A 57,671-nucleotide genomic window follows, 5' to 3' on the forward strand; every position below is an offset into this window, starting at 1 on the left:
AGCTACAGCGAAGATGCCGCGAATACCGCCGATGGTAGCGGTCAGTATGAAACCGTAACCTACGCACCGGATACCGTGACCACCACGATTCTGGATGAGACGGATAACGATCCGGCAACTCCGGGCGATAATGATAGTGCCTATACCCTGAAGCTGTTTGCCTCGGATGATCAGGGTAATGTCCTGCTGGATGATAATGGTGATCCGGTATCTGCAACTCAGATCCATGAAGATGGCGAAACCAGTGCGTTTTATGTTGTTAAAGCTCTGAATGAGGCCGGTGATTTTGTCGATCTGGAGGGTACTGTTGATGTTCGCTTTGATAATCACACCGCTGAAAGTGGCGATTACCGAATAGAAGGGACAGAAGTTACTTTAGGTCAGGCCTTTAGTGCTAAGGCTGTGGATGATATCTGGGCGGATAACAATGAAACCTTTACTGTTGAGTTAGTGGAAAACTCATACAGTGAAGATGCTGCCTATACCCCTGGTGGTGCTTATGAAACCGTTACTTATGATGATGCCAGTGTAACCACGACAATTCGTGATCTTGATTTCAGCGGTGTTGAGGATAACCGTAATACTCAGGAAGGTGATGGTGCCGGTGGTGACTGGGAAATACAGCTTCTGGAACATCTTGGTGACATTCACCCGGAAGAAGATTTCTCATCAATCACAGTTTCCGGGATTCCTACCGGAGTGACTCTCAAAGATGAGGATGGAAACGAGCTGACCCCTGTTGGTGGTGAGTATACTGTTTCTGACTGGCAGGAAGCACTGGGTCTGACGATCACGCCACCGGTTGATAGTAGTGAAGATATCTCTCTGGATTATGAATTGTCTCTTGAAGACGGTTCACTGGTGTCTTTTACCCAATCCATTGTGATTACCCCGGAAGCTGATCAGCCTTGGACTCTGGGTGATTTGGAATCTGAAACCGTCACATACCAGGACACGCTTCTGGAAGATTCCGGTTGGCAGCATCTGGATGCTGGCTGGACTGACGGAAGCTCGGTATTCAATGAGCTAACAGCCTCTACCGGAGATGCTGACGGCAGTGAAAGTAATACTTGGGTTCGCTTTTATTTTGACAGTGATACCAACCTGCCTAATGGCACGCAGCTGAGTTACGAGAGCGATAGTGGTGCTTTAAAATCACACAGTTTCTACCCATCAAAGAATTACTTTGATATCCCGGCGGATAAGCTTGATACCCTGCAAATTAAAGCGCCCTCTAACTTCAATGGTGAGCTTAGCTTTAAAATAAAAACTGCTGTTCTTGATAGTGATGAGGATGGCCGTGGTTCTGATAACCGTTGGAGTGATAATGGTCAAACGAATCAGCAATGGGGTGAAGCCGATACTTTGGTGATTAAAGTATCCGGTGACGCTGATCTGGATGTTAATCTTATTTCTGCAACCAGTGTTATTGCTCCTGAAGATAGTGGCCGGAATCAGAGCACCGGTGAGCTGACTCAAAATGCAGATGGCACTTATGATGTTTCAGAGGCCATCGACCTTGATATTAACTTCCAGGAAGGCCGATACACGAATACTGAAGTTATTGAACTTAAAATAGATGGTATCCCGGCAGATACTTTTATATTTGATAAGAGCGGTAATCTGTTAAATGGTGACGGTGCTGATGGCAGTCTGGATAGTATCAAAATTGTCCTGGACCCGGATGGACAGCATTATACTGCCTCGCCCGGTGACGTTGTACTGACCTCAAAATCAGCTTTCAATGCTTATGTAGAGAACCTTAAATTGGTTCCTGCTCATGACAGCAATGAAGACTTTACGCTGACTCTTAACCAGAAATCCACTGAACCCAACTGGGACGGCAGTGTCGGTGGCGAGGCAACTAAAGAGGTTGCCGATACTTTTGAGGTGCAGCTCACAAGTGTGGCTGATGAACCTCTGGTGACAGGAACAGACACCCCGATCACTTTGACTGAAAGTGGTAACTGGCAGGATCTGTCAGGCTTCCAGATCGCCTCCGGTGAAGAGCAACACCTTTCTGAAGAAGTATATGCACTGATTCGCAATGTGCCGAATGATGTTGGCCTGCGTATTGTTGATAGCAATGGTGACGAACTCTTTGATCAGCTGGTATTGGCGAATGCAGATAGTGGTGGCACAGACTGGCGTATCGATAATGAAACCCTGCAGAAGATTAATGATGGTGACTACAGTATCCAGCTGAAAACTCCGGATGCGGATTACAGTGGTTCTATAGACTTCGATATTCGCGTTACCGTTCTGGATATTGACCCGAATTCAGGACAGGAAACTGACACCCTGATATCGGACCACACTATGAATATCGTGGTGCAACCGGAAGTAGAGGGGTATGGCGATTCTCAGTCGTCCGGCAACGAAGATGAATGGATTGAGCTGGGGTTAACCGTAGGCTCCAGTGATGGGGATCAGTTAGTTGAAGGTCAATATGAGTATGATGGCAACACTTATGACCTGAAAATTGAGATACCCGGTTTAGGAGAAACATCTGAAGATATTCAGATTCAGGGCGACGGCCTGGTTATCGATTATGTCAACAACCTGGTTTATCTGGATCAGGGTGATTTAGATTCTGTTGAGGTTCTTGCACCTCAGCACTCCAATGTGGAACTGTCTGGTATCCAGTTTCATCGGTATCTGAAAGATGATATGGATGATAACTCTACCAGTGCTGAAGATATTCAAGAGGTTGTTACCGGGCATACCGTTAAAGTATCCGGTGTTGCTGATGGTTGGGAGGATACCGATAACGCTGCTAATGGTACGTCCGATGACGTTGCTGATACAGATTATGATGGCTTCGTTGTGCAGGACGTAACGGGTGGCGATTCGGCAACATCACTGACAGATATTATTGTCCGAAATGACAATGTCGAAGACAGCTACCATGAAGATACTGCGGGTACATCGCCATCAGATGATACCTCAGAATCTGAGTACTACATTATTCAGAACCAGAGCGGTGCAGGGAATACTACCTGGATGGTTGATGGTGGTATTAATGCTGGTGGTGGTGTTTGGGTTGTGTCGGCTGATGCGCTTGATGCAGCCAATATTAAGATTCTTCAGACTAATGCGGGTGATGGTTCTCTTAATCTGGAAATTATTCCGGTCAGTCAGGAGAATGATGGGGATATTCTTTTTGATCAGGCCCACACCTTTACTATCGGGTATACCGGTGGCGATGATCCTATTGCAGATGTTGATGGTGATGGGGAGCTAGTGGTTGATGGCGGCGGCAGCGGCAGCGGGCCTTCCATCGTTGTTAGCAATAAAGATACGGGCTTGGAAGATACATCCTTAACTGATGTGCTGAATGGAACCACTGCAGATGGTGCAAATCTGTCATATGTTATTGATGGCAATGAAACAAACGGTTCTGTAGATACCAGTGGTATGTACAAGTTGCCCGATGGCAGTTATGTGGGCACCGGCGCTATTAACTTTAACCCTGATGCTGATTTTAACGGCGATGCTGGCTTTGATGTTGACATTATTGCCACTGACAGCAACGGCAATCAGTCTTTTGTTTCTGAAAATATAACCCTGGATATCAATCCGGTGCTGGATGACGCATCGGTGAGCGCTGATGGCGGCACAGAGATTGATGATCCTGCCTCTGAAGGCATTGCTCTGAACTTACAGATCAGCTCTTCGGATAACGATGGCTCAGAAGAGCTTCAGGGAGATGTAACCATTACGCCACAAAGTGGCGGTGCGCTCCGAGGCCCAGGCGTTGTTGATAACGGCGATGGGTCTTACACGGTTGCTGGCGAGCATTTAGGCTCAGTTTCTTTTGTGCCTGATGCTTATAGCCACGGTAATTATAGTTTTGATATCAGTTATCAGTGGACAGATATTGATGCTAATGGCGGCTCCGATGTTTCAGAAGTTATAACAGATACTTTTAGTATTAATCTGGCCTCACAGGTTGACCAAATCGACGTAGATTTAACGCCGACTGCAGATATTGATGAGGCTGAAGACTACCCATTGGATCTGTCTGTTTTCCAACATGATAGCGATGGCAGCGAGATTGCTTCTGTTAAAATCAGCGGCATACCAGATGCCCTGGTGATACGTGATGCAGCCGGTAACCAGATTGGTAACTACAGTGACAACGGTGATGGCACTGTGAGTATTGTTCTTAAAGGATCGGAAGTACCTGATGGCGGCGGTCTGGTGCTTCATGACACCACAGGAACCTATGGCGGTGAGTTTAGTGTTGAAGTTTCAGCATTCAGCTTTGATAAGGTTACAAAAGAGATTGAGCAGGGTTCTGACACGGTTACGTTGACGATTAATCCCGTTGCTAGTGAAATCCTGGAAGTTGATGCTGGCAGTGCTCAGGATAATGAGATTCAGGGCCTTGAAGATAACGACGGCATGTCACTTGACCTTGATGTCATCATGTCCGATCTGGATGGCAGTGAGAAGCTGAAGGTTACATTTGGCGAAGAGTTTACCAACGCAGGCTTCAAGGCTGAATACACTGATAGCCTTGGCCAAACTCAGTTATTGGCTGATGAAAGCCTATTAACTGCGGAAGAGGCACAAAGCATCAAATTGATCCCGCAGGAAAATTACAGTGGTGATCTGGATCTTGATGTTCATGTTCAGACTGTAGAGATTGATGAGAATGGAGATGTACTGGATATTCTCACTGATGCTGCAACAGTGACTGTCCATGTTGCCGTTGCCCCTGAGGCTGATAACGTCAGCATCACTAACGTGTCTGATAAAACAGTGACAGAGGATGCATCTGCTGTGGATGTTGGACTGGGACTTAATCTGGTTGATAGTGAGTTATTGAATGTAACTCTGACCGGACTGGAGCCAGGCTCTACTGTCAGTGTTGACGGGCAGAGCCAGATTGTTGGCGGCAATGGTAAAGCAGGTTTTAGCGAATTGACGGAGTCTGATGCTGAAACTCTCAGTATTACACCGCCACAAAATTACAGTGGCACCATGAATATTGATATCAATGTAAAAACGGTTGATGGTGATGATGTTCTGGATACGGCGGTAACTCAGTCGTTTAATCTGGACGTAACGCCAGTCGTAGATGGCTTAACTATTGACTCTGCCGGCGCTGGTGGCCTGGAAGATACCGCTATCGACTTGGGCTTAGACTTGACCCTTGAGGATAGCTCGGAACAGGTTAATGTGACGTTAAGTGGCCATGAAGCAGGTTCAACCTTCTCCATTAATGGTAACCCTATTGCAGGTACTGCCGATGGCGGTGGTTCTATTACCTTTAACGGCTTAACGGCTTCCCAAGCGGAGTCTTTGGAAGTGACACCGCCGGAAGATTACAGCGGCACAATGGCGATGAACGTCAGCGTTAAAACCGTTGATGGCGACGATGTTCTGGATACAGCGGTTACCCGCTCATTTGATATTGAAGTTCTTCCAGAGGCTGATCAGCCAAATCTGGATGATCCTGCGCTTGATAATGAAGTGGATAATGGTGATGGTTCTTTCACTTATGACCTGGATCTTTCTGCGTCACTCAATGACGACAGTGAATCGCTATCTTTGCGGGTTGATGGCATACCGGATGGCAGCTCATTAACGAACAGTAATGGTGATAGTCTCACAATCACAGACGGTTCGATTACACTCTCACCGGATCAGTTAGCGGGCCTGAAATTAACCAGTCCTGAACCTCTTGTTTCCGATGGTGCTGGCGGCCTGAATATAGAGGCAACGGCTATCTCTACAGAGGATATGGGGACTGCTGGTACTGGTGATGATGCGAGTGCTATTCAGACTAAAACGATTGTTGATGGCGTGATTGAAGGCATTGCTTATACAACATCTTCTGGTCTGACCGGTTTAACCGATGAAGAAGGTAACTTTGAATATCGGGAGGGTGATTCTGTAACCTTTAATATTGGGGATGTGGTGATTGGGACAGCCGCACCAGATGATCTTGATCAGTCCAATATTTTCTTGCAGGATATGGCGGACGTATCCCGTGCTGACCTGAATGATGAATATGTTGAAAACATGGCCGTCTTTCTGCAGTCGCTGGATGCGGATGGTGATGCGGATAACGGCATTACCGTTACCCCGGAAACGCATGCAGCATATGAAGATGTATCTTTAGACTTGAGTACAGCCACCGAAGCTGACGTGCGTGATGCGGTTGAGCTGGCCGGCAAAACAGCGATCTCTGAAGAGCAGGCGATGGATCATGTTCAGAGAATGCTCCAGGAGCATGGTGGGCAAACAGAGTTTGAAGAGCATCTTGATGATGATTTACCCGCTGATGGCTCTTTACCCGCTGATGGCTCTTTACCCGCTGATGGCTCTTCTCCTGTTGAGGACCCTCTAATCACGGGCAGTTTCGCCAAAGAGCCGATTGAAGGGCTAAGTTACGAAACCAGTTCAGGGCTGGCCGGGGAGCTTGATCACGGTGCTTTCAACTATCAGGATGGAGATACTATCAACCTTTATGCTGATGGTCAGCTGGTTGCGGTATTCGATGCTGATGAGGTCGGAAATGACCGGGTCATTACCTTCGAAGAAGCAGATTTCCTTGTAAGTCAGGATGAGCTGGGTCAACTGTTAGCTGATGAAGATCAGCCCATGGCAGCTGAGTCTGAGCTGGAATCTGTTACAGAAGCTGAGTCTGGTTACGATATGACAGAAGAGTCTGAAATCGATACAGATGCTGCGCAGCCTGAGCCTGATATGGAACAAGCTGAGCCTGATACGGCAGAAGAGCCTGAACTTACGCTGGCAGGTAATTCGGAGAGCGACTTCGGCATTCCTGAGCAGGAGGAGTTTGATCTTACCGGTGAAAACGATCTCTTCCTCTTTGGAGAAAGTCAGAGTCAGGGGCTGATGGATGCGCTGGAGAACGGTGTACAGCAACCTGTCTCGGATCAGGGATGGTATGGTGAGATTGAAGCAGACCAGAGTCATGGTGATACCGAGAACTTTGGTGATCTTGATGTTGATAGCATGGTCGATGAAACAGGCTATCTGTCAGATGATGATCAACCCTGTGAGTGGTAAGACACTCATGATGTAAAAAGTGGCATGGGGTGGTTACATCCCATGCTTTTTTTTGTTCTTTAATTGTGCAGCTGCCGAGGCAGTTTTGAATTTGGGGTTTGAGATGCGAGCCAGCAAGCTTTTGTTAATGACGGGAATGGTGTTAGCACCGGGGTTGGTCTCAGCTCAGGAAGGTGTCTACATCGGTGGTTTTTATGAAGCCGTTGCCACGGACAGTAAAAAGAAAACAGACGCGGACTTTGATTATCTTGATGGAGGCCAGGGCCCAGGGCTTGAACTTGGCGTGTTTTTTACCCCGAGCTGGGGGGCACGTCTTGAATGGGGGCAGCAGGATTATGATCGTGCATCAGGGCTGGCATCGGGTAGTGATGAACGTCGGTTAGGCCTTGATCTGATGTACCGGTTTACAGAGAAGAATCATGCCTATGTCTTTGCAGGCATTAAAAGCGTGACGCCAGGTGTTGGGCACTCTGTCGCTAACGCCGGTCTTGGCGGGAGTCTGCCGCTGTCATCCCGTTGGTCACTCTTTGCTGAAGGGGTTGCATACCAGGGAGTGAAGACAGATTTTACCGATATAGGGGCAAAAGCAGGTGTTCGCTATCAGTTTTATACCAGTGAGCATGGTTTTCTGACTCCCCATAAACCAGTGCGCACAGTGGTGACATCTGTGCCGGAATCGGATCTGGATCGGGACGGCGTGATTGATCGTTTGGATCTGTGCCCAGGAACACCTGCCAAATACCTGGTGAATGAGGACGGTTGTACGATAGCCGAGCAGTTTGTGGTCTCGATGCAGCTGAATATTCTTTTCCCGAATGATTCCTCAGAGCTGGCTCCGGAGTATTATCCAGAGATCCAAGAGGTTGCAGATTTTATGGCAAGTCGACCTGATACAGCGGTTGAGATTGGAGGGCATACATCGGCACCGGCGAGTTTTGAATATAACCTGGCCTTGTCCCGTGCCCGTGCTGAAGCTGTGAGTCGGGTATTGATTGAAGAGTTTAAGGTTGATCCGCAGCGGGTACGTAGCAAAGGATATGGTGAGTCGAGATTGTTAGATCCGGCAGACAACGAAGCGGCCCATAGCAAGAACCGGCGAATAGAAGCGGTTATTTATGCGGTTGAGATGCAAAAGCTGACACGCTGACAGATTCTGCTTTAATGGGTTTATTGCTTATCCGGGGAAGATTTAATTCCCCGGATTTTTTATGGAGCATTACCTGGTTCAGCTATTTCAGCTATCTTTTTTTATAGCCCTTCTCTCGAAGCGGTCTGTTTTATTGCAAGCAAAAACGAACGTGTCTTTGCCGGACCGTTTAGCTTCATACATCGCCCGATCTGCCATTTGAACCAGACTATTGCCCGATGATGCGTCATGATCCGGGTATAGAGCGATACCCAGACTGCAGGACAGATTGGTTAAGCGGTGGCCCTCCAGCTCATATGGGCTATGCAGGTGGGCCAGGATATGCTCAGCGACCAAGGCTGCAGCATGATGATCAGTCAGGTGGTCGATCAGTAATGCAAACTCATCGCCGCCCATCCTGGCGCAGGTGTCGGACTCCCTGACCGCCGCTTGCAGGCGTTTTGCGACCTCTATCAGAAGGGCATCACCGATATGGTGACCGTACTGATCGTTAACCTCTTTGAAACCATCCAGGTCGAGAAACATAACAGCAAAACTGTCTGGACTGCGTTTCGCACTCACCAATGCATGATTAAGGCGCTCATAGAACAGAGAGCGGTTTGCAAGGTGGGTTAACTGATCATAGTGGGCCATGTGTTCCAGCTGCAGAAGTGTACGCTTTGCACCGGATATATCCTGCAGAATGCCGCAGATTCTTACAGGGTTGCCGGATCTGTCCTGTTTAACAATGCGCCCTCTGTCGAGAACCCACACCCAGTGTCCCTGCTGATGACGTATTCTGTATTCGGATTGATAGTAATCTTCTTTACCGCTCAGGTGATCATTTAGCTGGAGTCGTATTGCTTCAAGATCATCCTGGTGAATCATAGATTCAAGTTTTGACAGCGTCAGTGGCTCTAGCTCTTCCGTTTTAAAACCGGCAATTTCGGCCCACCGCTGATTGATCGCAATGTGTTCAGAAAGGCAGTCCCACTCCCAGGTGCCGGCATTTGTACCCCAGATAATATCATCCAGTCTTGTCTTCTCTGCCTGAAGTTGTGAGGCATGAAGGCGTTTCCTGTACAGCAGGTAGGCCATAGCCGTTGTTGCGAACAGCAGAGAGACCAAGGCAATCGCTAGTAGGGTATAGATAAAAAGATCTTTTGAGCGAAGATGGCTCAGCTGTTTCTGAACCATATCTTCCAGCTGGTTCTGGTAATGCCAGAGACTATCTTCTGCGGCTCTCAGGTCATTAATATCGGTAATAATAGAGAAAAGGTAGTTCTTCTTATTCTGCTCAAAGGGAACAGCAGAGACTTCAACGGTCCTGACCGAATCATCAGCCAGTTTGTGACGAAAAATAAAGTAGTTGCGGTTTTCTTTGCGAGCTAACTCACGTTCAGCCGCCACAGCTTCAGGAGATAAGGTATTAATTTCCTGAATATACATCTGCTGTAGTTTATTTTTGCTATAACCGTAGTACTCAGAAGCAGCTTGGTTTGCCCGGAATATTTTGCCACTTTCAGGCTCAATAAGCAGCATAACGACAGCGTGTTTCTCGAACAGGCTGTCAAAGGTATCAGCCCGTAAAAAGGATGAAAAAGATACCAATAACAACAGAAAAAAAACAATAATATAGTGCTTCAGTGAAACCATAGCTTTACCTCTGTTATTCTTGTCATCTGCGGAAACACACCAAAGCCTGACATCGCTACCGATCATATTTCTGACAGAGATATCTGCTTTTTATTGGGCTAAGCATAAAAAATCCCGTATACCCGAAGTTTATTCATTATTGATTACTTGAGGATGCTATGAAAGATATTGTCAATGACAATCAGTGGGTTTTGTCGCTTGTCTTTGTCTTCACCTGTCTCTTGTTGCGTTGGTTATCTGTCAGATTTGTAAAGCGCGTTGTTAAAGATGAGGATAACCTTCACCGCCGCTGGACAAATACGATTACCAACATTACCAGTCTAGTCATTATTATCGGCTTGGTGATTATTTGGTTAAGTGAACTGCGTTTTGTTGCACTTTCTATTGCTGCTTTTGCTGTTGCACTGGTTGTGGGGACACGGGAGCAGATTCAATGTTTTTTAGGGGCTGTTTACATCGCCAGTAGCCGGGCATTCAGTATCGGTGATTGGATCAAAGTAGAGCATCATTATGGCGAAGTGGTACGTAGTGACTGGCTGACCACCACGTTGCTGGAGGTTGATATCGAAGGGATGAGCTACGCTTACACCGGTCGCAGCCTGGTCATTCCGAACAATAAGTTCAGTACCGGTGTGATTCAGAACCTTAATTTCATGCGCCGCTATGTGGCTCATAGTTTCAGCATTGTTCGGGAAGCGGATGCCATCAGTGTTCGTGATGCCAGGCTCTATCTGGAAGATCTGGTCAGAGAATATTGCAGCCCATTTAAAGAAGTTGCCGACCGCTACAGTAGCTTGATTGAAAAACGTCTGGGAATAGCTTTGAGCGTTTCGGACTTGAATGTTCGTATCGCAACCAATGAAACAGCCCGAAATGTGTTTATTGTCACCATTTTTTGCCCCACGCAGGAAGCAACCCGCATTGAAGAAGAGATCACAGAAGACTTTCTTGATTACTGGTACAGTATCACTCACAAATTAGATGCCTTTTATGGCCCGGACCTGCAGCTGGATGACGTACCGGAAGTGGTGGTCAGTGAAAGTCATATTGCACGGCATGTTCGGCCGAAAAAAAGTTGATAAGGCAATAAGTTAGCGGATTAAACCCCGCTACGGTACATGAATATGTGCAATACCGTATTCAACATTTAGTGTACAATATCAGGCTCGAATTTATGCCTGATCAGGCAGTATTTTGAATCGGGTTAAGCCCGCAATTTTCACAAAGCAGACTGGTTTATATGAGTTATCAGGTACTGGCCCGTAAATGGCGTCCTAAAAATTTCCATGAGCTTATTGGGCAGGATCATGTGCGCAGAGCGCTGGTGAGTGCCCTTGATAATGACCGTTTGCATCACGCCTACCTGTTCACCGGAACCCGTGGCGTAGGTAAGACAACTATCGCCCGGATTATCGCCAAATGTCTGAATTGTGAAACGGGCGTAACATCCCGTCCCTGTGGTGAATGCAGCAGTTGCCGTGAGATTGATGAGGGACGTTTTGTAGACCTGATTGAAGTGGATGCTGCATCCCGAACCAAGGTCGAAGATACCCGCGAACTGCTGGATAACGTTCAGTATGCACCGTCCCGTGGCCGCTACAAAGTGTACCTGATTGATGAAGTACACATGCTCTCTACCCATAGTTTTAATGCCTTACTTAAAACTCTGGAAGAGCCACCTCCCCATGTAAAATTCTTGCTGGCCACCACCGATCCTCAAAAATTGCCGGTGACAGTTTTGTCCCGCTGTTTACAGTTTAATCTGAAAAACATGCCGCCGGAGCGAGTGGTAGAGCACCTGAGCAACGTACTGACCCAGGAGCAGATTCCGTTTGAAGATGCAGCGCTCTGGCAGCTAGGGCGCGCTGCCGATGGCAGTATGCGGGATGCACTGAGCCTGACCGATCAGGCAATTGCTTATGGACAGGGGCATATCGATGCCGCTCAGGTTAGTGAGATGCTGGGCCTGGTCGATCAACGGCACGTTGGCGCTCTGATCGATCACCTGATTGGCCGTGATGCTAAAGCTCTGCTGTCTGAGGTGACACGACTTTCTGAGCAGGCCGCAGATTTCGAAACGATTCTTTCAGATATGGCTCTTTATCTGCACCGCATGGCTATTGCTCAGTTGCTCCCGGACGCAGTAGATAACGCTCAAGGGGATCGTGAGCAGGTTTTATCTCAGGCTGCCCGCCTCACCGCAGAGGATGTCCAGCTTTACTACCAGATTGCGATTAAGAGCCAGGAAGACCTGCCTTTAGCTCCCGATGCCCGAACCGGCTTTGAGATGGCATTGATCCGCATGGTCGCCTTTGCCCCACAAGGTGTGCCTAGTGAAGGGGGCAGCCCGCTGCCAAGCCAGGCCATGCCTATGCAAGGGCAACCCGTCTCAGGGGGAGCTCCTGAAGATGATGCTCCGCAATTGAGCCATCCTGACAGCACTAAAAAAAAAGAGCTAACGGACTTATCTCTGAATGAGTCGCCGCAGACGGCACCTGTACCTCAGCCCGTATCTCAGGGAGTCTATGGCATACCTGACGACTCGGGACACAACACAACTTTAAATTCTGATACCCCGGCTCCTGAGCCTCAGCTGGTGAAATTTACACCGCCTGCAGGAGACGAACAGAAACCGACAGGCCAGGCTGCGCAGCCAGCTGTACCAGAGCCGCCTGTTGAAGACCGCGTCGGAAGTACCCCGCCGCAGGAGGCCGGGTCAAGAGTGCAAAGTGCCAGGGCTTCTCTCGGAAGCGGACTGAGAACGGTTCAGTTTCCATCAGCCAGTGCAGATAAAATCAGTCAGGCCTCAAAAAAATCTACGATACCAAACCAAGAGGCGAATGCTGACCATCTTACGCCGCACAGCAGAGCGAACACAGATACCGGCTTTGCATCCGAAAAGGCACCGGCGGCTGGGAATGATATTCCGCCCTGGGAAGCGGTGCCGGCTGTTTCTGAGCCGAATCCGGGCGCTGAGCTAAGTTCGGGGGCTGAGCTAAGTTCAGGCGCTGTGCCAAATGCGATAGTGCAGGAACACCAACGTTCTCCGGCAGATCAACCCGCTCAGGTTCCGGCACCGCACGCCCCGGAATATCAGGACATGATGCCCGAACCCATGTCTGAGCTTGTAAAGCAGGCACCGGCCCTGCGTGACACTGCTCTGCCTGAAGCAGCAGAGTCGGAGATCACGCCCCTTGTTGGCCTCTGCCCGGAGCAGCTGAATACCAATCAGGACTGGCTGCAGGCATTTGCTCACCTTCCTCTTAAAGGGCTCGATCGCTCTCTGGCAAAAAATGCGGCCCTGCTGTCCCGTGAGGGCTCTCATCTGCAGTTTGCTCTCAAAGCAGTAACCGAAAACTTTTTAACGCCGGAGCGCCAAGCCAGCTGGCAAGCAAGTATTCAAAAGCTATTTAACGAAACCCTGACCATTGAAATCAGTGCGTTCAGCACAGATCTGGATACACCAGAAGACTATGAAGCCGCTCTGAAGCAGAGACGGCAGCATCAGGCTGAAGCACTCTTTAGCCGTGACCCCGTTATTCAGGCGTTGCAGCAGAACTTTGACGCAGAGGTTCTGAGTGAGAGTGTGGAACCTTTGATCTAGACTGTGAGTCTGTTTCTTACGCAAAGCCAGATCTGAGCATGTGGGACCGGAAAAGACAGATCGCTTTACCCGTTTAATATGAGGTAAAGCTGTGAATGACCAAGCGACTTGAGGATAAAATAATGTTTAAAGGCGGAATGGGTAACCTGATGAAGCAGGCGCAGGAGATGCAGGAAAAAATGCAGAAACTGCAGGAAGAAGCCGCTAATCATACTGTGACGGGTGAATCTGGAGCAGGCATGGTGAAAGTCACCATGAACGGACGACATGATGTTAGCGCTGTTTCCATTGATGATAGCCTGATGAGTGAAGATAAAGAGATGCTGGAAGACCTGCTTGCCGCTGCCGTTAATGATGCTGTACGCCGCGTTGAAACAAGCACCCAGGAAAAAATGGCTGAACTGACCGGTGGCATGCAGATGCCTCCGGGGTTTAAAATGCCATTCTGATTGGTGAAGGTTAAACCTGAACTGATCAAGCGTAAAAAGCCGCTGATCAGCGGCTTTTTACGTTGTCATTTTTACTTTTATAATGGTCTCTCTTGATCTGGTTGGCGCTTATTCTCATAGATCAGCCTAAAAACGATAACCTGACACAAACGGCCTGATTAAGGATCTGCTATGGCTTTCAGCCCCTTGGTTGAAGAACTGATTACCGCCTTACGATGCTTGCCCGGTGTTGGGCCCAAATCGGCTCAGCGTATGGCGCTGCACCTTCTTGAGCGGGAGCGTGAAGGTGGCTTCCGACTGGCAGAAGTATTGGAACGTGCTCTGGAGCATGTCGGACAATGTCAGGAGTGTCGAACCCTGACAGAAGAGCCCGTGTGCAGCCTGTGCAGAAGTGAGCGGCGTAACCGTGAGCTTTTATGTGTTGTAGAGACGCCAGCCGATCAGATTGCAATGGAGCAGGCGGGAGGGTTCGATGGTCGTTATTTTGTCCTGACCGGACACCTATCCCCCATTGACGGCATTGGCCCGGATGCGCTGGGAATGGATCACCTGGAAGCCAAGGTTCGCCGGGACCTGGTCAAAGAGGTCATTCTGGCTACAAACCCCACCGTCGAAGGCGAAGCAACCGCGCACTACATCTCCGAAATGTTGCAGCATTTACCGGTAACCGTAACCCGTCTGGCCCATGGTATTCCTGTGGGTGGCGAGCTTGAATATATTGATGGTGGAACCCTGAGCCGAGCGATGGCTGGCCGGTTACCAATGGCGAAATAATGACCGAAGACACAATCGAATACCGCTTTATTGATTCTGACAGCCTCCTGAAAGAGCGCTGCACCCATTGGCTGACCTGCAGTGTTATCGCACTGGATACAGAGTTTATCCGTGTGGACACCTTCTATCCGAAAGCTGCCCTGATTCAGATACAGGACAACCAAGGCTGTTGGCTGATCGATCCTCTTACCATTTCAGACTGGGAACCTTTTAAGCAGGTGCTGAACGCTGAGCAAACCTTAAAAGTGTTGCACGCCTGCTCAGAAGATCTTGATGTTTTTACCAAACTGACCGGCACTCTGCCCAAGCCAATGATGGATACTCAGGTTGCATTGGCTTTTCTTGGAGAAACCCTCTCCGTTGGCTATCAGCGCATGGTAGAAAACTGGCTGGATATCTCCCTGCAAAAAGAGGAAACCCGATCAGACTGGCTGCAGCGTCCTCTGACCCAGAGCCAGTGTGCTTATGCCGCAGCCGATGTGTTTTATCTGTATAAAATCTGGCCCAAAATAGAGCAGAAATTACAGGAACAGAATCGTTTCGATTGGTGTCGTCAGGAGTGCGCACAGATCATTCATCTGTCAGCGCAAGCACCGGATGATGAATTTTATTTTCTGCGGGTCAAGCAGGCCTGGAAGCTGAATCAGGAGCAACTTGCTGTGCTTCAGGTCTTAGCTGCCTGGCGGGAACAGGAAGTCCGGGAACGAAATATCCCCCGTGGTCGTCTGGTTTCCGATAACCTGTTGTGGCTGATCGCCCTGAAACTACCCGCCAACCGAATGGAACTGTCCCGGATAGAAGGCATTCGCCACAGCACCATCAAAAAAGACGGTGACGATATTCTTGAGCTAGTGGATATCGCCCGTAACCGGGCTCAGGCCATGTGGCCCACTTCACTGCCATCTCCCATCGGCCACCCTTACCGGGACTGGTCAAAAGCGATGAAGAAGAAAGTGCGTCAGGTCGCAGAAGCGCATAACCTGCCACCGGAACTTCTGGTCAGAAAGCGCCAGATGGAACAGGTATTAAACCGGGCAATACGCGGTGAACTCAACTTTATACCTGAAGAGTGGCGTGGATGGCGGGAAAACCTGGTCGGCCAGCCCCTGATCGATCTGCTGGATAAGTTGCGTAGTTAGTCCGCCCCACACCGATACCGATATAACGGGAAAAACAGTGAAAGTTATTTGCGAAGTATTTAAAAGCCCACGTAAAGATGAGATGTACATTTACGTAGACAAAAAAGAAGGCCTGAAACGTGTACCCGAAGAACTGCTGGAGATCTTTGGCAAGCCCAAATCTGTCATGACCATGCTGATCCGAGAAGAGAAAGACCTTGCCCGGGTCAAATCTGAAGATGTGTTGAGAGAGATCCGCGAAAAAGGCTTTTATCTGCAAATGCCACCGAAAAAAGATGAATACCTGCTGGATCTGTATAAAGCACCCACAGAAGGTAAGTACTGAAAATGAGCGAGACAGAACACTTCTGGGAACAGAAAGCACTCGCCGATATGAACCATGAAGAGTGGGAATCTTTGTGCGATGGCTGCGGTAAATGCTGTCTGCATAAAATGGAAGATGAAGACGACGGCACCGTCTACTACACCGACGTTGCCTGCAAGCTGCTCGATATAACCCAGTGCCACTGCAACGATTACGACAACCGCAAACAGCACGTACCAGAGTGTTTAAAGCTAACGCCAGAAGACGTACAAGCTTTTGACTGGTTACCGCATACCTGCGCCTATCGGCTGATCAAAGAGAGTAAACCTCTGCCAGAATGGCACCACCTGCTCACCGGCGATAAAAAAAGCATCCACAAAGCCCGCCAAAGTATCAAAGGCCGAGCCGTCAGCGAACAAGTGGTTCACCCCGACGAAATGGAATGGCACATCATCCAATGGGTTGAATAACCATCTCCCTCGGATATTCACCGCAATCGAGACAGTGGTGAGTATCCACCCCGTAGTTCCTTTCATTCCTCTTCTATCTCTACTCACCCCCGCGGCCTCTACTAACTCCATAACCTGATCATTTTCGAACCGCGTCATGCACCACAACTTCAGATCAGAATACGATCCTCAAGCTAAACGCTATCCTTTGCCCCTTGGTCTTAATGACCTTCAAAAAAAGGGCTGTTATCGTGTATTTTAATTGGAGGATTAAAGCAGAACCTGCGGCATCAGTTGTCGTATCCTTGGGGTAAGCTCAAGCAGGACTGTTTTTAGAATAGTAAGCACATAAGGATATTGTTATGGATGACTTCTCACCGTCTGATCTTAAAACCATTTTGCACTCCAAGCGTGCCAACCTGTATTACTTAGAATACTGCCGCGTCATGCAAAAAGATGGTCGTGTGCTCTACCTCACCGAAGCCAGTAAAGAAAACCTCTACTTTAATATTCCCATCGCCAACACTACGGTATTGCTGCTCGGTAACGGCACCTCTATTACTCAAGCGGCTATGCGGATGCTGGCACAGGCGGGTGTATTGGTCGGCTTTTGTGGTGGCGGTGGAACACCTCTTTATATGGCCTGCGAAGTGGAATGGCTGACACCGCAAAGTGAATACCGGCCTACGGAATATCTGCAGGGTTGGATGCAGTTCTGGTTTGAGGATGAAAAACGGCTCGCCGCCGCCAAACGCTTCCAGCAAGCCCGAATTGAGTTCCTGCAAAATGTCTGGCAGAAAGACCGTGACCTGAAACTTGAGGGCTTTGCCTTTGATGATAGCGCGATACAAAAAGCCCTAACCACCTTCCATGCACGTACAGAGGCTGCAACAAAGTCATCCGAGCTGCTACTAACTGAAGCCCAGCTTACTAAGGTGCTTTATAAGTATGCGGCTAACAACACCCAACTAACGGATTTCACCCGCCAGCACCAATCCCAAGATAAAGCTAACGACTTTTTAAATCACGGCAACTATCTGGCCTATGGTCTGGCTGCCAGTTGTTTATGGGTGTTGGGCATTCCTCACGGTTTTGCCGTGATGCACGGAAAAACCCGCCGTGGTGCGTTGGTGTTTGATGTAGCAGATCTGATTAAAGATGCCATCGTACTGCCCTGGGCCTTCGTCTGCGCCAAAGAGCAAGCCACTGAACAAGAGTTCCGCCAGCAGATCCTGCAAGCCTTCACCGATCATAAAGCCCTGGATTTTATGTTTGATACCGTGAAGGCCGTGGCACTGCAGAATATGAGCCAACAGGAAATTGAGGCACAGCAGCTATGATGGTCACCTTTGTCTCTCAATGTGAGAAAAAAGCCCTGCCCAGAACCCGACGGGTTCTGGATGCCTTTGCTAATCGCATTGGTGATAACACCTGGCAAACCCTAATCACCGAAGATGGCCTGCTGACCGTCAAAAAAATGCTGCGCCAAACCGCCAGTAAAAGCACCGCCGTAAGTTGCCACTGGGTACGCTCCCGATCCCGCAGCCAACTTTTGTGGGTGGTAGGCAATAAACGGAAATTTAACAGCGAAGGCATCGTGCCGGTGAATAGCACTGAGAAAGACTTACTCTTTAAAGAGCGATTTGCCCTGAATATGGAAGTAATCGCTAATCTGGCTGCTATAGCAGGGTTCTTTCATGATATCGGTAAATCAAATCAGTTGTTTCAGGGTAAATTAGATTTAGATAAACGCAGTTCTAGCTCCGAACCACTTCGACATGAATGGATATCTTTAAGACTGTTTCAGGCTTTTGTTGGGCTTCAAACGGATCAGCAATGGCTCAGTAAACTTACTGAAGTCAATAACTCAACAGAAGACGAAGTGCTAGAGGCTCTGCTTAACTACAGAGATCTTCTGGCAAATAATATTCCTTGCCCATTAACTAATCTTCCTCCTATTGCCTCGACGGTTGGCTGGTTAATCGTCTCCCATCACAAGTTACCTCAGTACCCATATGGACTCGATAACCCCCCTGATTTAGGGAATATTGATTCTTGGCGGGAAATATTTGAACCTTGCTGGAATTCGCCTCAGGTCATATCAAAGCAATGGTCAGAGTTAGTTATTATTAAGAATTGGAGCTTCCCAGTAGGGACACCATTTAAAAGTGCATTCTGGCAAAACCATATATCTCGCCTTGCAAAACGAGTGCTGAATTGCCAGAGATTTTTTGAACCCGAATGGCAGGCTAACCTATCAACCAGGCACCTAGCTCGTTTGTCCTTGATGCTGGCAGATCATGCCGAATCCTCCAGAAAAGATATTGATAATAATCTGTCAGATAGAAATTACAGAGCTTATGCTAATACAGATGTTGATGAGCACGGCCAGCGCTATCAAAAGCAGAAACTAGATGAGCACAATATCAGAGTTGGTGAATGGGCTTATAAAATAGCATGTGATTTGCCCGGTTTAAGAGATTGCTTAAAAAAGCTGGATAGAATAAAGGCACTTGAAAAGCCTGTGCCACCAGAGTTTAAAAATGAGTTTGGCTGGCAGGATAAGGCCGCTCAATTAGCTGCAAAAATTAAAGACCAGACCAAAAAACATGGTTTCTTCGGTATCTCTATGGCCTCCACAGGTAAAGGAAAGACCCGTGCTAATGCCAAAATTATGTATGCCCTATCTGATGAAGGCCAATGTCGTTTTAACGTAGCTCTAGGCTTAAGAACACTCTCTATTCAGACTGCCAATGCACTCAAGCAAGATCTGTTTGGTTCTGATGAGGCGAGTCAGAAATTAGCAAATCAAAATATCGCTTTGCTAGTAGGGTCTCAGGCTGTTAGGGATTTACAGCAGATATCTCTGGTAAATGACTCCAGTGTCGATTCGGATCAGGGTAGTCAATCTAAAGAATCCTTACTGAAAGATGAAGTTGAGCTATTGGATGACTTGGATACGGAGTTGTTGGAAAAAATCTCTTGGTGCAAGCATGATCCTAAAATTCTCCGATTATTACATGCACCTATTTTGGTTAGCACTATCGATTACTTGATACCCGCAACAGAGGGGGTAAGAGGTGGCCGTCAGATTGCCCCAATGTTACGTCTGTTAACCTCTGATTTGGTACTAGATGAACCAGATGATTTTGGTATCGATGATTTACCAGCATTGTGTCGCTTAGTCAATTGGGCTGGTATGTTGGGAAGTCGTGTTCTGTTCTCTACAGCTACTATTTCACCTCCTTTTGCTATCAGCTTATTTGAAGCATATCAAGCCGGTCGTCAACATTTTGTTCAAGCCCATGGCGAACAAGATAGAGAAAATAAAATATGCTGTGCTTGGTTTGATGAATGTAATAAGCCAGAAGAGATCTTGGCACAAGATAGTAAGCAATTTTCGCAAGCTCATAATGATTATGTGACTAAAAGAGACTATCAGCTTAGCAAATTACAGAAAATATTAAGAAAAGGTAAATTGGTTGATTTTGATTCTATTTCGGCACCTACTCCCAGCGTAGCTTTCTCAGAGCGTATTTATCAATCGATTAAAGAGCTGCATTTTCAGCACCTTATCCCCTTCGGAAATAAGTCTGTATCAATTGGCTTAGTAAGAATGGCTAATATTAATCCATTGGTTCATATTTCTCAGCAGTTGCTTGAAATGCCAGCGCCTGAAAATACTCAGATTCACTACTGTATTTATCACAGCCAGTACCCTCTTCTACAGCGTGCCAGTATTGAAAAAATGCTTGATCGTGCGCTTAAACGTCATAAGGAAGACGAGTGGAAAAATAACTCTGGAATTAAAGACATTATTGGGCAGGGTGATGTTCAGCACCACATCTTCGTAGTTTTGGCCACATCCGTGGCTGAAGTCGGGCGCGATCATGATTATGACTGGGCTATCGTTGAACCAAGTTCACAGCGCTCAATTATTCAGCTAGCAGGTCGAATACAGCGTCATCGAATGCAGCCGCCAAGCCAAGAAAATATTCATATATTGGCAAAAAACTATAAAGGTTTAAAAGGAAAAATACCGTGCTTTGAAAAGCCGGGGTATGAAAACGTTCGCCTACGTTATTCTTCTTCAGACTTAAGAGATTTAAAGATAGAGAGTGAGTTAGGTGCAATTACTGCAAGCCCAAGGCTATTGGGTGTTAAAGGCGAACCGGATCTAAGTCAGGGCCATCGGTTTAATAAGTTTTCAGAGCTTGAGTATTTTGCGCAAATGATGAGGCTGGATGGAAACCAAAAGCAGCCTAATCATGCGGCTCAGTGGTGGCAAAGTGATGTGACATGGTGCGGGGAGTTGCAGCGTTTACAACCTTTTAGACGATCAAGAAACAGTGATGAATACTGTTTAGCTCTGACCCGAGAGAATAAGCCTGTCTGGCAAAAGAAAAGTCAGGGCGTTTATCCCATAGAATACCTTAATACCACAGATATCAAGATTCCCCAGAAAGCTCTGCAGTTAGGAGAAAGGGTGAATATTTGGCATCAATTTGACCTGCTGTTAGAGGTTGAATATCTGACTGAGGAGTTTGGGAAAAGTGAGCAGGCGACGTTGCAAACCTATACTCATGTAGCCCTAGAAGAGCTTGATGAAAATACACCTCAGCAATGGCAATATCAGCCTGAGTTAGGGATTTATAAAATATTGCGAAAGGATGAATATGACGATGGTGAGTAGTCAAACGTCTCAAGCGCTGGCTAAAGGCATAGCGATTTACTTAGCAAAGCGGCGAGATGCAAAAGAAGAAAATTATCTGAAATCTAAGCCGCAGACAAAAAAAGGAGTCGTGAGTAAGGGAATAAATACCCGGTTGCTCAGTATTGCAAAGCGTCTATCCGGTAATAGTGATGCCGTTAAAACCGTTGAGAAAACCAAGAAAACAAAAGAGCAAACTGCTTTGGCTTTTCAGCAGAAAAAATATCAAACACTGCTTGACCTGATAGGAGAAGACGTTGTTGATAACGAGCTGCATGATCTTAAAAGTGAATATATAGGCTTTGTTGCAGAGCTTAATGAACAACATATACCAGCGGTTTGGCTGGATGAATGGGTCGAGAAAGCCAACGATATCAGCTTTGCGACTCATGTCGCCAAACTGACCCATTCCAGCAGTAAAGGAAGTAGTGTTTTAGATGCCTCCAAGTGCCAAGACAACCGTTATCTCACAACTAACAGCTTGGTCAATCCCTGTATTGATACCGCATCTTCTAATGCGGCATCTTTACCTATTGCCGATATTTTAAAGGTCAGTAGTGATGGCTATTCAGTATTGGACTGCTTAAAAGCGGATTGCTATGAATGTTTTGATGCATTTACAGCAGATCAGGCTCAGGTTCAGCGTTGGGTGAGCGGGTTAAAGCAAGCTTATGACAGTGATAAGAAACAAAGTTATTTCTTGTCGAAGCAGGTTTACTTTCCAATAGCTACAAATCAATACCATTTGTTATTACCTCTCACATCTTCATCTTTAGCTCAGGAAATGCATTTAGAGTTTCGTAAGTTTTTTGATGATGAAGCGCAGGTTAAAGCTAGAGATCAGTATAAAAAGGATAAGTATAGCTCAACGGTACGAGTCAGCTACCCGAACAAAGCTAAGTTAAATATCACTGGTTCTAATCACTCCAATGCATCGGCTTTGAATGGTGTAAGAGGTGGGAAAATAACCCTGTTATCTACCCAGCCGCCACAGTGGATAACTCAAACTGTCAGCTTCAGGCAAGTCGATGGGCTTTTTAACAAGCAGTTGGCCTATCAGTTGATGCCAGAAATTCGGGAACTCCAAAAGTACTTTAAGTTACTCAAAAGCAAAGACCTTAGCGAAAGTAAACCTGAACGTCGCAACGCTCTCATCAATAAATTAAATGACATTATTAGCGAGTTATTTGACTTCATTCTAGTAGTGAATCAAAACGAAAAACCGGGTTGGACATTACAGAGTGAATTACCTATTGAGTATCAGCTATTGTTTGAGCCTTGGCGGGATGATGACGCCAGTAAGGCAGAAAAAATAACGACAGAGTGGCAGAAAGAAATTAGTAGAGACTTCTCATTTTGGCTAAGCAAGCATCTTAATGAGAAAGGCAAGCTTGAGCTGAATCCGAGGCAAATAAAAGGTCTGGAAAAAGTATTTGCTCTGCGTCTAAGGGTGTTTGTTGCGGAACAGGAGGTTGCATTATGAGTCAGTATCTCGTTTTAAGCCGTATCAAAATTCAAAATGCGAACACTATTGCAGGTTTTACTTGGGGCTTCCCAGCTATTACTTCATTTTTAGGTTTCACTCATGCATTAAATCGAAAGCTTTCAGATAGCTATAACGGTGATTACCCCTGTGAATTGAGCGGCTGTATGGTGATTGCTAATAGGGCTGATAATAAAGTTTATAGGCCTAAAAAATTTTCGGATTTCGAGTTCATACAAAGTAAAACCCCACCGGTATTAGCTAAGCATAAAAATAGCTCACCGCCCATTATTGAAGAAGGTAAAGTTAACCTGACCGTCAGTTTGGTAATTGAGCTAGATACACCGTTATCACTTACGTCAGATAAAAGTGTTGAGTTTGAAAACTATATTGAATCTTTATGTCGGTCTATGCATATTGCAGGCGGTACTGTACTTGATCTTGCCAAAGTAAAACTCTTGTCTGCCAGCACGGAAGAACAGCACAGAACGCTGATCAATAAGGTAAAACGATTATGTATGCCGGGTTTTGTCCTAAAGGATCGAAGCGATGACCTGCAACAGCGGGTAGAGGAGATTACATCTCAATCCGATGTAGAACTACCCCAGCCGAGACTGAACGCATGGCTTGACTTTTCGGCACTTAAATTTGTAGCTCAACCGAAGCTAAAAGAAGGACAAACTCAGCCGGATGAGCAAACTGATGCTACTTGGGGTTACGAGTCTAAGGTTTATAAAGGCTATTTAGTACCCCTTATGGTTGGCTATAAGGCGATCAGTGATGTTTATGAGGCTGGTCAGATTGAAAATACCCGAGATCCAGATACCCCTGCTTGTTTTGTTGAAGCCGTACACTCAGTAGGTGAGTGGGTCAGTATGCATAGAGTTAGAAATCTTGATGAATTTATTTGGTGCTACCACCAACAGGATGAATGGTACTTATGTCAACAAGCCCCTAATGAGGCGGATGATGTAAACCATCTTCACATTGATACAAACCAATCTCAATCTGATATTGATGAACAAGTGCTTAACCTATTTTAAGGATGAAACATGTCTACTTATACTTTGCCTTCCGTATTAGCGTTTGACCGTAAACTAGAGCCATCAGATGGTGTTATGTTTTCAGGTAGCTGGTTAGATATTAACAATGAAGATAACTGGCAGCCTATCAAGCTATTTGATCGTCGTAATCGTGCTGTAAAAAGTAACTTCACTAAAGAAGTTTTAGACAATGAGGAAGCACTCCAGAAGCAGATCGCCGAAGCGAATTTATCTTGGGGAGACGATGCGGCTCTTAAGCATGGTCAGGATACATTACGTTTAAGTTTTAGCCTGCGGGTGGTAGCGGGGGTTGATAACCCTACAGCCTGCAACAATACGGAGTTTGCGAATCGCTTTAAGGAAGTGATAGCCGATTATGTGCAAATAGGCATTAAAGAGCTGGCTGACCGATATGCATACAATATAGCAAATGGTCGTTTTCTATGGCGTAACCGAGTAGGTGCAGAGCAGGTTAGGATTCGTGTCTCAGGCCGCTGCCTAGCTGAAACCCTAGAATTTGACGCTTATAACTATTCCCTTCATGCCACCCGATCTGATGACAGCCAAGTCGCGAAACTAGCTCAGGTAATTCTGTCTGGCTTAACAGGTGAAGAGAGGCCTGTACTTAAAATAGAAGCATTTGCTCAACTGGGTGATACGCAGCGAGTGTGGCCTTCTCAGGAAATGGTGTTGAATTCACCTAAGGGTGAGAAAAGTCGCCACCTCTTTAAACTAGATGATGTGGCCGCTATGCATTGTGAAAAAATCGGTAATGCATTGCGCACCATAGATGACTGGTACCCGACATTCAGTGAGACCAATAAGCCTATCGCAATTGAAGCATACGGCTCCGTTACTCAGCGGGGCATTGCTTATCGTTCCAGTAAAAACGATTTTAAAACCTTACTGCTTAAATGGCTAAATAGCGGAAGTACTGAGCAATTGAGCGAAAATGATAAACATTTTGTAGTGGCAATGCTGATTAGAGGCGGTGTGTTTGGTGAAGGTGAGAGCTAGGAGTTTTTATGAACTACTACCAAGATATCACCCTGCTGCCGGATGCTGATATTGCACTGGGTTTTCTTTGGCAGAAAATCTATCAGCAAGTACATATCGCCTTGGTTGAGCAGAAGGTGGATGCACAGCATAGTGCTATAGCGGTCAGCTTTCCGACTTATGGCAGTAAAGGCTTTCCTTTGGGTAATAAACTGAGGGTACTGGCTAAAGAAAAAGAGCAATTGGAAGCATTAAATCTGGCCGGTTTTCTAAGTCGATTTGAGGATTACACGCATCTTAAATCAATACAGCCAGTGCCGGAGGGTGCACCTCTTGTTGCGTTTGTTCGCAAGAATATAAAAGGACAGGCCCGTATCGAAAAAGATATGCAGGCTAAAGCGGAGCTTTGGGCAAAAAAATCAGGGCAAAGTATTGCAGACTGCCTAAAGCAGCTTGAAAAAACCAAGCCAAAGGCAGAATCAAAAGCGCCTTTTATTTGGATGGAAAGCCAAGAAACCAAAGCGAGCAACCCTGAAGGAGCCGCCAAGTTTCCGCTGTTTATTGAGCGAATAAAGATCAGTAACACACAAGAGGGGCTTTTTAACTGCTACGGCCTAAGTGCCTTCAGTGGGGATAAAGCTTCCACTGTTCCTGATTTTTAACCAAAAAAAACGCTCTTTAAAAATAGATAATAAAAACAAATAGTTACAGCAAGGCTAAAAATAAAGGTATTTATTAGTATTTTTATCTAAGTCTCTGCTGTAGCTATTTTTTGTGGTAAATTTTCATTGTTCACCGCCACGCAGGCGGCTTAGAAAGTGTATCGCTTAACGAGCTGGCATCAGTTTTAGTTCACCGCCACGCAGGCGGCTTAGAAATGAAAGAGCTTCGGGAAGACGCGGTGATCGTCGTTCACCGCCACGCAGGCGGCTTAGAAACACCGAAGGCGCAGAGATCGACTACCGAGAAAGTTCACCGCCACGCAGGCGGCTTAGAAAAGCAGCAGGCCGCCACCTAACAGCGCAGGCATGTTCACCGCCACGCAGGCGGCTTAGAAAAGTGTTATATGACACAGATCCACCATACGTATGTTCACCGCCACGCAGGCGGCTTAGAAAGCCGATTCGTAAAACCAGCATCAATAAATTTTGTTCACCGCCACGCAGGCGGCTTAGAAAATCAATAAGTCCGTCAAGCTCTCCAAGTTTCGGTTCACCGCCACGCAGGCGGCTTAGAAAAGTGTGATGGCGCTGAAAAAATACGGCGGTAAGTTCACCGCCACGCAGGCGGCTTAGAAACATAAAAATTGCACCAAGGTTTTCCAGCTGGAGTTCACCGCCACGCAGGCGGCTTAGAAAGTTCTGAGGTGGTATTTATGTTCGCTGATAGTGTTCACCGCCACGCAGGCGGCTTAGAAAGCTCAGGAAAGGCTCTATTCGGTCAGAAGATAGTTCACCGCCACGCAGGCGGCTTAGAAATGATTCAACAGCGGACAGTAGTGCACGGCCTTGTTCACCGCCACGCAGGCGGCTTAGAAAGTGTAGTCGGCTAGTTGTGGCAAATCCCCAGTGTTCACCGCCACGCAGGCGGCTTAGAAAGCCTGAGTGGGTTTTCCGGGTTCGGAAGGCAGGTTCACCGCCACGCAGGCGGCTTAGAAATGATGACGGACACCGACTGGAAATCCGCAAACGTTCACCGCCACGCAGGCGGCTTAGAAATGTAGTAGGAGGCCCGATCGACAATGGTTGGTGTTCACCGCCACGCAGGCGGCTTAGAAAAGCCTGCCGCTGAACCTACCCCAGATCTGAAGGTTCACCGCCACGCAGGCGGCTTAGAAAGTAACTGTCGGAAATACCCGTATACTGGCATAGTTCACCGCCACGCAGGCGGCTTAGAAAGCTTGATCATCCGCACCGTTATGCCTCGTCTTGTTCACCGCCACGCAGGCGGCTTAGAAAATTTTGTATAGGTTCGCACCTGGCGGCCTAAAGTTCACCGCCACGCAGGCGGCTTAGAAAAACAATATCAATTTTAAATCCTCGATGATTAAGTTCACCGCCACGCAGGCGGCTTAGAAATTTTTATCTCTGATCTGCTCAAGCAGCTTAATGTTCACCGCCACGCAGGCGGCTTAGAAAATCAGGATGATCTGACTGCTCAATAAACAAATGTTCACCGCCACGCAGGCGGCTTAGAAAAGTATTCATAACCAGTTCACCGTTAGCACTATGTTCACCGCCACGCAGGCGGCTTAGAAAAGCGGCATCAGTCTGCCAACGTATACGCTGGGGTTCACCGCCACGCAGGCGGCTTAGAAACGCATCGAGCAAGACTACCAAGAGCGTATCGCGTTCACCGCCACGCAGGCGGCTTAGAAATGACAGACCTTTAAGAGACAGCTCGCTAGGATGTTCACCGCCACGCAGGCGGCTTAGAAAGCTCAAAGCCGTGCATTCCAAGACACTGCATCGTTCACCGCCACGCAGGCGGCATAGAAAAGTAGCGACTCAGTTGGTCAACCGGTATCGGAGTTCACCGCCACGCAGGCGGCTTAGAAATTTCTGTGTGGAACGTAACGCTCACACCTTCAGTTCACCGCCACGCAGGCGGCTTAGAAAAGATTGAAATGCTACATGCAATTAATAACTTAGTTCACCGCCACGCAGGCGGCTTAGAAAGTTCTGAGGTGGTATTTATGTTCGCTGATATAGTTCACCGCCACGCAGGCGGCTTAGAAACAGCGTCCGAGTTGATCTGCATTCGAGGTGATGTTCACCGCCACGCAGGCGGCTTAGAAATACAAACACCGCAACAAGTCAGGCCAGCGTGGGTTCACCGCCACACAGGCGGCTTAGAAATTTTATCCAGCTTTTGAGCTTAGACATCATAAGTTCACCGCCACACAGGCGGCTTAGAAAAGATCGTCAAGACTCCAAGCGTCAAACTGGCTGTTCACCGCCACACAGGCGGCTTAGAAAGATCCGTTTTTCTGATCCCGATGCTATGACAAGTTCACCGCCACACAGGCGGCTTAGAAATCCACGGCATCACCGACCAGCTCTATCTGGTGGTTCACCGCCACACAGGCGGCTTAGAAAGTATGAACGCTTTTCGCTGGTTCGATCCCAGCGTTCACCGCCACACAGGCGGCTTAGAAATATTATCCATAAAATCAATTCTTATACAGAGAGTTCACCGCCACACAGGCGGCTTAGAAAATTCCGCATCGTACCCGAGCGCGGCCACATCAGTTCACCGCCACACAGGCGGCTTAGAAAAGTCGGGAGGGGACGCAGGAGACAGAGTGACCGTTCACCGCCACGCAGGCGGCTTAGAAATCTGAGCTGTGCTGTGACGTGCCAGCGGTCAGGTTCACCGCCACGCAGGCGGCTTAGAAAGTGCAAGCGAAAATCTCGCCTGTTGTCTCGTTGTTCACCGCCACGCAGGCGGCTTAGAAAAAGTCCGGTAAGGAGCTTTCCGTTAGATTGATGTTCACCGCCACGCAGGCGGCTTAGAAAGCTTGACGATGGTAGTTCGATTGACGGACTTAGTTCACCGCCACGCAGGCGGCTTAGAAAAAAGTGCGTGATTACTGGCTGTCTTATGAGGGGTTCACCGCCACGCAGGCGGCTTAGAAATCTGACAAGCTGCCTCATTGCAAGAGGATCACGTTCACCGCCACGCAGGCGGCTTAGAAATAGTTATATAACCATTTGTCGTGTGTGGTGATGTTCACCGCCACGCAGGCGGCTTAGAAAATCCGGCTCAGTCCGCCAAGGCTTTCGGTCAAGTTCACCGCCACGCAGGCGGCTTAGAAATGCCTGCGCAAACACAACGTAACAACGAGTTAGTTCACCGCCACGCAGGCGGCTTAGAAATGCCTGCGCAAACACAACGTAACAACGAGTTAGTTCACCGCCACGCAGGCGGCTTAGAAATTGATCAAATTTTTATGAGCACTGCCGGTGTTGTTCACCGCCACGCAGGCGGCTTAGAAAGTACAGGGTTGCTTCGCCTCGAGGGTGATTTTGTTCACCGCCACGCAGGCGGCTTAGAAAGCATTTGCTCAGGCCAGCATTAAGCTGCTGGAGTTCACCGCCACGCAGGCGGCTTAGAAACATAAGCGATTAACCGCATCACTGACATAATCGTTCACCGCCACGCAGGCGGCTTAGAAATGCGCATTCAATGCATTGGTTAATGCATACTAGTTCACCGCCACGCAGGCGGCTTAGAAATAGTAGCTGCATTAGTAGTGCAATACACTACCGTTCACCGCCACACAGGCGGCTTCGAAAGTTAAATTGTCGGGCTAAAGCCCGACCTACACGTTATTGGTGGAGACGCGCCAATAACGTTTTTTGCATTCTGGTGATGCTGTTTTTGGTGCTTATCCACCCTACGGGTGTAGGGTGGTTGTGGTGGGTGTTTACTTATCTTTATTTAGCATCATAAGTGCAACGCTCTGGGTTTCGGCGGTTTCCCGGTAGCTTTGATCGCGGCCTGATCCGCCGCCGTGTCCGGAGTCCATTCGGGTTCTTAACCAAACCTTTTCTATGCCTGCTTTTTTCAGGCGCCAGGCCCATTTGGCGGGTTCCCAGTATTGCACGCGGGGGTCGTTCAGGCCGGCTTCTATCCAGAGTTTTGGCTGGCGCTGTGCTGTTTGATGTGTCTCTGGTTTTAGGTTGTCCAGTGGGCTGTAGTGGCGAATGCGCCAGTGGGCTTCGGGTTCTTGGGGGTTGCCCCATTCTTCATATTCGCCAATGGTGAGGGGAAGCTCCGGTCGTGACATGGTGCGCAGTACATCCACAAAGGGGACTTCGGCGATGATGCCGGTGACCAGTTCCGGGCTGCGGTTGTACAGTGCGCCGAGGACGATTCCGGCGGCGCTGCCTCCTTGTACGATCAGCTGTTCTTTTTCGGTAATCCCTTGTTTTAGCAGTGCCCGTATTACCGCTTCGAGGTCTCGCATGCTGTTTTCTTTATAGCCTAGGCGGCCCTGATGATACCAGTGTTCACCGCAGTCGCCGCCGCCGCGTACATGGGCGATGGCAAAGATGACATCCCGCTCCATCAAACTGAGTCGGCTGGAAGAAAACCAAGGGTCGAGCGGGTCGCCGTATGCGCCATAGGCGTAGAGTAAAACCGGTTGTGGTTTTTGGGCGGCCAGTAAGGTTTTTTTGCCAACAAGGCTGACGGGGATAGGGGTGCCATCCCATGAGGGGATGAGTATCTGCTGGCTGGTGAACTGGCTGAGGTCGGTGTTGTTCAGGGGCATCTGACGCAGCTGTTCTAGCTGTTGTCTTGCCATAGTATAGCGATAGAGGGTGGGCGGCTGATTGAAAGACTCTAACTCCAGTCGTACCCAGGGAGTATCGCTGTCAGGGTTGTCGGACAGGTTGATGCTGACCAGTGGGTAGGGTGGCTCAAAGTCGTGTTGTTTTTTGCCATCAAGGCTATGGATGGATAATTCCTGACGTCCCCGGGTGTGATCTCTTTGCAGTATTAACAGATGATTCTGGAATAGCTCAAATCCTTCAAAGGTTTTTTGTTTTGATGGCGGATGAATAACGCTGGCCTGCTGCAGAAAGTCTGCAGGTGACAGCGGTTGTGTGATCTGCCGTTGATCGAGCCGGTAGAGGCCAAAGTCGGCTTGTTGCAGGTTGCTGCGGATGTAGAGTTGGTCATCGATACTGTCCGCATGATATTCATGGCCTTCCTGTTGCTTTATCAGCAGTTGGGGTGGGTTTAAAGGCTGATCTGCCGGTAACAGGTAATAGCGGGTGCTTTGTTTGCTCAGGCTTTCGATAAAAAGGTGTTTTCGGTCGCGGCTTTTACTGCAGCCAACCCAGAATCGGGCGTCGGGCTCTTCAAAAATAATAGATGTTTGGCCGCTGGAGATGTTCAGAGCCATGACTTGCCACGGGCGCTGTGTGTCGTCCAGTGGGAAGCAAAGCAGGGTCTCCTGATCTTCTGTCCAGATCAGGTCAGATGCCAGAGGCGGTAAATCGTCAAAGGTTTGCCAGTGGTTGTTGCTCAGGTTTACCAGTTGCAGGCTGTAGATCTCATCGCCTTCGGTGTCGGTTGTCAGGGCGAGCCGTTGCTCGTCGGGAGAGATAGCCAGGTCTCCCAGATCAAAATAGTCGTAATCTGCAGCCAGTTTGTTGATATCCAGATAGCAGTGGGCCTGTTCCAGTTTCTCCTGATGCTGGCGGTTCTCTTGGTTAAGGGGCGCGCGCCAGAACTGGGGGTAGTTAAGGGCTTCTCTCTGGCGGACAAAGTAGCGATAGTGTTTCAGGTCTGAGGGGTAGCTGTCATGATCGAGAGGCGTTCGGTGACGAATTTCCCGAAAAAGTTCTTCCTGTAATTCCGGGTTGAGTGCTGAGTTGGCATCCTGATTGCATTTTTCCAGGAAGGTCAGTGTCTCTCTGCTTTTCTTTTCCAGTGATGAAAGGGGATCTTTCTGCAGCATCCGGGATAAAAATTGTGGCATTGCGTTAAGTGATGTCGTGCTGAGGTCGTTATTTTGTTTAGCTTGAGACATAATAAGGGCGCTTAAGAATCAGGGTGTTATGCCGCAAATGCAGCGGCTATAGGAATTGAGAACTATGGCGTTTGAGAGCTATCAGTTTCTGAGCTGGTCTATTTATCTATTATCTGCTTTGGCAGTGATGATTGTCACGCTCAGAATTACCCGCAGTTGGCCGTTAACCCTGCGGGGTTTTATTGTCACGACGGCAACGGTGTTGTTTGCGGTTCCCTGGTATGTGCAGGGAACGGGCGGGCCCCTGGCACCGGCTGTGATTATCACTTTTTTTGAAACGTTTGGTGGCGTTGAAGGTGCAACCTGGATGCGGGCTGGTTTACCTCTGTTAGGTGGGCTGGCGGTAGGTTATCTGGTTTTGGCGCTGTTCCTTTGGCTGAAAAGCCGTCAGGGCGAGTCTGGCGCTGCATCATCCGGTGAGGCGACTGAGGAGCGTTAATGCAAGCGATCGGTTTATCCGGCCGATCCGATCAAAAACGGAAATCCGTTGCCGCTTTAAATGATCGTTATGAAGTGGCATTTTGTTAAGGCGGGTCGTTTTAACGGCTTAAAGGAAATTATTTCAGGAAATTAATATGACAACGCACGTCATTCTTCTCGTTTTAGTTATGCTGTTTGCTGGTGTTTTCGGTGGTTTGGTTAACTTTTATCTGCTGAACCAGAATAACAAAGATACTATTGCTCTGGCTCGTTCTCTGGTGGTAGGTGTCAGTGCTGCGTTTCTGGTGCCGGTCGCCCTGGATCTGCTGGGCAGTGATATTGTGTCGCAGAGTCAGGAGGATGCATCTAAACTGCTGATTTATACCGGTATCTGCCTGATTGCTGCTATTGCCTCACGTTTGGTGGCAACTAATACGCTGGATCGTACTCTGGTGGCGGCAGAAACAGCCAAAACAGAAACAGAGCAGCTGAAGCAGCAACTCAAGCAGCTGCAGGAATCTATCGTGCCTTTGCTGGAAACAGAAACCGAGCATGAGGATCAGGCAGAAGTTTCATCGACAGAGCTGGACACACTGGATGTTTCTTCAACAGCGGTACTGAAGAGTCTGGCCAGTGGACGTCATATTTATCGTGCTCTGCCGACTCTGTGTACTGAGACAGAATTGGATGAAACTGATCTGCAGAAAAGCCTGGCAGTTTTAGTCGGTAAAGGTATGGCGGGCCGTGTTAACAGTGGCTGGGGAATGCGCTGGTATGTCACAGAGCGGGGCCGTAAGCTGGCTGAGTCCATTGTTTAACAACAAAAAAGATTGAGATGGATACCGGAGTTGATCCGGTATCACCAGGTAAGTAAGGAACTGAAATGCCCGTTATTGCAGATCGACCAACGAAGCAGAGCAGATGGCCCGGCATAAAAGGATTTAGAATCCTTATGATGTTGTGGGCTTTTGTTATAGCTTCTGTGGTAAGTGCAGCAGATGTAAAGCCTGATGTTCGCGTCCTGATCGATATATCCGGCAGTATGAAAAACAACGATCCGTCAAACCTCAGGGTTCCGGCGTTGAATCTGCTGGTTGATCTGTTGCCGGAGGGAAGTAAGGCTGGCGTCTGGACGTTTGGTACTTATACCAATGAGCTTGTTCCCCATGAAGCGGTTTCTGATCAGTGGCGTCAGGATGCCCGGAGCCGAAGCCGGGATATTACCTCTTCCGCTCTGTTTACCGATATCGAAAATGCTCTGGAACGTGCCAGTCATGATGCCGATCAGGTGGATGAAAATTATGATCGCCATATCATACTGCTGACCGATGGTCTGGTGGATATATCAGAAGCACGGGATGGGCGTCGTAAGCGTCAGGAAAACAATGAGTCCCGTGACAGCATTCAATTTGATCTACTACCTCAATTAAAAAAAGCGGGCTATACGGTTCATACTGTTGCCCTTTCTGATAACGCAGATAAAGACTTGATGCTGAAGCTGGCCCAGCGTACCGGAGGACTGGCGGCAGTGGCCAACAATGCGGAGGAGCTGATGCAGCTCTTTATGCAGGCTCTGGATCGTACGGCGCCCAGTGAGCAGGTTCCTCTTGAGAATAACCGCTTCCTGGTTGATAGCAGCATTAATGAGTTTACCGCTCTGATTTTCCATAAGCCGGATAGTCAGCGTGTTTTTCTGATCTCTCCAAAAGGTGAGCGTTATACCGCGCTTACACATCCGGATAATGTGCGCTGGCACTATGAAAGCCGTTACGACCTGATCACGGTATCTGATCCTGATGATGGCGAGTGGCTGGTAGAAACTGAGATGCACCCGGATAATCGCGTTACAGTGGTTTCGGATCTGAGTCTTAAAGTCAGTGATATACCGGCAACGCTTTTCCGGGGGCTGGATTTGGATATTCAGGCATCAATTCAGGAAGAAGGTGAAACCATTACCCGTCCTGAGTTTTTGCGTGTGGTCGCCATGGATGCTCAGCAGCTGGCCGATAATGATCAGGTACTTAAGTCTGATGCCATGACCGGTAAGCCGGGAGAAGTCGGAACCTTTGTCACAAAACTGGGGCCGTTTAACACCACGGGTAATTACCGGATTCAGGTTAATCTGGATGGGAAAACCTTCCAACGTACGGTTTCACAGCCTGTTTTTGTACAGGATATTGTCAGTGCCAAAGTGGATTACGATGATGCCAATGAGCCGCAGCGTATCTCCTTCACTAAGGTTCTGCCAGAGCTTAAAGCCAGTGATCTGACGATTACGGCTCAGGTGAATGGTCTGACACAGAAGGCACAGCTGGCTACTCAGGAGTCCTGGGCGCTGGATCTGCCGGATATGAATCGTGAGAAGGCGCAGCGCATTCGTGTCTTTGCTACCGGGACAGTTGAGGGCAAAGCTTTTGATATTGAGTTAGACCCTGTCATTATCCCACCGTTGAATCCTGAACCTCAGGTTGAGACTCTGGATTCACCGGGAGAGATGGACGCTCAGCCTATTGATGAAGGTACTGCAGACTCAGCCGATAAAGCCGAAGAGGATGACCGGCCTAAAAAACCGATGAATCTTCTTGATCCGAACAGTCAGCCTTTAGATCCGTCCAAACCAAGTGATGCTAATCTGTTATGGGTCTATCTTGTGGTGGCTCTGGTTAATATTGGATTGTTCGCCGGTGCTTTCTGGTTGTATAAACGCTTTGTGCAGCGTCGCACTGCTTCTCGCCAGCAGTCAGAAGAGCGCCAATCATCTGAGGTCAGCAAGGCATCAGAAGATAAGCCGTCATCCGAAGATCGCCAGCAGGATGATGATTTGTCGCTCTGACGGTGATCTCAGGTTCAGCAAAACTGACTGAATTTGAATCAAATGACACTGATTTTTTAATCCAGTGATAATGCATAGAAATGCATAAAAAAGTGGCCTCTGTTAACAGGGGCCATTTTTTTACCGTAAGCTTTTCAGCTCATTATTTTCTATTGATTACAGGCTTTATTTCATGTGTGAACTTCTTGGCATGAGTGCCAATGTGCCAACGGATATCTGTTTTAGTTTCAGTGGGCTGGTTAAGCGCGGCGGTGAAACCGGACCCCATAAAGATGGTTGGGGCATTTCCTTCTATGAAGGGGCTGGTTACCGTGAGTTTCGGGACCCTAATCCTTCGGTGGACTCTGAGATCGCTAAGCTGATCCAGCGCTACCCGATCAAAAGCAAAACGGTGATCAGTCATATCCGACAGGCTAATGTGGGTGAAATTTGTCTGGAAAATACACATCCGTTCAGTCGTGAGCTTTGGGGGCGTTACTGGAGTTATGCCCATAACGGGCAGCTGGAGGACAGTAAAACTCATTTTCCGGCCAGCTTTTATCTGCCGGTAGGGACAACGGACAGTGAGCAGGCCTTTTGCTGGCTGCTGGCCCAGATACGGTTGAATTTTACAGACCGGTGCGCCATTGGCCCTCTGAGTCAGGCGTTACATCAATGGTGTGAGCAGCTACGGAGCAAGGGAGTTTTTAATATGCTGCTTTCAAACGGTGATTATCTGTTTGCCTATTGCTCAACCAAATTAAGCTGGATTACCCGTGAAGCACCCTTTGGTGAAGCTCAGCTGTCTGATATTGAGATGAAGGTAGATTTTAAAGAAGAGACAACGCCCCATGATGTGGTGACAGTGATTGCGACTCAGCCTCTGACCGATAATGAGAACTGGAAGACCATTCAACCCGGAGAATTGGTGGTTTTTAAAGAAGGGCGGGTTGTTGAGCGATTTTTAAAGAACACGGCAGAGTAATATATCTGCCGTGTTTTGTCGGGCGTAAAAATACAGGTTTACTGTACGGTTTCGTTCTCGGTAAACATACCTTCGAACAGTGCCGTGGACAGGTAGCGCTCACCGGAATCCGGCAGAATAACGACAATATTTTTGTCGGCATTTTCAGGTTTTTCTGCCAGACGCAGTGCAGCCACCATGGCGGCTCCACAGGAGATACCGCAGATAATGCCCTCTTTCAGCATCAGCTGGCGTGCCATCTCAATAGCATCGTCATTGCTGACCTGCTCCACCTGATCCACCAGAGACAGATCCAGGTTTTTAGGTACAAAGCCTGCACCAATACCCTGAATCTTATGGGGAGCAGGTTTAACATCTTCACTGTTAAGGGTTTGGCTGATCACAGGGGATTCCACAGGCTCTACGGCAACGGAGGTGATCGCTTTGCCCTGGGTGTTTTTGATATAGCGGGAGATACCGGTAATGGTGCCGCCGGTGCCAACGCCTGCCACCAGAATATCGATTTCACCATCGGTGTCATTCCAGATCTCCGGCCCGGTGGTTTTCTCATGAATTTCGGGATTCGCCGGGTTCTCAAACTGTTGCGGCATAAAGTAATGCTCAGGATTGCTGGCAACCAGCTCTTCTGCCTTGGCAATCGCGCCCTTCATGCCTTTTGCAGGTTCTGTCAGTTCGATATTAGCGCCCAGAGCTTTCATCATTTTACGGCGTTCAATACTCATGCTGGACGGCATGGTCAGGGTGATTTTGTAGCCACGGGATGCAGCCACAAAGCATAGGGCGATACCTGTATTGCCGCTGGTAGGCTCTACAATCTCCATTCCGGGTTTAAGAACACCGCGCTTTTCCGCATCCCAGATCATGTTCGCACCAATACGGCACTTAACAGAAAAGGCAGGATTACGGCTTTCCAGTTTGGCAAATACCTTGCCGTGTTGGGTCAGACGATTGATTTTTACCAGAGGGGTTTCGCCGATGGTTAGCGAGTTGTCATCAAAAACCTTGCTCATTGTTATTCCCTAGTCTTGGTTGTTGGGCCGTTATAAACATTGTCCGTTAGAGTAGGGATAGGCTGGGAAAAAATCTATCAGATCTTAATTCAATAATGTTTTAAGCTAAGAACTTAACTGTTTTTCACCAAGACCTCTTCTTTTTTGTTTTTGGTATGACCTGTGAGTCACTCACTGACTTTCGTTGGCGAAAAGACCCAGTAAACTAGGCGGGAATATCTGTGCGTGTATTACTGCTAAGCTACGCACTTAAATCTGACAACTAAAAATAAGAGATACACCGTTATGAAATTTCAGGGTACGGATCAATATGTGGCAACCGATGAGCTTCAGATGGCGGTTAACGCCTGTATCGCTCTTGAGCGTCCGCTGCTGATTAAAGGTGAGCCGGGTACGGGTAAAACCATGCTGGCTGAGCAGCTGGCGGATGCTTTAGGTGTACGCCTGATCCAGTGGCATATTAAGTCCACCACAAAGGCCCATCAGGGGCTGTATGAGTATGATGCCGTATCGCGCCTACGGGATTCCCAGCTGGGGGATGATCGTGTCCATGACATCAAAAATTACATCAACAAGGGTAAGCTCTGGGAAGCCTTTGAGTCCGACGAGCAGGTGGTTTTGCTGATTGATGAGATCGATAAAGCGGATATTGAATTTCCGAACGATCTGCTGTTAGAACTGGATAAAATGGAGTTTCATGTTTATGAAACCGGCGAAACGATCAAAGCGAAACAGCGCCCTATTATTCTGATCACCAGTAACAATGAGAAAGAGCTACCGGATGCGTTTCTGCGTCGCTGCTTTTTCCATTACATCAACTTTCCTGACAAAGAAACGATGCAGAAAATTGTTGATGTGCACTATCCGGATATTCAGCAAAAACTGGTCTCAGAAGCGCTGGAGGTGTTTTTCGATCTGCGCGATGTGCGTGGTCTTAAGAAGAAACCCTCCACATCTGAGCTGATCGACTGGCTGAAGCTGCTGATGGCGGATCAGATGAGTCTTGAGATGCTGCAGGAGCGGGATGCCAGTAAGGCGATTCCTCCGCTGCACGGTGCGTTGGTGAAAAATGAACAGGATGTTTCCCTGCTGGAGAAACTGGCCTTTATGCACCGCCGTCAATCCCGCTAGGGGGCTGCTATGCTGATCGATTTTTTTAATGATATCCGCAAAGTCGGTGTGCCGGTTAGCCTTAGGGAGCTGCTGGATCTACTGGCGGCCCTGGAAAAGGGCGTGGCTTTTGCCAATATCGACGACTTCTACCTGCTGTCCCGTACCTGCCTGGTTAAAGATGAAAGCTACTATGATCGTTTTGACCGGGCGTTTGGTGCTTATTTTAACGGGCTGGAAGGTTTGGATGATCTGCTGGATACGCTGATTCCTGATGAGTGGATCCGCAAAGAGTTTGAAAAGATGCTGACTCCGGAAGAGCGGGAGAAGATCAAATCTCTGGGAAGCCTGCAGGAACTTCTGGATACCTTTAAAGAACGTTTGGAGGAGCAGCAGAAGCGTCATGCCGGTGGTAATAAATGGATTGGAACCGGAGGTACGTCGCCTTTTGGTGCCTACGGCTATAACCCTGAAGGTATCCGTATCGGGCAAGACGGTAACCGTCATAACCGGGCGGTAAAGGTTTGGGATAAGCGTCAGTTTAAGAATCTGGATGACAGTGTTGAGCTAGGCACCCGTAACATCAAGGTTGCCCTGAAGCGCCTGCGACAGTTTGCCCGTAGCGGTGCGGCTTCTGAGCTGGATCTGGATGATACCATCCGGTCTACAGCTCATAATGGCGGTATGCTGGACCTGAAGCTGGTGCCTGAACGCCATAACAGCGTTAAAGTGCTGCTGTTTTTTGATGTGGGCGGCTCTATGGATGGCTATATTAAAACCTGTGAAGAGCTGTTCTCCGCCTGTCGTACCGAGTTTAAGCATCTGGAATATTACTATTTCCACAACTTTATCTATGAATCGGTTTGGCAGAATAATCTGCGCCGCTTTGATGAGCGAATCCCCACTTATGACCTGCTGCATAAATATGCCTCAGATTATAAAGTGATCTTTATCGGTGATGCGTCTATGTCTCCTTATGAGATCGCCATGGCCGGCGGCAGTGTGGAGCACTGGAATGAGGAGAGTGGGGCTCAGTGGATGCAGCGGGTTACGGATACCTGGAAAAATATCGTCTGGTTGAATCCGGTCCCGGAAAATCACTGGGATTACACTCAGTCCATCGGTATGACGCGTCAGCTGATGCAGGATCGGATGTTTCCGCTAACTCTGTCGGGTATCACTGAGGCGATGAATCTTTTAACGAAAAAGAGTTAATGTTATGGCAAAGGTGTCGGAAGGCACCTTCGGCTTTTCCTATCTACACACTTAAACAGATGTGGGTCGGGCTTTAGCCCGTCATCGTAAACGACATGTTGTCGTCCGTAGCCATGACGCCCTGAAGGGCGACCCACAATGTCCTAAACCTCTGCGATTCGGGCTTTGGCCTTAAATCGGGCTTTGACCTTAAAAGAGTGGGTCGGACTGTGATGAATATCGATTAACCGATGGTGATGGCCGGTAGCTCAGGTGCCTGCAGCTCAGATTTCTCGGTGGGTGCCATCACTGTTGCGGTACCTACTACCACTTTCTCATCGTTCTGGTTGGTGACCAGAGTGTCGATCACAACGCGGTTTTTGCTCAGCTTCTCTTTCACGGTCAGGGTCACGGTCAGAGTATCAGCCAGTTTTACCGGGCGACGGAAGCTCAGCTCTTGGCCTAGGTAGATGGTGCCCGGCCCCGGAAGTACAGTCGCTAATGCTGCAGAAATCAGAGAGCCGGACCACATGCCATGGGCAATCTGCTCACCAAACATGGTGGTTTTGGCGAACTCGGCATCCAGGTGAACCGGGTTAACATCGCCGGATACCGCTGCAAACAGTACCAGTTCTTTTTCAGTCAGAGCGCGTTCCAGTGTTGCTGTGTCGCCAACCTGAATCTCTTCGTAGGTTTTGCTAACCAGTACGGTCATTTTTTATATCTCCAGATATCGTTTTCTTTTAGTGTCTTGCCATAGCGACCTACGTTTGAGCTAAGGTTGCAGCTATGTTTGAACTCAGATTAACAGCACGAATATTACGTGATAATGATGTCTTATGTAATCTTGCGTCAGGGCTGATTTTTCTCAGCTTACACCAGATAGTCGCTGCTGGTTTTTGTTTAAAACGGTCGAAAAATTTGAGTTTTATTGAACGGCTTAATCATCGGCAAGATTAGCTTGCTTTGTTGTGCGCTGCAATAAAACGGCTGACCAGCGGGTTCACAAGATCGGGGTGGGTGAGTGGCCCCATATGCCCACAGGGCAAAAGGTGGTGTTCAGCTTTTGGGAACGTGGCTTTCAGGGTATCCATCACAGCATGTGCGGATGGCTGGCTTTCTGAGCCTTCCATTAAAAGAACGGGGCAGCGGATGTTTGCCAGCTGATCCGGCTGGCAGGTCTCGTTCATAAGGGCCGTAAAATCATAGGCAACTTTGATGATGCCCTGGCAAAATATTTTCTGCATTTTTTCATTGAGACGTTTGAAGGTGCCTTGTCCATTCCAGTAATCAATAAAACGGTCAGCAGCTTCGGCGGTTTGATTTTGATCAATGAAGGACTCAATTTTCCGGCTGAGTTCTTCAACGGCATTATATTGGGGATGCCCTGAACCCAGTAGATGGAACGCAACAGGCTCAAAAAGAGAAAGGCTGGCCACGCGTTCAGGATACAAGCGAGCCAGGCGAAGCGCTGTGGCGGCACCATAGGAATGCCCAACAAGGTGAAATCGATCTGAGGGTATCTCGGGTTGCAGCCGATCCAGCTCAAACTGCAGTTGATGCTCCTGCCGCGTGTTACCGGGCATTTTGGCATTACCATAACCTGAAATATCAGGTGCAGTGGAGGGCAGATCGATAGATTGGCGCAACGCCTGCCATTGCTGGCCGCTGCTCATGGAGCTGTGAAGAAGTAAAACCGGTGTGGCACGCATCAACGGGATAATCCTGAAAAAAGCAATGTAATAGCAGTGTTCGCTGGACTTTGATTTTAAACACAAGGAGTTAAGGAAAAAAACTAATAAATTATGACTATGTAGTCGCAAATTATTAGGAAAATCAGCTATTGACTCAACTAAAGTCTGATTCTTTTGCGATGCAGCGTAATGCTTAATTCATATACTAAACTGCTAAACCCTGTATGAGGTGTGTTAAGTACTGACAGCTGGTGTCTCTGATTTATTTGTCAGGCGGTGTCACGGCTTTATTTGTCAGGCAATGATTGGGCATTGTGCAGGTGCCGGTTTAAATCACTAACACCCGTCCGGGTGGGTCATTGACAGTGTTCTTTACACTGTGCAACGTACCTGTCTGCAGAAAATAACTAAAAACCTCAGAACGCCTAGAATAATAACAGGGCTCAGAAACAAGGGTATCTTCGATGCATCAGAATATTTACGATATGGGTCTGGAACAGACCCCAGCGAACTATGAGGCACTGTCTCCGTTAAGCTATCTGAAACGTGCGGCTTCCGTGTACCCTAACTACACGGCTCAGATTCACCACGGCGAGAAAACGACCTGGAAAGAGACCTATCAGCATGCGGTGCGCCTGGCCTCAGCGCTGAAAAAAGCAGGTATTGAGAAAGGTGATACCGTTTCTTTTATGTCGCCTAATATTCCTGCTCTGTTTGAAGCGCATTTTGGTGTACCTATGTCCGGTGCGGTTTTAAATGCACTGAACACTCGCCTGGATGCGGAAGCGACCTCTTTTATTCTGCAGCACGCTGAGACTAAGGTGATTTTTGTTGATCGTGAGTTTTCCGATGTGATCAGCCGTGCTGTAAAAATGCTGCACAACAAGCCCCGTATTATCGATATTGATGACCCTTTCTATGAAGGTGGTGAACTGATTGGCGATACCAACTATGAAGACTTTATCGCCCAGGGTGATGAGGACTTTGCCTGGGAGATGCCGGGAAATGAGTGGGATGCCATCACACTTAACTATACGTCAGGCACAACGGGTAATCCGAAAGGTGTGGTGTACCATCACCGTGGTGCTTATCTGAATGCCCAAAGCAATGTGATCTCATGGGATATGGGGCATCACCCTGTTTATCTGTGGACACTGCCGATGTTCCATTGCAATGGCTGGTGTTTCCCGTGGAGCGTTGCTCTGGCTTGTGGTGTCAGCGTTAGTCTGCGCCATGTTCGTGTGGAACCGATTTATGAAGCGATTAAAGAGCACGGGGTTAACCATTTCTGTGGTGCACCTATTGTTCTGAATATGCTGAACAATGCTGATGATGAGATGAAAACCGGCATTAATCACGAAGTTAAAGTTATGACGGCGGGCGCTGCGCCACCGGCTTCTGTGATTGAAGGCATGGAAGATATGGGCTTTAAAGTGACCCATGTTTATGGTCTGACAGAAACTTATGGCCCGTGTGTGCTGTGTGAATGGCACAGTGAGTGGGATGATCTGCCTGCCGGTGAGCGTGCTAAGCTGAAAGCGCGTCAGGGTGTTCGTGCACCTATGCAGGAAGGTCTGATGGTTGCGCATCCAACTACGATGGAGCCGGTACCTCAGGATGGTAAAACCATGGGTGAGATCTTCATTCGCGGTAACCTGGTGATGAAGGGGTACCTGAAAAACCCGAATACCACAGATGAATCGTTTGAGGGTGGCTGGTTCCATTCTGGAGATCTGGCGGTATGGCATGAAGATGGTTATATCGAGATCAAGGATCGCTCTAAAGATGTAATTATCTCAGGGGGGGAAAATATCTCCTCCATTGAAGTTGAAGACGTGCTTTATCGCCACCCACAAATCATGGAAGCGGCGGTTGTAGCCAAGCCTGATGAGAAGTGGGGTGAAACACCGTGTGCATTTGTGGCACTGAACCCGGATACTGAACTGACCGAAGCGGAAGTGATTCAGTTTTGTCGTGACAATATGGCAAACTTTAAATCACCAAAAAATGTGGTGTTTGGTGATCTGCCAAAAACATCCACGGGTAAGATTCAGAAGTTTATGCTGCGGGATCGAGCCAAAGAGCTTTAAAGATTAACCCTCCTCTGAATAGACAGGGCCAGCCGGAATAACTTGTTCCGGCTGGCTCTGCTTCCCTATCTGTACGCTTTGCCCGGCACGGGCATCAAAATACGTATTTTGATCCCCTTTACTTTCTTCCTTTTACTACTTTTCTAGAATATTAAGTATGACATTGCGGCAATGTTAAGCTTCAGGCTGAAGATTATGGTCTGTTTTCCTTGGGTGATGCTCTTTAGGTATTAATAGATGCTACTTAAGTATTAATAGGTGCTACTTGGGTATTGATAGATGCTACCCTTCAGATATTAGAAGCGGATGATGTTTGAATCGCAAAACGTGATAGTTCAGCTTTATCTGATTAATAAAACAAACGTGCGTTTCAATCGTTTGTTTTACTTTTATTTGTAACTGGTTTATGTTGATGCGTATTAAGACAACAACCTCTGTAGCTCCCTTGCGAAGTGAGCCAATAAAAATAAAGAAACGGGAGAAGAAGTCATGATGAGTCCGTTCTTCAAAGAGCGTTATCCGGAAGGCGTTTCCAGTGAGATCGACCTGACGGCCTATAGTTCCGTGCTGGATGTTCTCGACGAGGCCTGTAAGCGGTTTGCTGACCGCCCTGCCTTTTCCAATATGGGTAAATGCATTACCTTTGCTGAGCTGGATGTCTTAGCCCGTGATTTTGCGGCTTACCTGCAAAACCACCTCGGACTTAAGCCGGGTGAGCGTATTGCGATTCAGCTACCGAACACGCTGCAATATCCGATTGCTTTATTTGGTGCGCTTCGGGCCGGGCTGGTAGTGGTGAATACCAATCCGCTGTATACCGAGCGTGAGATGCGTCATCAGTTTCAGGATTCAGGTGCTAAGGTTCTGGTTGTGCTGGCTAACATGGCGCACCTGGCGGAAAAAGTAATCCCGGATACTGAGATTGAGCACGTGATTATCACCGAACTGGGTGATATGCACAGCTTTGTCAAACGCACGTTGATTAACTCCGTTGTGCGTTATGTGAAAAAAATGGTACCGGGTTACAGTATTCCCAATGCGATAGCTTACCGTGATGTTTTATCTGTCGGGAAAGCATTGCCTTTACAGGAATACCACGCTGATTCCGAAGATCTGGCGGTGCTGCAATATACCGGCGGTACAACGGGTGTCGCTAAAGGTGCTATGTTGAGTCACCGCAATCTGGTGGCGAATATGCTGCAGGCGCGTATCATCCTGAATACCATTCTGGATGAAGGTAAAGAGAGCGTTGTGCTGCCATTGCCTATGTACCATATCTATACCTTTACGGTCAGTCTGGTACTGATGGAATCTGGTAATCACTCCCTGCTGGTAACCAATCCACGGGATCTGCCTGCTTTTGTTAAAGAACTGGCCAAAAATGAGTTCACCGGCTTTGTTGGCCTGAATACCCTTTTTGTGGCACTGGCGAACCGGGATGATTTTAAACAGTTGGATTTCTCTAAGCTTAAACTGACCATCTCCGGCGGTATGGCGTTAACCCACGCGGCAGAAGAAGAGTGGCATGCGATCACGGATTGCCACATTAACGAAGGTTACGGTATGACCGAAACCTCGCCTATTGTGACCTTTAATATTCCGTGCCGCTCTCAGTTAGGCTCCATTGGTCTGCCAGTACCATCAACGGATCTTAAAGTTGTTGATGATAAAGGTAATGACTTGGCCCACGGTGATGTGGGTGAGCTTTGTGTGAAAGGCCCGCAGGTTATGATGGGTTACTGGAACAATGAAGAAGCAACCCGGGATATGATTGATGGTGATGCATGGCTGCATACCGGAGATATGGCTGTTGTTCAGGATGATGGCTTTACTCGTATTGTCGATCGTAAGAAAGATATGATTAATGTTTCCGGTTTTAATGTATATCCCAATGAAGTGGAAGATGTGATCGTCTCCCATAAAGGAATTATTGAAGCGGCTGCAATCGGTGTTCCGGATGAAAAAACCGGTGAAGCGATCAAAGTATTCCTGGTACGTCGTGATGAAAATCTGACGGTTAAAGAGGTTCAGGAGTATTGCCGGAGTCATCTGACAGGTTATAAAGTGCCTAAGCAGGTTGAGTTCCGCGATGAGCTGCCAAAAACTAACGTGGGTAAAGTGCTGCGCCGTACACTGCGGGATGAAGAGCTGGAAAAGCTTAAACAGCAAGAGATTGCCTGACGCAGACATATTTATTTGGGTTATGTGGTGATTTCAGATTAAGGGGCTTCGGCCCCTTTTTTGCGTTTTCAGTTAGGTTGCCGGCTACAGCGTGAGGCCTGACGGCAGCGCAAATCAGGTTGTCCTGTAAATCCTCTGTGTTTTTCAATGAAACAGGGTAAAATGCCGCCCTTCAATTGTGATATCCCTAGCGATCGCTATGTTTTACCGTACACGCGTTGAGTTTCTCCAGAGGTTTTTTCCTGCATGGCTTCAGACAAAATTCCAACCCCAGTAACACCACAGCCGTCCGGCAATGGTAAACAGGCTAATTCAGCTGAAAAAAAGCCTGATATTCGCCGGATTAATGCTTTGCTGGATAACGTGTTGTTGAAGGACCGCTTCCGCCTGCAACAAAGCTGGCGTCAGGCGCAGAAGCAGAATGATGCGGAAAAACAGCAGAAGTTGGCCGGGCAGATTATGCGTTCGGCAGAAAAAGCAGCCCAGCGCGCCCGGTTGATTCCTAAAGTGGAATATCCGGAAAACCTGCCGGTCAGCCAGAAAAAAGAAGATATTGCTGAAGCGATCAAAAATAATCAGGTGGTGGTGATTGCAGGGGAAACCGGTTCGGGTAAAACGACTCAGATCCCTAAAATCTGCCTGGATTTGGGCTTAGGTGTTAAAGGTCTGATCGGCCACACTCAGCCTCGCCGACTGGCGGCCAGAACGGTTGCCGATCGCGTGGCAGAAGAACTCAAGGTGCCTTTGGGTGAGCAGGTGGGTTATCAGGTACGTTTTACGGACCAGGTGACAGAGAACACCCTGGTTAAACTGATGACCGACGGTATCCTGCTGGCGGAAACCCAGAATGACCGTTTCCTGAACCGTTATGAAGTGATTATTATCGATGAGGCCCACGAGCGCAGCCTCAATATCGACTTCCTTCTGGGGTATCTGAAGCAGCTGTTGCCCAAGCGGCCTGATCTGAAATTGATTATCACCTCCGCAACCATTGATGTGGAGCGCTTTTCCAGACACTTCAGTAACGCCCCTGTGATCGAGGTCTCCGGCCGTACTTTCCCGGCGGATGTACTTTATCGTCCTTTAATGGACCTGGAGGAAGATGAAGGGCGCGATTTTGATCAATACCTGCATCAGGGCATTCTTGAAGCGGTGGAGGAGATTGAACAGATCGAGCGTGAACGCAAATGGGCCACCGGCCCCCGTGATATTCTGATTTTTCTGCCTGGTGAACGGGAAATACGGGAAACCGCAGATGTTCTACGCCGGGCTAACCTGCGCGGTACGGATATTTTGCCGCTGTATGCGCGCTTAAGTGCCAAAGAACAGAATAAGGTGTTTCAGTCTCACTCTGGCCGTCGTATTGTGCTCTCCACCAATGTTGCTGAAACCTCCCTCACGGTGCCGGGCATCCGTTATGTGATCGACCCCGGTACTGCCCGGATAAGCCGTTATAGCTACCGCTCTAAGGTGCAGCGCCTTCCGGTGGAAGCAATCTCTCAGGCTAGTGCCAATCAGCGTAAAGGGCGCTGTGGTCGTATTGCTGAAGGTTGCTGTATCCGGTTGTACAGTGAAGAAGATTTTATGGGGCGACCTGAGTTTACGGACCCCGAGATTCGTCGTACCAATCTGGCATCGGTTATTCTGCAGATGTTGAATTTGCGACTGGGCAAGATCGAGTCCTTCCCCTTTGTTGATAAACCGGACAATCGCTTTATTCGTGATGGCTTTCGCCTGCTGCATGAGTTGGGTGCAGTGGACGAAAAAGAGCGGCTGACTAAAAATGGCCGTATGTTGGCACGTTTACCTATCGATCCGCGTATTGGTCGTATGGTGCTCTCCGGGGCCGAGCATGGTGCCTTGAATGAAGTTCTGATCATTGCCAGTGCCCTGAGTGCCCAAGACCCCAGGGAGCGCCCGCACGACAAACAGCAGGCCGCGGATGAGAAACACAAGCAATGGAGGGATGATAATTCCGATTTCCTTGCTTATGTGAACTTATGGAACGGATATGAAGAGCAACGGCAGGATCTGACCAATAGCCAGTTCCGCAAATGGTGCCATAAAAACTTCCTTTCCTATCTGCGTATGCGGGAGTGGCGGGATGTACATCATCAGCTAAAACTGATGAGTAAAGAGCTGAAACTGGAGTTCAATAGCAATCCTGCGGGTAGTGCAAATCTGCATAAATCCCTGCTGCCAGGTTTGCTCAGCCATCTGGGTATGAAACTGGAAGACCGGGAGTACTTAGGTGCCCGCAACCGTAAGTTCCATATCTTCCCGGGCTCCAGCTTGTTTAAAAAACAACCTAAGTGGCTGATGGCGGCAGAGCTGGTGGAAACCAGCCGGTTATACGCCCGTCAGGTGGCGAAGATTGAGCCTGAGTGGGTTGAGCGCTACGCCAGGCACCTGACCAAGCGCAGCTACAGTGAACCCCACTGGGAAAAGAAGCGGGCTCAGGTTGTCGCCGATGAGAAAGTGACACTCTATGGTCTTCCTGTGGTGCCGGGGCGCCGGGTTCATTATGGCCCCATTGATCCAGATGTTTCCCGGGAGATCTTTATCCGTAGTGGGTTGGTGGAAGGCGAGTACGACAGCAAAGCCCCGTTTTACCATTACAACCGGCAGGCCATCGCTGATGTGGAGCAGTTGGAATCCAAGGTGCGCCGCCGGGATATTCTGGTGGATGATGATACCTTATTCCGCTTTTATGATGAGCGTATTCCTGCAGGGATATATAACGGTGCCAGTTTTGAAAAATGGCGGAAAACCGTTGAAAAGGAAAATCCGCAAACGCTGTTCTTTGATCCGAACTCTCTAAAGCAGAGGGAGCCGGATGAAATTGCACTTGAGAGCCAGTATCCGGATCAGCTCGGCCTTGAGGGAATGCGCCTGGCGCTGGATTACAAGTTTGAACCTGATAATAAACAGCAGGACGGTGTGTGTATCCAGGTGCCGGTGGCAGGTCTGCAGCAGGTGAATGAGCACCGTTTGGAGTGGCTGGTGCCTGGGATGCTACGGGAGAAATGCATCGCTCTGATCAAGAATTTGCCGAAGCAAGTGCGGAAGAACTTTGTGCCAATTCCTGATTATGTTGATCAGATTTTGCCATTACTGGAGCCCTGTGATGAGCCGTTGACGGATCATCTTGCGGAGCGTTTGCGCCGGAAAACAGGGCTAAGGGTCGATCCGGCATTATGGCAGGCCGACTCCCTGGAGCCTCATCTGCAAATGCTGATTCAGGTTGTGGATGCCAAAGGAAAGGTTATCGGGCAATCCCGGCGATTGGCAGAACTGGTGGAGCAGTTTTCCGGTCACTCTGTTGAACAGGTGCGTATCAGTGGTGATGAAAGTTTTAAACGTCAGGGACTAACCCAGTGGCCGGAAGATCTGAGTTTGCCCCATGTACTGGAACAGGAGCAGCAGGGGATTGTCCTGAAAGCCTTTCCGGCACTGGTGGATAGAAAAACATCCGTGGATGTCAGCCTATTTGACCTTCAGGCTGAAGCCGATGCCTGCCATTGGCCCGGTGTACGGCGTCTTTTAATGCTGGCATTGCCTCAGCAGGTGAAATGGATTGAAAAATCTCTGCCGCAGCTGAATCAAACCGCTCTGTTGTTTAACAGTTTGGGTAAAAAAGAGCAGTTTGTGCAGGACCTGCAGCTGGCGACATTTGACCGGGTATTTAAAGCGGATCATGTCTTCAGGTCTGCGGAACTACCCAGAGATAGTAAGGCGTTCGATGCTTTGCTAAAGGGTAAGAAAGACCTGATCGGTAAAGATGCAGAAGCTTTATTAAACCTCAGCCATACTATTCTCAAATTAAATCATGAGATTCAGAAGCGCTTAAAAGGTAAAATCCCCTTGGCTCTGGCGTTTATTTACAGTGATATCCGGAGTCAGCTGGAACATCTGGTCTATCCTGGTTTCTTACACATAACCGGGCCTGAATGGCTTGAGGCACTGCCGCGCTATCTGGAGGGTATTCTGATTCGTCTGGATAAAGCAGGTATCAATCGTGGGCGTGATCAGCTCTGGAGTCAGGAACTGGCGGAACTTTGGGAAAAGTACCAGACAAAGTCAGAACAGCTGAAACAGCGTGAAGGCAGCGCCCATCGACTGTTACCTTTCAGATGGATGTTAGAAGAGTACCGAATATCTCTGTTTGCACAGCAACTTGGCACGGCAACACCAGTATCGGCAAAACGACTGGATAAATTATGGAGTGAGTTAACCTGATGGCTTTAGATCGCCAAATTATTGAAGAGCGTATCTCTTTACCCGTGACCCCGATGATGACAGCGGGGCTGCATCGTTTTACACCTCGTAATGGAGAGGTGAAAGGGACGGTGCTTATGCTGCACGGCCTGATGCAGGGAAGTGATGTGTTCTTTGATCAGGTAAGGGGTGGAGGTCTGGCCTACTACCTGGCTGAGAAAGGCTATGACGTGTTTGTTTGTCAGTTACGTGGGCGTGATGCTTCCAATGAGCAGCTTAAGCTTGAGCCTTTTGGCCTTAAGCAGGTGCTTTTGGAGGATTTGCCATTGTTATGGTCGTCCGTGGAAAAACGCTGTCGTCATCAGGATATCTACCTGGTGGGCTATCAGTTTGGCAGCTTGCTGTGGAGTGCGATGATTGCACGGCAGCCTGATATTTTGGAAAAAGTGCGCGGGATTATGCATTTTTGTCCGCAACGGGCATTGGTTCCCAGCGGCAAGCGTAAAAATTTCTGGTATGAGTTTTTGGAACATCGCATGATGCCCCGGCTTGGGAAATTGATGGGGTTTGTACCCTCCCAGCGTTTCAAAATTGGCAAGCAGAATGAGTCTTTACCACTTTACTCTGATGCCCTTGAATGGCGGACCGATGAATGGGTCGATCAATGGGACGGTTTTGACTATTTGGCAGCCATGGAGGGACTGAATCTCCCGCCAAGTCTGTATTTTGTTACTCTTAAACAGGCCTGGCGAGGCTTAGAGCATGACTGTCGGGCCTATATGTTTGAGCTGGGCAACCATAATGGCCGTATGATTAAGCTGGGAGCTAAAGTGGGGAATAAGGCCAATTATGCCCGCAATGAGTTATGCACACATTTGAAAGCGGAAGAGGACTACTTTCCGTTAATTCTGGAATGGATGAAAGAAATTTTGCCTCAGAAAGAAGGTGTTTCTGCAGCTTTCTGATTGACTCTGTGGCAGTTATCTCTGCTTTTCGGTGGTCGCTCTTCAGCAACGTCTGGGTTTTTTGATGCGTTATTTGTTAGCAAAAACATCTTTTATCTTCAGTTTGTATTTTTTCTCTCAGGTGGCTTTAGCAAGTGATGAGAGAGATCCCTGGGAAGGGTGGAATCGTAATGTACATGCATTTAATGAAGTTATGGATACCTATGTTGCAAGGCCTGTTGCTATAGGGTATCGCTTTATTACTCCGCGCTTTGTCCGTACCGGTGTGAGCAACTTCTTCAGTAATCTGGGCGAAGTGCCTACTGCGGTGAATGATCTGTTGCAGGCAAAACCCGGAGATGCACTGAGATCATCCGGCCGCTTTGTTATTAACTCCACGGTTGGGGTTGTTGGGCTTTTTGATGTCGCTAGTTGGCTCAACATAGAGGAACACCGTGAAGACCTTGGGCAGACATTGGCTGTTTGGGGTGTTGGAAGTGGCCCATATGTAGTGATCCCCTTTCTGGGGCCCAGCACGTTGCGGGACTCTCTGAGCATTTATCCGAATTATCAGTTAGGCCTGATCCGGTATGCACCGCTGACAGAAGAAGAGACCTATGGTGTTCTGGCTTTGGATCTGGTGCATCGACGGGAGAGTCTTCTGAATAAAGAAAGCCTGATAAGCGGTGATAAGTATGTTTTTTATCGGGATGCTTATCTTCAGAGCCGGAACTACGAGATCAAAGATGGTGAGGTTGAGGATAGCTTTGATGCAGAGTTTGATGATTTCGACAATATCGACTTTGATGATGATTTCTGAATCTGTTTTAACGCGCAGCCACAGAGCCGGTATCTGAAGCAGAGCGTGTCTCAATAGCCCGGATAGACCATCTTTGATCAGAGAATTTCTACAATTTTCAGGCCTGCGCAGTAGCGCGGAGTGTCGTGTGAATGACTCTGATCTTCTCTTGTGTCCTGTTGGTAGTATTCAACCCGGGTGACCTCCACTCTTGCCTCAAAAGGCTCTTTTCCCAGGTGCTCTTTTAGCCTGAAAAAAGCTTGGGCACCGGTGGTGATCTTTTGGCAAAAAAGGACTTTGGCACCCGTGGTGCTGAGATCAAGACACTGGCCGTCCAGCTGGCTTTGTGCGTCTGAAAATCTCAGCTCGCAGTTCAGGTTGAGCCGTGTTCTTGGAAAAGCCCTTTTTTCACCTGTCGGTAGAAAAAACTCCATGCCCAAATCCCCCTTGCCAGCAAATAAATATTTAAAGTATTACATTTTTTACAGCACGTAAACCAAGGCCGATCTTCATTTCACTTGTCTGTGATAGGGTTTACACTAATTGGTGTAAGTTACTTCATGATATGCAGTACTTATTGACGCAGAACAAAGCCTGTGTGCAGCTCAGGTAGTACAACCCTAACGTGAATTTCAGGATGACGTTAACGCATAGCAACAGACCGGCTAAGCCATTACCTGAAATACTCTAAGGATATTTGGAATTTATGCTTACACCCTTGATGGATGCAGTTTATGTCCCTGCCTTTTCTGCAGACAAGCCTCTTTCTCCTGAGCTCGTTGAGGCTCTGAATCCTACCGTCTTGCCTGGGCTTCGCTCTCCGGCGGAACTGCCTCAATCTACTCGGCTGGTTATTTATGAAATAACCGGTCCGAATGATCTCTTTTCTCTGGAAAGCTGGCTCGTTGCCCCTCGTTTATATGCTCTTGTGGTTATCAGCAACGATGATCAGTCAGAGACACTGATGAAGGCTCTTGAGGCTGGTGCTGACGAGTATTTGCTTAACCCTGAGCAAAACATTTCCCTTGCAGTGTTGGTGCTGCAACGAGCCGTCAGCCGGAAACAAGCATTATTGCAAAGTCAGCAAACCTATGATGAGTTAGAAAAACTCAATCTTGAGCTGATGACCAGCCTGGATCTGCTGCAGCAGGATCAACAAGCGGGACGCTATGTACAACAAAAAATGTTGCCGGAGACACCCTGGTCATTCCATCCCCATAATTTTTCTTACATGATTTGTCCGTCACTCTATCTAAGTGGTGACTTTGTCGATTATTTTCCTGTGGGTAAGCATCAGGTTATGTTTTATCTTGCTGATGTCTCCGGTCATGGCGCATCTTCTGCCTTTATCACCCTTCTGTTACGGGTTTATATACGCCGTTACGCCAAAAGGGCTTTTAAGCTTGGGGGGCAGATATCACTGGCTGATATTCTGGCAAGAGTAAACAGTGAGCTTCTTGAAACGGGTTTAGGCAAGCACCTGACGATTTTTCTTGGCCTGATGGATAGTCGGAGTCTGCAGTTACGCTACTGTAACGGTGCTCACTTTCCTTATCCTGTTCTGTTTGATGAGGAGCAGGGAGCCAGATATCTTAAGGGTAAAGGTATGCCTGTAGGACTTTTTGCAGATGCGGCCTATGAGGAGTTTGAGTTATTGTTGCACCCGCGATACCATCTCACACTCTTTTCGGACGGTGTGTTTGAAGTGATCAAAAAAAGCTCTCTGGTGGAAAAAGAGAAATGTTTGCTGGAGATAGCAACTCAATTTGCAGGGCGACATGACGCTATGGTGAAACACTTTACCGAGTTAGGCATGCAGGATGCCCCTGACGATGTCAGCTTATTGGCGGTATCAGGTTCTTAATATGCAAGAAGGCAAAATACTGGTTGCGGAAAACCGCGGTGTTTATGTACTTAAATTTATAGGTGATGTACGCCTGACACTGTGCTCAACCATAGATTCGTTGCTGAAACGAATTTTTGGCGGTGATGATCTGAAATCTGTGGTGATTGATCTGACTGAAACTGAGGGTATTGATAGTACCGCTTTGGGTTTACTGGCAAAGATTGCGGTCAATGCTAAAGAGGCGATGTCCCGTAAGCCTATGATCGTATCAACCCGGGATGATATTACCCGGGTGCTGGATAGCATGGGATTTGATCACTATTTTAATCTGCGTTATCAGCCTATCGCTCTGGATTATTCTCTGGAGGAAGCTCCGGTGTTGGATGATGAATGTGCTGACAGTATTCGCCAGAAAGTGATTGATGCGCACCGTATCTTGATGGGGTTGAACCCGCGTAATAAAGAAGAATTTGAGCCGGTCGTTTTTGCGTTGGAAAACTGCAAAGTAACGCCGGACTTTAAGAGTTTTCACTAAGTCGGCTGGGTTTATTACTGGCGATAGTTTGCCCTGAACCGGCTTATGCAAAGGCTGGTTCAGGGTTTTTGTTTTTTTGTCTGAAACTTAAAACAGTGGTGCCAGTAAAGTTTCCAGCTTGGCCTGATCCGCAGCGAACTGGCGGATACCCTCTGAAAGTTTCTCTGTTGCCATGGTGTCCTGGTTCATCTGCCACCGGAACACGGCTTCGCTCAGAGGCTTCGGTCGTGGCGTCTGAGATCCATCTGTCTGAAGATTACGTTCCAGAGGTGCATCATCGGCAGCCAGCTGCTCCAGTAATGCCGGACTGATGGTCAGGCGATCACAACCTGCCAGTTGTTCGATCTCGCTGGTATTGCGAAAGCTCGCGCCCATCACAATAGTGTCGTATGCGTGCTGTTTGTAGTAACTGTAGATGCGCTGGACTGACATCACGCCAGGGTCTTTGTCACCGGTGAAATCTTGATCGGGATAGGCTGCTTTATGCCAGTCCAGAATACGGCCGACAAAAGGAGAGATCAGGGTAGCTCCGGCCTCGGCACAGGCGATAGCCTGGGTTTGAGAGAAAATAAGCGTCAGATTACAGGTGATACCCTCCTGCTCCAAAATCTCTGCGGCTTTGATACCTTCCCAGGTCGCAGCTATTTTAATCAGTACCCGCTCACGTCCTACGCCTTGCTCCTGATAAAGCGCTATCAGGCGCCGTGCTTTCTCAACGGTCGCCCGGATATCAAACGAGAGGCGAGCACTAACTTCGGTTGATATATATCCGGGAATGATGCCGCTGATCTGAGCACCAATAGCAACCGCGATTCGGTCAACGGTGTAATCTTTTTGCTGTTCAGGGTCAGGGGTTTCCTGCTGGGCTCGCTCTACCGCCTGTTTAATCAGATTCTGATATCCGGGTTTATCGGCTACTTTAAGCACCAGTGACGGGTTGGTGGTTGCGTCCTGTGGTTTTAGCTGTTCGATGGCATCAATATCGCCGGTGTCGGCTACGACAACCGTCATTTGACGCAGTTGTTCCAGTTTACTGGCCATGGTGATTTTACCTGCGGTTCGTTAAGTTCTTTATTTTTAAAGAGAATTCAACAGAACCGCAATAGCACTAAGGTGGTGCAGGTCGTATTTTCTGAAGTGCATCACGATCTATGGCACGTTTTTACTCGCTGAAGGCGGCATCCTGTATCGCCTGTTCAGAAACCAGCGCCATCGCCTGTTCCAGAACCTCTGGGCCTGCACCCTCTTTATAAGCATTTTCACTGATATGGCGGCGGAACTTACGCCCCCCCGGACAGCCCTGGAAAATACCCAGTAGGTGACGGGTGATATGGCCCAGATAGGTGCCCTTTGAGCGCTGCTGTTCAATATAAGGCAGCATTTTGGCCAGTGCATCATGACGGCTGATAATCGGCGTATCCAAACCAAAGATGTTACGGTCTACTTCCGCTAAAAGATAAGGGTTCTGGTAGGCTTCACGACCCACCATAACGCCATCGACCTGCTCCAGGTGCGTTGCCATCTGATCAAAGGTTGTGATACCGCCATTGATCATGATCTCAAGCTCCGGATACGCCTGCTTCATGCGATAAACCAGGTCATAATCCAGAGGCGGTACGTCGCGGTTTTGCTTGGGGCTTAAGCCCTCAAGCCAGGCTTTACGGGCGTGCAGCGTAAAACTTTTGCAACCGGTGGCAGCGACTGTTTCGATAAACTGAGGCAGTGTTTCTTCCGGGTTCTGTTCATCAATACCGATACGACACTTAACGGTGACCTCTACATCGCTGGCTGACTGCATCGCAGAAATGCACTCGGCAACAAGCCCTGCATGCCCCATCAAACAGGCCCCGATCATATTATTCTGCACCCGGTCACTGGGACAACCTACGTTCAGATTGATCTCGTCGTAACCAAACGCTGCTCCTTTGGCACTGCATTTCGCCAGATCATCAGGGTTACTGCCACCCAGCTGAAGCGCCACCGGGTGCTCCTCCTGGTTATACGCCAGAAAACGATCTGGGTCCTTACCGAACAGAATCGCACCTGTGGTTACCATCTCGGTGTACAGCAGCGCCTCTTTGGACAGCAAACGAGCAAAGTATCTGTAGTGTTGGTCAGTCCAATCCAACATGGGGGCGACAGAAAAACGGCGATGGCGGCTAATTGGGCTTTTTTCAGTATTCATGCAGGTTTCAGCGGGTTCTATTCAGTTGAGTTTTCACTGTGGGTACTCTGAAATACCCCAGAATATCGAAATGAGTGCACCATTATTGTACCAAGTACACAGCTGAGAATGATTCTCTCAAGGACTGGTGTGCTGATGGCGATTTTTCAAAAACGTGGTACACGATGGCGTGCCATTGTACGCAAAAAAGGGCACCCAACACAGAGCAAAAGTTTCACGATAAAATTAAGCACATGGTCAGAAAAATGGTTGTTGGGGGAGATAGTCTGGGGTTTTCTTGTGAACAATCGAATGCGATCAGAAGTTATCCTGCTGAGCAATTTTCAAAAAATGCAAATTGCTCGGTTTTATCTTTTACGCTTGGCTTTTAGCGGTTTGTCCTGCCATTTCTGAGCCAGCGCTTCAAATTCACACCACGTAGTAGGCCGCTGATTCTGACGTCTGACATTTTCAATGTAGGGCTGGCAGAATTCGTACATATGCACCAAAGTTGAGTAACTAGAATCTTTAAGGATTGCTTCATCATAGATGCCCCGCTTAACACCAACGGCAACATACTCGTAGTAGTTCAAGACGTAATTGATCGACGCAGCTTGATCTCTTTTGGTCTGGTCGTTGGACAGGTCGTAGGCGAATTGTGCAAGTTCAACCGTAGAATCTTTGTGTAACTGGCTAATGGTTTTTATGCCGTCACGAAGTTTTTTGTCATTTTTGGAGTTGAAAATGACATCAGCAGAGTTTTTGCGGCGGGTCATCTGTCGGGCAGAAAATACTGCCCAGGCTGCGAAAAAAGCAGTCAGGACAATCGCTGTAGTCTGAACCCAAAAGCCTATGCTCTCTCCCAAAAACAAAGAGGCCTGCTGTGTGGCCTCTTCTGCTATGGGTTTAATAAAGCCTTCAGCGTCCTTTGTGGAAGGCATCTTCGTCACTAGAAGCCCTCGTAATCATCACTTCTGTACGGCATGGTCTCACCCCTTAGGTAAGTTAGTTGGCGGGCTACAAGCAAAGCTTGTAGTCAACAACCCCAGTTTAACCGGAGTTAACCCTGTCTCTCAAATTATTTGTTACGGTAATCTTGTGTATTGTTCTCAATCTGCAACGAAAACCGTGGCGATTTTTTGTGAGATTGCCAGATGCAACGCACACTCAAGATTTATCTAATGCGATCAGGGATGAATAAATGACAAATATCAAAAGCAGCAATACCAATGCTTGCTTAGCTGTAGTGGAAAATCATGATTCTACCCTTACAATCATTCTTTAAATAAATATCTAAAAGGATGCGATTATGGATGGATACGTGTTTTTAACTATTTCAGGTTTTTTTGTAGGCCTTCTTCTAGGGCTTTTCTTAGCAAATAAAAAACGGAAAGCCATAATCTCTGAAGCTGAACGCAAAGGGGAAGAAATTGTAACGGAGGCTGAGTCTCGATCAAGTGTACTGATTAATTCAGCACGACTTGAAGCCGAAACCTTGGTCACTTCCTCGAAACAAGAGGCTCAATCAAGATTAGCCGCTTCAAAACGAGAAGCTAGGGAGCTAATAGACAATGCCAATTCAGCTGTTTTAAGCTGCGAGCGCAGGCAAGAAAAGCTCAATGCGGCTAATTTGGAGCTTAGATCCCGCCTCCAAAAATCAAGAGAATTTCTGGAAGACATTACAGACCGGTGTTCCCGTATTGCCGCTGACGTTGAGATCCTGAATGAAGATGATTTATCGACCAGTAAATCTTATCAGGAAGACCGTAAGGCAGTACAAAAACGCCTTAAAGAATTAGCGGTTAATGCTATTGATGGTGTTAAGGGTAGTAATTCGGATGTCAATATTGGCAACTTTGTTGCTATTTCTGCCAAGTCTGATATGGCAGGAGCTTTACTGCTTACTACCGTTGATATGCTTTGCTCAAAAGTGACCGCTAATAATGGGCATCAGGCTATGGAAAAGCTCACGGAGTCTATTGTTGCTGCTGAAGCCTTGGTCAAGTGCCTGGATAGCCGTAGTGTGGTGAATCAGGAATTCCGTGATTTGCTGGTTAAAAGGCTGGAAGTTGAGATCAATTATAAGAAAGCTCGTCAGCTGGCCAAAGAGCAGCAGGCTGAATTGAGAGCGCAGGAACGGGAAGAGAAAAAAGCACGTCAGGAAGCGGAAAAAGCTCAGAAAGCGGCAGAGAAAGAAGGGCAAATTAAGCAGGACGCTATTACAGAGCTTGAGCGGAGAATGGCTGAAGAAGGTGAGGCTGAACGAGCAGCACATCAGGAGGTGCTGGATAAGCTGAAAGCTGAACTTGAGGAAGCTCATCAGCGGTTAGAGCGGGCCAGAAGC

The 57,671-nt window shown here is 48.1% G+C and carries 38 protein-coding genes and 1 CRISPR repeat array (1 of these 39 running past the window's edge); of the genes, 29 read left to right on the plus strand and 9 right to left on the minus strand.

From position 1 onward, the window contains the following. Positions 1–7,047 (plus strand): hypothetical protein (locus ACN0R8_RS13940; RefSeq protein WP_417598451.1); only part of this gene is annotated, 7,047 nt, incomplete at its 5' end. Positions 7,048–7,150: 103 nt separating this feature from the next. Then, entirely contained in the window at positions 7,151–8,194 is a 1,044-nt protein-coding gene (locus tag ACN0R8_RS13945) for an OmpA family protein (RefSeq protein ID WP_417598453.1), read from the plus strand. A gap of 87 nt (positions 8,195–8,281) precedes the next feature. Here the strand turns inward: ACN0R8_RS13945 and ACN0R8_RS13950 are convergent, their stop codons facing one another. Then, entirely contained in the window at positions 8,282–9,829 is a 1,548-nt protein-coding gene (locus ACN0R8_RS13950; protein WP_417598455.1) for a diguanylate cyclase domain-containing protein, read from the minus strand. Positions 9,830–9,987: 158 nt separating this feature from the next. Here ACN0R8_RS13950 and ACN0R8_RS13955 point away from each other — a divergent pair, with 158 nt between their 5' ends. From ACN0R8_RS13955 to cas6f, 13 genes are all read left to right on the plus strand, one after another. Continuing rightward, positions 9,988–10,908: a mechanosensitive ion channel domain-containing protein gene (locus ACN0R8_RS13955; RefSeq protein WP_417598457.1), complete on the plus strand. Its 921-nt coding sequence runs from the start codon at positions 9,988–9,990 to the stop codon at positions 10,906–10,908. A gap of 161 nt (positions 10,909–11,069) precedes the next feature. Beyond that, positions 11,070–13,433: a DNA polymerase III subunit gamma/tau gene (gene dnaX / locus ACN0R8_RS13960; RefSeq protein WP_417598459.1), complete on the plus strand. Its 2,364-nt coding sequence runs from the start codon at positions 11,070–11,072 to the stop codon at positions 13,431–13,433. Positions 13,434–13,555: 122 nt separating this feature from the next. Beyond that, on the plus strand, positions 13,556–13,882 hold the full coding sequence (locus ACN0R8_RS13965; protein WP_078320381.1) for a YbaB/EbfC family nucleoid-associated protein: 327 nt from the start codon (positions 13,556–13,558) through the stop codon (positions 13,880–13,882). 171 nt (positions 13,883–14,053) lie between these two features. Continuing rightward, complete coding sequence (gene recR / locus ACN0R8_RS13970; protein ID WP_417598462.1) at positions 14,054–14,656, plus strand: recombination mediator RecR; 603 nt, start codon at positions 14,054–14,056, stop codon at positions 14,654–14,656. After that, a complete protein-coding gene (gene rnd / locus ACN0R8_RS13975) occupies positions 14,656–15,795 on the plus strand; it encodes a ribonuclease D (RefSeq protein WP_417598463.1) in 1,140 nt (379 codons plus the stop codon). The genes recR and rnd overlap by 1 nt, the downstream gene beginning before the upstream one ends. 37 nt (positions 15,796–15,832) lie before the next feature. Next, positions 15,833–16,120 carry a YcgL domain-containing protein gene (locus ACN0R8_RS13980; RefSeq protein WP_417598465.1) on the plus strand — a complete coding sequence of 96 codons (288 nt, stop codon included), beginning with the start codon at positions 15,833–15,835 and terminating at the stop codon, positions 16,118–16,120. A gap of 2 nt (positions 16,121–16,122) precedes the next feature. Then, positions 16,123–16,569: a YcgN family cysteine cluster protein gene (locus ACN0R8_RS13985; protein WP_417598467.1), complete on the plus strand. Its 447-nt coding sequence runs from the start codon at positions 16,123–16,125 to the stop codon at positions 16,567–16,569. 341 nt (positions 16,570–16,910) lie between these two features. Further along, positions 16,911–17,888 (plus strand): type I-F CRISPR-associated endonuclease Cas1f, encoded by a 978-nt coding sequence (cas1f, locus tag ACN0R8_RS13990; protein WP_417598469.1) that lies wholly within the window; start codon positions 16,911–16,913, stop codon positions 17,886–17,888. Further along, entirely contained in the window at positions 17,885–21,241 is a 3,357-nt protein-coding gene (gene cas3f / locus ACN0R8_RS13995) for a type I-F CRISPR-associated helicase Cas3f (RefSeq protein WP_417598471.1), read from the plus strand. Before cas1f ends, cas3f begins: the two co-directional genes overlap by 4 nt. After that, the gene (gene csy1 / locus ACN0R8_RS14000) at positions 21,225–22,742 is read left to right on the plus strand and encodes a type I-F CRISPR-associated protein Csy1 (RefSeq protein WP_417598473.1); all 1,518 of its coding nucleotides are present in this window, start codon (positions 21,225–21,227) and stop codon (positions 22,740–22,742) included. The genes cas3f and csy1 overlap by 17 nt, the downstream gene beginning before the upstream one ends. Then, entirely contained in the window at positions 22,739–23,785 is a 1,047-nt protein-coding gene (gene csy2 / locus ACN0R8_RS14005) for a type I-F CRISPR-associated protein Csy2 (protein WP_417598475.1), read from the plus strand. The genes csy1 and csy2 overlap by 4 nt, the downstream gene beginning before the upstream one ends. 9 nt (positions 23,786–23,794) lie before the next feature. Beyond that, a complete protein-coding gene (csy3, locus tag ACN0R8_RS14010; protein ID WP_417598477.1) occupies positions 23,795–24,802 on the plus strand; it encodes a type I-F CRISPR-associated protein Csy3 in 1,008 nt (335 codons plus the stop codon). 8 nt (positions 24,803–24,810) lie between these two features. Beyond that, a complete protein-coding gene (cas6f, locus tag ACN0R8_RS14015; protein WP_417598479.1) occupies positions 24,811–25,443 on the plus strand; it encodes a type I-F CRISPR-associated endoribonuclease Cas6/Csy4 in 633 nt (210 codons plus the stop codon). A 128-nt stretch (positions 25,444–25,571) separates the two neighbouring features. Continuing rightward, a CRISPR array of direct repeats spans positions 25,572–29,079; the repeat unit is 28 nt; unit sequence GTTCACCGCCACGCAGGCGGCTTAGAAA. A gap of 131 nt (positions 29,080–29,210) precedes the next feature. Here the strand turns inward: cas6f and ACN0R8_RS14020 are convergent. After that, a complete protein-coding gene (locus ACN0R8_RS14020; protein WP_417598481.1) occupies positions 29,211–31,325 on the minus strand; it encodes a prolyl oligopeptidase family serine peptidase in 2,115 nt (704 codons plus the stop codon). Positions 31,326–31,389: 64 nt separating this feature from the next. On the opposite strand from ACN0R8_RS14020, the gene ACN0R8_RS14025 reads away from it, so the two are divergent. The 4 genes from ACN0R8_RS14025 to ACN0R8_RS14040 all read left to right on the plus strand — a co-directional run bounded on the left by ACN0R8_RS14025 (position 31,390) and on the right by ACN0R8_RS14040 (position 35,542). After that, a complete protein-coding gene (locus ACN0R8_RS14025) occupies positions 31,390–31,764 on the plus strand; it encodes a hypothetical protein (RefSeq protein WP_417598483.1) in 375 nt (124 codons plus the stop codon). Positions 31,765–31,900: 136 nt separating this feature from the next. Beyond that, positions 31,901–32,563, plus strand: coding sequence for a YEATS-associated helix-containing protein (locus ACN0R8_RS14030; protein ID WP_417598485.1), 663 nt, complete (start codon positions 31,901–31,903; stop codon positions 32,561–32,563). 134 nt (positions 32,564–32,697) lie between these two features. Then, positions 32,698–34,578, plus strand: a complete 1,881-nt coding sequence (locus ACN0R8_RS14035) for a VWA domain-containing protein (RefSeq protein ID WP_417598487.1) — start codon at positions 32,698–32,700, stop codon at positions 34,576–34,578. Positions 34,579–34,750: 172 nt separating this feature from the next. After that, on the plus strand, positions 34,751–35,542 hold the full coding sequence (locus ACN0R8_RS14040; protein ID WP_417598489.1) for a class II glutamine amidotransferase: 792 nt from the start codon (positions 34,751–34,753) through the stop codon (positions 35,540–35,542). 38 nt (positions 35,543–35,580) lie between these two features. Here ACN0R8_RS14040 and cysK read toward each other — a convergent pair whose 3' ends face one another. Further along, positions 35,581–36,552, minus strand: coding sequence for a cysteine synthase A (gene cysK / locus ACN0R8_RS14045; RefSeq protein WP_417598491.1), 972 nt, complete (start codon positions 36,550–36,552; stop codon positions 35,581–35,583). Positions 36,553–36,837: 285 nt separating this feature from the next. Here cysK and ACN0R8_RS14050 point away from each other — a divergent pair, with 285 nt between their 5' ends. Next, on the plus strand, positions 36,838–37,683 hold the full coding sequence (locus ACN0R8_RS14050) for an AAA family ATPase (protein ID WP_417598493.1): 846 nt from the start codon (positions 36,838–36,840) through the stop codon (positions 37,681–37,683). A 9-nt stretch (positions 37,684–37,692) separates the two neighbouring features. Continuing rightward, positions 37,693–38,877: a vWA domain-containing protein gene (locus ACN0R8_RS14055; RefSeq protein WP_417598495.1), complete on the plus strand. Its 1,185-nt coding sequence runs from the start codon at positions 37,693–37,695 to the stop codon at positions 38,875–38,877. A gap of 223 nt (positions 38,878–39,100) precedes the next feature. On the opposite strand, the gene ACN0R8_RS14060 is transcribed toward ACN0R8_RS14055, so the two are convergent. Both ACN0R8_RS14060 and ACN0R8_RS14065 read right to left on the minus strand, forming a co-directional pair. Next, positions 39,101–39,571 carry a MaoC/PaaZ C-terminal domain-containing protein gene (locus ACN0R8_RS14060; RefSeq protein WP_078320402.1) on the minus strand — a complete coding sequence of 157 codons (471 nt, stop codon included), beginning with the start codon at positions 39,569–39,571 and terminating at the stop codon, positions 39,101–39,103. Positions 39,572–39,812: 241 nt separating this feature from the next. Continuing rightward, the gene (locus tag ACN0R8_RS14065) at positions 39,813–40,568 is read right to left on the minus strand and encodes an alpha/beta fold hydrolase (protein WP_417598497.1); all 756 of its coding nucleotides are present in this window, start codon (positions 40,566–40,568) and stop codon (positions 39,813–39,815) included. A 446-nt stretch (positions 40,569–41,014) separates the two neighbouring features. Between ACN0R8_RS14065 and ACN0R8_RS14070 the strand changes: the two genes are divergently transcribed. The 5 genes from ACN0R8_RS14070 to ACN0R8_RS14090 all read left to right on the plus strand — a co-directional run bounded on the left by ACN0R8_RS14070 (position 41,015) and on the right by ACN0R8_RS14090 (position 50,803). Continuing rightward, positions 41,015–42,640, plus strand: a complete 1,626-nt coding sequence (locus tag ACN0R8_RS14070) for an acyl-CoA synthetase (RefSeq protein ID WP_417598499.1) — start codon at positions 41,015–41,017, stop codon at positions 42,638–42,640. A 492-nt stretch (positions 42,641–43,132) separates the two neighbouring features. After that, positions 43,133–44,821: an AMP-binding protein gene (locus ACN0R8_RS14075; RefSeq protein ID WP_417598670.1), complete on the plus strand. Its 1,689-nt coding sequence runs from the start codon at positions 43,133–43,135 to the stop codon at positions 44,819–44,821. Between the two features lie 246 nt (positions 44,822–45,067). Next, positions 45,068–49,060 carry an ATP-dependent RNA helicase HrpA gene (gene hrpA, locus ACN0R8_RS14080; protein ID WP_417598501.1) on the plus strand — a complete coding sequence of 1,331 codons (3,993 nt, stop codon included), beginning with the start codon at positions 45,068–45,070 and terminating at the stop codon, positions 49,058–49,060. Beyond that, positions 49,060–50,004, plus strand: a complete 945-nt coding sequence (locus tag ACN0R8_RS14085) for an alpha/beta hydrolase (protein WP_417598503.1) — start codon at positions 49,060–49,062, stop codon at positions 50,002–50,004. The genes hrpA and ACN0R8_RS14085 overlap by 1 nt, the downstream gene beginning before the upstream one ends. A gap of 64 nt (positions 50,005–50,068) precedes the next feature. Next, positions 50,069–50,803 (plus strand): VacJ family lipoprotein, encoded by a 735-nt coding sequence (locus ACN0R8_RS14090; protein ID WP_417598505.1) that lies wholly within the window; start codon positions 50,069–50,071, stop codon positions 50,801–50,803. 77 nt (positions 50,804–50,880) lie between these two features. Here the strand turns inward: ACN0R8_RS14090 and ACN0R8_RS14095 are convergent, their stop codons facing one another. Continuing rightward, positions 50,881–51,216, minus strand: coding sequence for a PilZ domain-containing protein (locus ACN0R8_RS14095; protein WP_417598508.1), 336 nt, complete (start codon positions 51,214–51,216; stop codon positions 50,881–50,883). A gap of 272 nt (positions 51,217–51,488) precedes the next feature. Here ACN0R8_RS14095 and ACN0R8_RS14100 point away from each other — a divergent pair, with 272 nt between their 5' ends. Both ACN0R8_RS14100 and ACN0R8_RS14105 read left to right on the plus strand, forming a co-directional pair. Then, positions 51,489–52,646, plus strand: coding sequence for a SpoIIE family protein phosphatase (locus tag ACN0R8_RS14100; protein WP_417598510.1), 1,158 nt, complete (start codon positions 51,489–51,491; stop codon positions 52,644–52,646). Between the two features lies 1 nt (position 52,647). Next, a complete protein-coding gene (locus ACN0R8_RS14105) occupies positions 52,648–53,163 on the plus strand; it encodes an STAS domain-containing protein (RefSeq protein WP_417598513.1) in 516 nt (171 codons plus the stop codon). Between the two features lie 87 nt (positions 53,164–53,250). Here ACN0R8_RS14105 and tal read toward each other — a convergent pair whose 3' ends face one another. The 3 genes from tal to ACN0R8_RS14120 form a co-directional block, all read right to left on the minus strand. Continuing rightward, entirely contained in the window at positions 53,251–54,204 is a 954-nt protein-coding gene (gene tal / locus ACN0R8_RS14110) for a transaldolase (protein WP_417598515.1), read from the minus strand. A gap of 121 nt (positions 54,205–54,325) precedes the next feature. Then, on the minus strand, positions 54,326–55,348 hold the full coding sequence (gene dusA, locus ACN0R8_RS14115; RefSeq protein WP_417598517.1) for a tRNA dihydrouridine(20/20a) synthase DusA: 1,023 nt from the start codon (positions 55,346–55,348) through the stop codon (positions 54,326–54,328). A 347-nt stretch (positions 55,349–55,695) separates the two neighbouring features. Continuing rightward, on the minus strand, positions 55,696–56,268 hold the full coding sequence (locus tag ACN0R8_RS14120) for a DUF4760 domain-containing protein (RefSeq protein WP_417598519.1): 573 nt from the start codon (positions 56,266–56,268) through the stop codon (positions 55,696–55,698). Between the two features lie 368 nt (positions 56,269–56,636). Between ACN0R8_RS14120 and ACN0R8_RS14125 the strand changes: the two genes are divergently transcribed. Beyond that, positions 56,637–57,671: the 5' portion of a GIY-YIG nuclease family protein gene (locus ACN0R8_RS14125; RefSeq protein WP_417598521.1), read on the plus strand. Its footprint extends 405 nt past the window's final position; 1,035 of the gene's 1,440 nt are visible here — the first part of the coding sequence; its start codon is at positions 56,637–56,639; the stop codon falls past the right edge of the window.

It is taken from the genome of Oceanospirillum sp. (assembly GCF_048265165.1).
GTDB lineage: Bacteria > Pseudomonadota > Gammaproteobacteria > Pseudomonadales > Halomonadaceae > Oceanospirillum.

Coding starts and splice junctions, on each gene's coding strand:
- ACN0R8_RS13945 (WP_417598453.1), top strand. CDS start 7,151: ATGCGAGCCAGCAAGCTTTTGTTAATGACGGGAATGGTGTTAGCACCG.
- ACN0R8_RS13950 (WP_417598455.1), bottom strand. CDS start 9,829: ATGGTTTCACTGAAGCACTATATTATTGTTTTTTTTCTGTTGTTATTG.
- ACN0R8_RS13955 (WP_417598457.1), top strand. CDS start 9,988: ATGAAAGATATTGTCAATGACAATCAGTGGGTTTTGTCGCTTGTCTTT.
- dnaX (WP_417598459.1), top strand. CDS start 11,070: ATGAGTTATCAGGTACTGGCCCGTAAATGGCGTCCTAAAAATTTCCAT.
- ACN0R8_RS13965 (WP_078320381.1), top strand. CDS start 13,556: ATGTTTAAAGGCGGAATGGGTAACCTGATGAAGCAGGCGCAGGAGATG.
- recR (WP_417598462.1), top strand. CDS start 14,054: ATGGCTTTCAGCCCCTTGGTTGAAGAACTGATTACCGCCTTACGATGC.
- rnd (WP_417598463.1), top strand. CDS start 14,656: ATGACCGAAGACACAATCGAATACCGCTTTATTGATTCTGACAGCCTC.
- ACN0R8_RS13985 (WP_417598467.1), top strand. CDS start 16,123: ATGAGCGAGACAGAACACTTCTGGGAACAGAAAGCACTCGCCGATATG.
- cas1f (WP_417598469.1), top strand. CDS start 16,911: ATGGATGACTTCTCACCGTCTGATCTTAAAACCATTTTGCACTCCAAG.
- cas3f (WP_417598471.1), top strand. CDS start 17,885: ATGATGGTCACCTTTGTCTCTCAATGTGAGAAAAAAGCCCTGCCCAGA.
- csy1 (WP_417598473.1), top strand. CDS start 21,225: ATGACGATGGTGAGTAGTCAAACGTCTCAAGCGCTGGCTAAAGGCATA.
- csy2 (WP_417598475.1), top strand. CDS start 22,739: ATGAGTCAGTATCTCGTTTTAAGCCGTATCAAAATTCAAAATGCGAAC.
- csy3 (WP_417598477.1), top strand. CDS start 23,795: ATGTCTACTTATACTTTGCCTTCCGTATTAGCGTTTGACCGTAAACTA.
- cas6f (WP_417598479.1), top strand. CDS start 24,811: ATGAACTACTACCAAGATATCACCCTGCTGCCGGATGCTGATATTGCA.
- ACN0R8_RS14020 (WP_417598481.1), bottom strand. CDS start 31,325: ATGTCTCAAGCTAAACAAAATAACGACCTCAGCACGACATCACTTAAC.
- ACN0R8_RS14025 (WP_417598483.1), top strand. CDS start 31,390: ATGGCGTTTGAGAGCTATCAGTTTCTGAGCTGGTCTATTTATCTATTA.
- ACN0R8_RS14030 (WP_417598485.1), top strand. CDS start 31,901: ATGACAACGCACGTCATTCTTCTCGTTTTAGTTATGCTGTTTGCTGGT.
- ACN0R8_RS14035 (WP_417598487.1), top strand. CDS start 32,698: ATGATGTTGTGGGCTTTTGTTATAGCTTCTGTGGTAAGTGCAGCAGAT.
- ACN0R8_RS14040 (WP_417598489.1), top strand. CDS start 34,751: ATGTGTGAACTTCTTGGCATGAGTGCCAATGTGCCAACGGATATCTGT.
- cysK (WP_417598491.1), bottom strand. CDS start 36,552: ATGAGCAAGGTTTTTGATGACAACTCGCTAACCATCGGCGAAACCCCT.
- ACN0R8_RS14050 (WP_417598493.1), top strand. CDS start 36,838: ATGAAATTTCAGGGTACGGATCAATATGTGGCAACCGATGAGCTTCAG.
- ACN0R8_RS14055 (WP_417598495.1), top strand. CDS start 37,693: ATGCTGATCGATTTTTTTAATGATATCCGCAAAGTCGGTGTGCCGGTT.
- ACN0R8_RS14060 (WP_078320402.1), bottom strand. CDS start 39,571: ATGACCGTACTGGTTAGCAAAACCTACGAAGAGATTCAGGTTGGCGAC.
- ACN0R8_RS14065 (WP_417598497.1), bottom strand. CDS start 40,568: ATGCGTGCCACACCGGTTTTACTTCTTCACAGCTCCATGAGCAGCGGC.
- ACN0R8_RS14070 (WP_417598499.1), top strand. CDS start 41,015: ATGCATCAGAATATTTACGATATGGGTCTGGAACAGACCCCAGCGAAC.
- ACN0R8_RS14075 (WP_417598670.1), top strand. CDS start 43,133: ATGAGTCCGTTCTTCAAAGAGCGTTATCCGGAAGGCGTTTCCAGTGAG.
- hrpA (WP_417598501.1), top strand. CDS start 45,068: ATGGCTTCAGACAAAATTCCAACCCCAGTAACACCACAGCCGTCCGGC.
- ACN0R8_RS14085 (WP_417598503.1), top strand. CDS start 49,060: ATGGCTTTAGATCGCCAAATTATTGAAGAGCGTATCTCTTTACCCGTG.
- ACN0R8_RS14090 (WP_417598505.1), top strand. CDS start 50,069: ATGCGTTATTTGTTAGCAAAAACATCTTTTATCTTCAGTTTGTATTTT.
- ACN0R8_RS14095 (WP_417598508.1), bottom strand. CDS start 51,216: ATGGAGTTTTTTCTACCGACAGGTGAAAAAAGGGCTTTTCCAAGAACA.
- ACN0R8_RS14100 (WP_417598510.1), top strand. CDS start 51,489: ATGCTTACACCCTTGATGGATGCAGTTTATGTCCCTGCCTTTTCTGCA.
- ACN0R8_RS14105 (WP_417598513.1), top strand. CDS start 52,648: ATGCAAGAAGGCAAAATACTGGTTGCGGAAAACCGCGGTGTTTATGTA.
- tal (WP_417598515.1), bottom strand. CDS start 54,204: ATGGCCAGTAAACTGGAACAACTGCGTCAAATGACGGTTGTCGTAGCC.
- dusA (WP_417598517.1), bottom strand. CDS start 55,348: ATGAATACTGAAAAAAGCCCAATTAGCCGCCATCGCCGTTTTTCTGTC.
- ACN0R8_RS14120 (WP_417598519.1), bottom strand. CDS start 56,268: ATGCCTTCCACAAAGGACGCTGAAGGCTTTATTAAACCCATAGCAGAA.